Here is a 56,011-nt window from a genome sequence, read left to right as displayed (position 1 = left end):
GCATTGTTGCAGGGACAAAAGCTCGAAGCGTTGGGTAACCTCACAGCCGGGATCTCCCATGAGTTCAATAATCTGCTGCAAAGCATGACCATGGGTTTGCAGCTGGCCGAGATGCTGACATCCCATCCGAGGGCCGCGCGTGCAATCGAGGGTTGCCAGCGTTCGGTAGATCGGGCGACTCGTCTCACACGCCAGTTGATGGCATTCAGCAGAAGCCGCACCGCCGACGTAGAACAGGTTGACCTACGAAACTCGATTCTCGGCATGCACGAGTTGCTGACCGGTGCCCTCCCCAATCGGGTGACGTTGGAGATGAACCTGCCCGACGGCTCGTGGCCGACGGTCATCGACCCCGTGCAATGCGAGCTGGCTATCCTCAATCTTGCCATCAACGCGCGCGATGCAATGCCTGAAGGGGGCCGCCTGGTCATCGGCCTGCATCAGCCCACCCTGCCGCGTGACAATCCATTAGGCCTGGCGCCCGGGCCTTACCTGTGCGTGGACGTCGAGGATTCGGGATGCGGCATGAGTCAGGAGATACAGGCGCGCGTATTCGAGCCCTTTTTCACCACCAAACCCATCGGTGAAGGCACTGGACTGGGCCTGGCGCAGGTCTACGGTTTCGCGCGCCAGTCCGGTGGGGCAGTAACGATCACGAGCGAGATCGACAAAGGCACACGCGTGTGCTTGCTATTGCCCCGCATAGAACATGGGCCCAGCACTGGGCAACAGGATCAAGGCACATCGTTTCCTCCTACCCACCCGGCGCGCATTCTTTTGGTCGATGACGACCCCGAAGTGCGCGAAGCGATGGTGGGAATGCTCGAGGAGTTGGGTTACCAAGTCGATGAAGTCTCCTCGGCTGATGCAGCGCTGGCTCGATTGGCAGGTGAGCCTCGGCCAGCGATTGACGTACTGCTGTCGGACGTCGTCATGCCCGGAAGACTTGACGGGGTTGGGCTGGCGGACGAAGTGCATCGCCTCTATCCGAAGATCCACATCCTCCTCGCCACCGGTTTTACGACGCGGCTTTCACCTGAGTCCCGATATCGAGTATTGGCAAAGCCTTTCAGTCACCAGGCCCTTGCTGAAACCCTAGCGGAGGTCTTCGCCTCGGATGGGCCCCGGCTTCCCGCAGCGACGTGAATGCGCCGGACAGCTGCCCAACGGCGAACGGCAGTCGCTCCAGACTTGGCTTCGACATTAAAGGCGTAATGCGGATGTGGCCGGAGCGCCTTTCCATACTGTATATTCGTACAGACACATGGATAGGTGCCGTATTCACTGATGGCTCGTTTGCTTGTCCCCCTTCTGCTGGTTTTCCTCGTCTCAAGTGCCCAGGCCGCCGCGCCACGGACCTTCGCCGAAGCCAAGAAGGCAGCGTGGAAGCTGTATGCCTCCCATTCCGTTGAGTTCTATTGCGGCTGTCGCTATTCGGGGAACCGGGTGGACCTGGCAAGCTGCGGGTACGTGCCGCGCAAGAACCCGCAACGTGCAGCACGTATCGAGTGGGAGCATATCGTGCCCGCATGGGTGATTGGCCATCAGCGCCAGTGCTGGCAGAACGGTGGTCGCGCCAACTGTGCGAAAAAGGACGCAACCTATCGCCGGGCCGAGGCCGACCTGCACAACCTGGTGCCCAGTATCGGCGAGATCAATGGTGACCGGAGCAACTACAGCTTTGCCTGGCTGCCGCACAAGCCGACTCAATACGGCGCTTGCCCGATGGTCGTCGACTTCAAGGCGCGCAAGGCAATGCCGCGCCAACCGATACGCGGCATGATTGCGCGCACCTATTTCTACATGGCCGATCGTTACAAGCTGCATCTGTCCAAGCAGGATCGACAGCTGTTCAACGCCTGGAGCAAGACCTATCCACCGCAGCCATGGGAGCTTGCGCGCAACCAGCGAATCGCATGCGTGATGGGCCATGGAAACGCTTATGTCGGGTCCGTGGATCTGGCCAGATGCCGCTGAGTTTTCTTCGAAAAAAAATTAGTCCGGCACGAAGACGAACGCCTTAGTCCCCGCGAACGGTAACAATCCAGGAATAAGCTGACTGGCTAGCCGAGGTAAATGTCGCAAAGCCGCGTCGACATTAGGATTTAGCTCCTTATCCACAGAAGCTGTGGATAACTCTGTGAACATATCTTGGATTCTTGCTGGAAACGCCCGCCTGGCGCGGACTGGAAACGGATCGGCGAGATTTTGCGCAACGTTCCATATCGTTTTAAAATCAATTACTTACGCTATTGCATCAGTTTCCTGCGGCATATGCTGCCCCTTGGCGGCTCCCTCCACGCACAGATGTGCATAATTGTTGGTGTCAATCGTTTTTTAAGACGTTTTTATGCTTATTCCTCGGGCCCCGTGTCTTGACTCCCGCCTCTTGATGAGTCAACCGCCCCATCAGGCAACGGCGGTTCTCTATCGGAACAGTGATGCGGTCAATGAAAATCGCGACTGGGCACATCCAATCCATCAAGTAGGTCGCTTCGGTCCTGAAGGTGGCCGGCAATCAAGTGCCTCACGCCGGCCTGGTCCTCGAGCTTGCCCTTGACCTGCAGCAGCCGCGACTGCATCAGCGCTGGCCGGTAGCGCTCGGCCAGATCCCGCCAGACCACGACGTTGACCATGCCGTACTCGTCCTCCAGCGTGACGAAAGTGACGCCCGACGCCGTCGACGGACGCTGCCGGCCGGTGACGATGCCGATCACAGTAATGAACTGTCCATGGGCAGATTCGGCCAGGTCCCTGGAGCTGCGAGCGCGCATCAACTTCAGAGTGGCGCGCAGCAGCGACAGCGGGTGTGGGCCAAGTGTCGTGCCAGTGCGCGCATAGTCGGCGTGCATGTCCTCGACCAGCGTGGGTGCAGGCAGCGCGATCGGCCGATCCGTTTCGGCACAGTCGAACAGCGGTAGCGGCGCCTGGACACCGGCGATGTCCCAGCGTGCCTGATGCCGATGCCCTGCCAGCGCACTGAGGGCATTGGCTTCGGCCAGCAGCTCACGCGCCTTGGTATCGAGCCCGGCGCGAAGGCACAGGTCACCCACGTGGCGAAACGGGGCGCTGCTGCGCTCGGCCTCGATGCGGCGCCCCACCTGCTCCGAGAGGCCGCGCACCATCCGCAGCCCCAGGCGAATTGCCGGAGTCTCTTGCTGAGGTTCTTCCAGCGTGCAGTCCCAGTCGCTGCGGGTAACGTCCACGGGCCGCACCTCGATGCCATGCCGGCGCGCATCCTGTAGCACCTGGTCGGGCGAATAGAAGCCCATGGGCCAGCTATTGATCAATGCACAGGCGTAGGCCGACGGCTCGTGGCATTTGAGCCAGCAGCTGGCGTAGGTCAGAAGTGCAAAACTCGCCGCATGGGACTCGGGAAAACCGTAGCTGCCAAAACCCTTGATCTGTTCGAAGATGCGTTCTGCAAAGGCCTCGTCGTAGCCGCGCTCGAGCATGCCCTGCTTCAGGCGCTGCTGGTGGGGCTCAAGCCCACCGTGGCGCTTCCAGGCGGCCATCGAGCGCCGAAGCTGGTCGGCCTCGCCGGCCGTATAGCCGGCCGCAACGATGGCCAGGCGCATGACCTGCTCCTGGAACAACGGCACTCCCAGCGTGCGCTCGAAGACCTCGCGCAGCTCATCGCTCGGGTAGCTCACCTCCTCCTCGCCGTTGCGCCGGCGCAGGTAGGGATGGACCATCTGCCCAACGATCGGCCCGGGCCGCACGATGGCGACCTCGATCACCAGATCATAGAAGGTCTTGGGCTTGAGCCTGGGCAACATGGCCATCTGCGCCCTGGACTCGATTTGGAATACGCCAAGCGTGTCGGCACGGCTGATCATGGCGTAGGTCTGCGGATCCTCGGCCGGGATGGTGGCCAACGTCAGGTCGCGCCTGTCGTTGGTGCGCAGCAGGTCCAGGCAGCGCCTGATCGCGCTCAGCATGCCCAATGCCAGGACATCGACCTTCATCAGCCCGAGCGCGTCGATATCGTCCTTGTCCCACTGGATGATCGTCCTGTCCTTCATGGCCGCGTTTTCCACCGGCACGAGCGTGGACAGCGGGTGCTCCGATATCACGAAACCACCCGGATGCTGGGACAGGTGTCGCGGAAAGCCGACCAGTTGCGAGGTCAGGACCAGCACCCGGTGCAGCGTCGGGTTTTGCGAATCGAATCCGGCTTCGGCAAGCCGTTGTGGCGACGGCATGTGGTCACTCCAGCTGCCACAGCACCTGGCCAGCGCGTCGACATGCTCGGGTGGCAGGCCCAGGGCCTTGCCCACGTCTCGGATAGCGCCGGCGAAATGGTAGGTGCTGGCCACTGCCGTCAGGGCTGCCCGCTCGCGCCCGTAGCGATCGAAGATGTACTGGATCACTTCCTCACGCCGCTCGTGCTCGAAGTCCACGTCGATATCCGGCGGCTCGTTGCGCTCCTTGGAAATGAATCGCTCGAACAGCATGCTCATTCGGGTCGGGTCCAGCTCGGTGATGCCCAGTGCAAAGCACACGGCCGAGTTGGCAGCCGATCCCCTGCCCTGACACAGGATGGCCCTGCTTCGGGCGAAGCGGACAATGTCGTGGACGGTCAGGAAGTAGCTCTCGTACTGCAAGTCCTTGATCAGTCCGAGTTCCGCCTCGAGTTGCGCCAGTGCCTTGCCCGGGATCCCGTCCGGCCAGCGCCAGTTGGCCCCTTCGAATGTTAGCTGCCTCAGCCATTCGGAGGCCGATCGTCCCGGGGGTACGACCTCGTGCGGGTACTCGTAGCGCAGCTCGCCCAGGTCGAAGGTGCAACGCGCTGCGATCCGGACCGACTCGTGCAGCAGCCCTGACGTATAGAGATCGGCCAGCGCCTGCAGCGTACGCAGGTGCCGCTCGCCGTTCTGGAATAGGTAGGCACCGGCGTCGGCGACGGCGCAGTGATGCCGGATTGCGGTCACGGTGTCCTGCAGCGCCCGACGTCCTCGCACATGCATGTGCACGTCGCCCGAGGCCACGAGGGGCATCCCAAGTTGCTCGCCCAACGCCATGAGTGCCGACCGCTTGCGCTCATCGTCGCACTCACGATGCAGCTCCACCGCGATCCAGCAGCGGCAATCGAAGACCGACTTCAGCCAGTTGCCGTGCTCCTGCGCTTCGTCCGGGTTCGGGACCCAGAGCGCAAGCATCCCCTCGGTCCCGCTGTCGAAGTCGGAGCGGTGAAGCACGTAGCTCCCCTTCCTGGCACGCCGTCGTGCCTGGGTGATAAGCGCGCAGATCCGCTGGTAGCCGACCAGATCCTGGGCCAGCAGCACCAGCCGAGCGCCTTCGACTAGCCTTACCTCGGTGCCGACGATCAGGCGAACGCCGGTTGCCTTCGACGCCTGCCACGCCCGCACGATGCCGGCGAGGCTGCACTCATCGGTGATGGCGAGCGCCTCGTAATTTAGCTGGCGAGCCCTTTCGAACAGCTCGGCCGCGCTGGATGCACCGCGATGGAACGAGAAGTTGCTCAGGCAGTGCAGTTCCGCATAGCGGACGGGAGTGGGATCGACGCTGTCCATGGAGAAACCAAAAACTGTATATACATACAGTATATTTTGAGCGAGCCGAATCGCGTCAATCGAGAAGCGACAGGAGGAAGAACCAATGTGCGGACGACTGGCCCAGCATCGTGCGGCCGAGAAGTACCTGGCATCGCTCGGGGTCCAGGCAACCCTGTTCGGGCGAGCGCCCGCCGAGCTGATCGGCCGCTACAACGTCGCGCCGCACTCGCGTGTGGACCTGCTCAGGCGTGTTGACGCGGGTCTGGTATGGAACCCTGAACGGTGGGGCTGGTCGCCCAGCTGGGCGAAGGCCCCCGCTCGCAGCGACATCAATGCGACCCGGGAGAAGGTCGCTCATAGCGCGTACTTCCGGCAGGTCTGGCCGAACCGTGCGTTGCTTTGTGCCGACGGCTGGTACGAGTGGTGTCCAGTCGAGGGCCAGACAACCAAGCAGGCCTATTACATTCGCCGATCCGACAGCGAACCGCTGTTCATCCCTGCGATAGGTCAGTTCTCTGATGCAGGAAGCGAGCCCCGCGCAGACGACGGCTTCCGGATCATCACAGCCGATTCGCAGGGAGGAATGCTCGACATTCACGACCGACGCCCCGTCGTGCTCGATGCGCTGCAGGCGCGTTCCTGGCTGTCGGATATCGGCGCCGGCGAGGCCAATGAGCTGCTTCAGGCTCATGCGATTGCTGTCGATGCCTTCGTCTGGCATCCGGTGGGGCGAGACGTGGGCAACCCGCGAAACGAGGGTCCCCATCTGATCGAGCCGATTGTCTAGCCGACGTTCTAAGCCGGTCAGCCAGGCAGGGCGATCCATCAGGCTTTGTGGCTGCGGTCAGCGTTCTGCAGGCCCGCAGCGCGGCGCGCTACTGGTACCGATCGAGAACCGCGCGAAGTGCCGTACGGTCCTGACTGGGCACCTTGGTCATGAGCATATGAAGGAACTCGAACGCATCCAGTCCATCGATGCTGGCCTTGGAACTGACGATCCTCCTGTAGGGATCAGCGCCGGCCCGCAGGAAGCGCTCGACCAGAGCGGGCTCGTTGTAGAGGATCGCAGCGTTCAAGGGCGAAAGGCCCAGTTCATCGGGCTCGTCGATGTCGCAACCGGCGTTGATGGCCGCGTCGATAACCTCAAGCACGACGACCTTATCCTTGGACAGCTTGTCGTAGGCGCCTGCCATCAGGACGATGGTCGGCGCCTCGAAGCCTCTGCCATCGGTCAATCGGCAGGGATTCTTATCCTTTGTGCGCAGGCCGAACGAGGCCAACGAATCCGACCATGCGTTATTGGTCAGCAGTCCGCAAACCATGATCGCCAGCCCAGCAGCAATGGTTTTGGCAGGCATCTAGGAACGCTCGAATCCAGCCGTGAGTTTCACGAACGACTCGTGGCCTGGAATCAGCTCGTCGCGCAGGACCAGCAGTTGCTCGGGCGCCTCGATGGCCAGGCGGGCCCGGCCTCCATCAGTCTGGACGACCGTAATCCAGATGCCGACCTGCTCCAGCTCATCCAGAAAGTCGTCGATCGAGGCCCCGGGCTTCAACGTCAGCCTTATCTGTTCACCGGCTCGCCTGCTCAATACCAACCTGCCCATATGCGCTCCTTGCTTGGGTCGTCCGTCGAGTTCGACAGTAGCGCATCGCGCGACGGAATCTGAATCGAGTTCCCAGGTTTAGGCAGCCGTTCACAGTCCGCCTTACCCGTGGTCGAGGACGAAAAGCAGGGTGTCGTGCAATTTCTTGAAGGCTGCTGACGCGTAGCCCGCGGGACACAAAGTGCGCCGCCCTGTCCATTTTTGTAGCCCGTGGGCCACAAAAAGCAGGTGTTGTCTCTAGGGTCCCAGCGGCTCCGAGCGCCTCCTGCGGTCGGTCTACGCCGTCGCGCAACGTTCATGCAGGAGTTATGAGTTGCTCTTTTGAATTGTTCCGTATACGTTACATCTCTCTTTTATGTTACGCAAACAAGACATGGACCATGCCTTCATTACAGCTCGCCTTGGCCAGCAGGTCAGGCAGCGTCGACTGAACCTCGGCCTGACCCAGGCGAAGCTTGCCTCCTTGGCGGGCATCACCCGCCAGAAGGTTATCGCCGTCGAGAGAGGCGACTTGTCGGTAGGCATCGCGGCTTATGCGCGAGTACTGGGCGCGTTGGATTGCGAGTTCGCGGTAACGCCGGCCGCGATGCCCACACTCGATGAGATCCAGGGAGTGTTTGATTGATGACAGCCGTGCTTCAAGTGTCGACGCCAGAAGGCGGCAGCGGGAGGATCCTTAGCAGTGGTGGCGACTATCTATTTCGCTATCACGAAAGCGCCCGGGCGCAGGCGGCGATCAGTTTGCTCATGCCCGTGCGGCAGTAGCCCATCGGCGACCGAGCAAGGCGGTTGACGCTCAAAGGGTGACTGCAACTGTGAAGGCGTACGCGAGAGCGTTGAGGGCACAGTTCAAACGCGAAAGGCAGGGGTTCTTGCCCCCTCAAAATCAAGAAAAATAGACGGTTTCCACCCGGCCGCTGCGCTGGGCGGAGCCTCCGCGATTTTTCCTGATTTTTTCACGACGGCCTTAGTCGCCCTAGTCGGCAGGGGTTCATGCGCGGCGAAACGCGCAGAACCTTCCAGACAAGGAGCGCAAGCATGAGCAAGCCCATCCGGATCTACCTAGCCGATCTCGCTGCCTACAATGCCGGGCATCTACACGGCGTGTGGGTTGAGGCGACCCAACCCCTGCATGAGATTCAGAAGCAGATCGAGTCGATGCTCCGAGCATCCCCCGTCCCTGGCGCCGAGGAATACGCGATTCACGACCATGAGGGTTTCGACGGCTACCGCCCGGGCGAATACGCGTCGCTCCAAGCCATACACGAGATTGCCTGCCTGATCGCGGAGCATCCTGGGCTAGGCGGGGCTCTGCTGGCCTACTTTGGCGAGGTGGAACCAGCACGCGTTGCCATCGAAGAAAACTACTGCGGCTGCTATACCTCCCTCGCTGACTACGCCCAGGACGTGACCGAGCAAACAACCGATATCCCTGAGCACCTCGCGCCGTATATCGACTACCAGGCCATAGCGCGCGACATGGAATACGGCGGCGACGTGTTCACCATCGAAACGGGCTTCGAGCAGGTGCACGTTTTCCACGCCAACTAGCGGGTCACCTGTGGACGCTTACGAGGTCCGCAACCTGTCCCCTGAGCGCCGCCGCCTCGCACACCGGTGGCGGTGTCATCCAATTGCAATGCGCCACGGCCTTCAATACATCGCCATCGCCAATCACCGAGGCCAGCGACATGCCCGAGAAAGCCCTGTGCGGTCTGGTAGCCCGCTCCCCGTTCAAGCAGTTGCGCTGCCAATTTGAGCAAGTGCATGGTGCGGTCCAGTTGCTGCTTCCCCTGCTGCGCAGCGCCCTCGACGAGGACTGGCAGCGCGTACAGCTGATCGAGCAGCAGGTCCGGGAACTCAGCCAGGAAAGCGAGCGGGTGTCGCGGGATGTCTGCCTGCACTTGCCGAGCACGCTTTTCATGCCAATCCCGCGCAGCGATGTGCTCGATCTGCTGCGGGCGCAGAACAGCCTGGCCCACGGCGCCAGTGAATTCGCCCGTCTCGTCGCGTTGGGCAGGATGCGCTTTCATCCGGCGATGCAGGATGAAATCAGGATCCATCTGCTGCGGGCGGTCGATACGGTCGCGCACGTCATGGCTGTCGTGGAAAAGCTCGACGAGTTGCTCGAAAGTCGTTTCCGCGGCCACGAGGCCGTCCTGGTGCAGGCGATGATCAATGAGCTAATCAACATCGAGTACTCGTCGCGACAGCGTCGGGACGAGGCAACCATCAAGTTGCTTGGAATGAAGGACCAATTGCCGGCCGCTGAACTGATAACACTCGATAAGCTGATCGAGTATATCGCCGACATGGCAGCGCAGGCCAAGCAAGTTGGTCTGCGCCTGGAGCAACTGTTGGCAAACTAGCGGAAACTTTCGTTCAGGCGACCCAGGACTTCACCGCCTCGGCGCCGTACTGTTTTTTCCAGGCGCTGAGGACCCTGTGGTTTCCACCCTTGGTTTCGACCACCTCACCGGTGTGCGGGTTGGTATACCTCTTAATTTCACGGGCGCGACGGCGGCCGGCGGGCGCTACATCCCCGGCCGACGCCGGGTCGAGGATATCGAGGACGGTGCGGGCATTGAAACCGTACTCGTTGATCAGGGCCTTGAGCTTGTCTTCAAACTCCATTTCCCGTTTCAGTTGGCCATCGGTCTTGAGCTTGTCCAGCGCCGCGAGTTGCTCGGCAAGTTGGGCTTCAAGGCGTTTGTACTCGGCGATCTTGCTCATCATTTTCCTCTTCAAAGCCATAAAACATAATTGGCCTGGCGATATACCGCGGGCAAACTAACACGGCCACTAGTGGATAACCAGAAGACGCCACGGTAAATCAACTTCCGCCCCGTATTAAGACGAAAACGTAAAGGCGTATTTACTATTAGCAGCACAGTACGCGAACGCACATTTGCGGCTTTGTGTGTATACGCATTTCAGTAATTGCAGTTCTACTGAAATGCGCAATTTCGCTTCTGTTAAAAGTGCATGCGTCGCACCCGCTTGCAGGACATGCGGGCAACGTCGATCACCATGTCTGCCCGGTTGGCGTTGTGACGCAGCAATCGGACCAGGCACGCTGCAATTGGTTTTGTGCCGCGTTGCCGTCTGGTCCGAGACCCAGTCCGGCATGATCGGCACGGGCTGATCGGCACAGGGTAGGCCTCCATTTACAGGAGACCTGCCCATGTCCCTCCAACCTCACCACGCTGCGCCCTCTTCTACCGACCATGACCGGCAAACCCTGCCTGGCCAACCGGTAGCGCCCAGATCGCACGGCGCTTCGGCGCACGAACACCCGACCTACCTCAACAATGCCGAGGCCGCGGTCTTCCTTCGGCTTTCACCGCGCACCCTGGAAAAGCAGCGCGTAATAGGGGGCGGGCCGCGCTTTCGCAAGTTTGGCCGGCGCGTCATGTATGCCCTGACCGATCTGCAGGCATGGGCCGACGCGCGCAGCTTCGACACCACCTTCGACCCCGAGTACCTGCAGCATCACTGCGGAGGTGCGCGCCATGAACGTTGAGACGCTCGATACCGATGAGCGCACGTTCCGAGCCGCCTGCCCTGGAACGGACGCTAGCCCCGTTTCGTGCCCTGCCCGGCGACATGGCCCCGCGCGATGCCCAGGACCTGATGGCGCACCCCTTCTTCTCGCTCGGCAAATCGCGTCGCACGCTGCCGATCGACTTCCGCTCCGGGAGCGTGACGGTACGTGTCGAGGGCACGCACGAGCATGGCATCGCGACGATATGGGATGCGGACATCCTGATATGGGCCGCCAGCCAGATTGTCGAGGCGCGCGATGCGGGGATTGCGACGTCCCGCCTGATCAGGGCGACGCCCTACGAGATCCTGCGCTTCATCGGGCGTGGCACCTCCCGGCGCGACTATCTGCGGCTGAAGGCTGCCCTGGATCGGCTACAGACCACGAGCGTTGCGACGTCGATACGCGAGACCTCCGGACGCCGGCTGCATCGCTTTTCATGGATCAACGAGTGGAAGGAGCTGGCCAATGCCGATGGCAAGCCCCTGGGTATCGAGTTGATCCTACCGGACTGGTTCTATGCCGGCGTGCTGGATCGCGCCCTCGTCTTGACCATCGACCGGGCGTATTTCCGGCTGACCGGCGGGATCGAGCGCTGGCTCTATCGCCTCGTGCGCAAGCACGGCGGGCACCAGCCGGAGGGTTGGCAATTCGACTTCAGGCACCTGCACCGAAAGTCTGGCAGTGCTGCCCGCTACTCGGACTTTGCCCTCGATCTTCGTGCACTGGTCGCCCGCCAGTCCCTGCCCGGCTACCAGCTGGACATCGTGCGGATGGACCCTTCCACCGAGCTGCTGGCGTTCAGGCCCGTGCCGTAGGCGGCACGGGGATAAGCCGGGGACAAGCTGTGAAACCCGTCGTGCTATCAGGCGCAAATACACTCGTGCCATCAGGCGCAGGCCTATCGTGCTATCAGGCGCACCGAATTGGATGCAAACCAGCAAACGCGCGGCCTGCGGCGTGCCTTAACTTAACTAACACAGAATCTCTAACTTGTTGTTGTGGGATCGAGGCTACCCGGATCATCCGCGCCGGTTGGCACGCACACCTGGAGGCCGGGTCATGATCCTCGCCCTGCTCAACCAGAAGGGCGGGGTCGGCAAGACCACCCTGGCCACCCATATCGCCGGCGAGCTGGCACGACGCGGCAAGACCGTGATCCTGCTGGATGCCGACCCGCAAGGCTCTGCGCTGGACTGGGTGCAACGGCGTGCCCAGCAGGGCCTGGCGAGGCTGTTCGGAGCGGTGGGCCTGCCACGCGAGACACTCCATCAGGAGGCGCCTGAGCTGGCCAGACGTGCCGACCACCTGATCATCGACGGCCCACCGCGCATCGCTGCCCTGGCCCGATCGACGTTGATGGCAGCCGACCGGGTACTGGTACCGGTCCAGCCCAGCCCCTTCGACTTCTGGGCCAGCGCCGAGATGGTCGACCTGATCCGCGAGGCACAGGTCTTTCGTCCCGCGCTGCGCGCGGCGTTCGCAATCAACAGGCGTGTCAGCACCACGGTGATCGGGCGCGAGGCCAGGGAGGCACTGGCCGACCAGCCGCTACCGGCGCTTCGCGCCGAAGTGCGCCAGCGCATTGTGTTCGCCGACAGTGCGGCAGCCGGCCGCCTGGTGCACGAACTCATCCCCGACGGCGCAGCGGCCCGTGAGATCAGCTCGCTGGTCGACGAACTGCTCGGGTGGGCGCCATGAGCGCGAAGCGCGTCGACATAGGCGCGCGGCCCATGGCCGATGCCCAGGCCCGAGCATGGATCCGTCAAGCGTCGGTACAGCTCCCTGCAAAGGGCAGCATTTACACGGCGCGCCTTACGCTCGACATCACCCCCGACCTGCGAGCTCGAATCAAGGTGGCCGCGTTTCAGGAAGGCATTACGGTGGCCCAGATGCTGCGCGAGTTGCTCGAGGCGCGTTTTCCGGAGCGCGAGGCATGAGGCACCGCAAGGCAGTCCTCCTGCTGGCGATCGTGGGCACTGCATGGGTGGCGTCGTCGGGCCTGTTCGAGCTACCGGTGAGGGTCGTCTACAACGCTTCGGACAGCGTGCCACCCGGCTGGTACCGCATCGACCCGGACGCGCTGCCAAGGGTCGGGGACCTGGTCCTGGTACGCCTGCCAAGCGACGCGGCCCAGCTTGCATCTCGCCGTGGATACCTTCCGATTGAGATACCGATGCTCAAGCCGGTTTTCGCAGCGCCGCCACAGCGCGCCTGTGCGATCGGCTCGCGTCTACTGGTGGACGGCGCTACGGCAGTAGAGGCGCGTGCATACGACCGCCGCGGCCGCCCCATGCCGCAGTGGCGAGGATGCCGCCCTCTGGTGGATGACGAACTCCTGCTGCTTTCCCCGCGCCATGACGACTCGTTCGACAGCCGCTATTTCGGTCCCGTCAGCACGCATACCGTGCTGGGCACGGCACATCGTTTGTTTGCCGATTAGTGGCGAATGGCGGAGCTGAGAGGCATGAAAAGCGGAGGGCAAGATAAAAGGGAACCCTACGCCCTCGCAGGCGAGTCCAGTCTGCACGTGGGTTGGAGACGGCACGGACATTACGGTTCGGGGTGCCTGTCAGCGCAGGGGGCGCACCGGCTGTGCGGCTAACCGGGGCACCCCTGCGCCCCACCACGACCACATTGGAGGCAATGATGGACGATCGGGATAGCACCCATGACGACCGATTCCGGCCTCGAACCGGCCCGCCGAAGCAGCGCGGCCAGGCCTTCGTCGGCCAGGTTCTTCGCCAGGCCAGCAAGACGGGTGCCCATGCGGTCGCGGGTTCAACAAGGCCAGGCGCCCGCCTCGGCCGTGGTCATGTCATGGCTCAGTTCGGCCGCACAGGTCGCTCGGTCCATTTGCGGCGTGTCGCCGTCAAGACGCGCCTGGTGAATCTCCAACGCGCCGGCAGGCGATCCACGTCGACGCACCTGCGCTACATCGAGCGAGAGGGCGTCGGGCGTGATGGCGAGCCGGGCAAGGCCTACGGCGCGCTGACCGACGAGGTCGATATCCAGGCGTTCGAAGCGCGCGGCCGCGATGATCGCCATCAGTTTCGCTTTATCGTCTCTCCCGAGGACGCGAACTCGCTCGATGACCTGCGCACCTTCACCCGGCACCTGATGGAGCGTGTCTCGTCAGACCTCGGAACGCGGCTCGATTGGGTAGCCGTCGACCACTGGAACACCGACAACCCGCACACCCATATCGTGTTGAGGGGTAAGGACGAATCCGGCCGGGATCTGGTCATCGCCAGGGACTACATCGCCCATGGGATGCGCGAACGGGCATCGGCGCTGGCGACCGATTGGCTCGGGCTGCGCACGGAACGGGAGATCATGCAAAGCGCTCAGCGCGAAGTGACGCAGGATCGCTGGACGAGCCTGGATCGCATGCTCGCCCGCCAGATGCCGCCGGAAGGACTGCAATTGAACGATCTTGGACGCCACCCGCGGCGCCAACAGCTGATCGGGCGCCTACAGCACCTGGAACGATTAGGGCTCGCCAGGCTGGGACCGGGGGGACACTGGCGGATGTTCGATCACGCAGAGCGCACGCTGCGCGAGTTGGGTGAGCGCGGCGATATCCTGCGTACGATGCAGCGCGCCATGGCCGGTACTCAGCGGGACCTGCATATCGTTCAGCCTGGACACGACGCCAGCATCATCGGGCGGGTAGCAGCCAAGGGCTTAACCGGCGAATCCCACGACTTGCCCTATCTGGTCGTCGATGGCACGGACGGCCGGGCTCACCACGTCACGTTGGCGCGCGACACGCAGTTGTCGAGCTACCCGGTCGATGCAATCGTCGAGGTCAGGGGTACCTTCCCGCCACGTGCAATGGATAACCGGATTGCCGCCCTGGCGGTCGATGGGCTGTACGCCCGGGATACGCATCACGCCACGCTAACGAAGCGAGACCCGGAGATCGACGGGGAATCACTGCTCGATGCACACGAGCGCCGACTCGAAGCCTTGCGCCGCGCCGGTATCGTCGAGCGGGTAGGCAACGGCTTATGGCGCGTTCCGCAGGACCTTGCCGAGCAGGGGCGACGCCACGACGCGCAGCGCTCGAGCGGTGTGGCGGTAACGGTCCATTCGCGACTGCCAATCGATCGCCAGGTGAGGGCCATGGGTGCCACCTGGCTCGACGCGCAGCTCGTGGGAGGGTCAGCGGAGCCGGCGACACATGGCTTCGGCGCAGAGGTTCGCACGTGCCTGCGCCAACGAGCAGACTATCTGGTCGAACTTGGGCTGGCGCAGCGCCAGGGCGAGCGGATGTCATTCACCCCGAACCTGCTGGGAACGCTTCGCCAGCGCGAATTGGCCGCCACGGTGGAAGGAATCGAGGAACGAACCGGCATGCGGCATCACGCACCGGTCGACGGCGTACCGGTCACCGGGATCTACCAAAGGTATGTGGACCTTGCCAGTGGGCGCTACGCGCAGCTCGAACATGATGGTGGCTTCAGCCTGGTGCCCTGGAAGCCGGTCATCGAGCCGCGGCGAGGACATTTGGTGACTGCACGGGTCCAGCGCAACCAGGTGACATGGAACATCGGGCGCTCGCGCGGCCCGGTCATTGAATGAGCGACGCGTCTTCTGGGCTGGGGAATGGGGCCTGATTGATCAGCCACTGCTCGAAACGGCGTCCCTGCGCCTGCCCTTCCCTCGCCGCGTAATAGACCAGCCGCAGGTCGCGGTCGACGTCGATCGTCAAGGACGTATGGTCGAACACGACCGGGCCAACCTCGGGGACGCTCAGATACCGATCCCCCTGGCACGGGCCATGGATATCCTGCTGGCGCCACCAGGTCCTGAAGTCGGTATCGACCTTTTCCAGGTCCTTGACCAGGTTGCCGATGTCCGGATCGAGCGGGGCCCTGACGAAGTCGCGGCGAAAGCTCGACAGGATCTGCAGCGCCTGATCCTGCCAGGGATCGAACAGGGCGCGCATCGAAGGGGCGGTAAACAACAGCCATAGCAGGTTGCGGCGCTCGGCCGGAAAGCTCGAGAAGCCAAACAGCCGATCGGCCGCAGCATTCCAGGCCAGCACGTCCCACCGCAGGTTCAACACATACGCCGGGCGCAACGGCAGATCCGCCATCAGCCGATGCACGAGGGGCGGAACCACGCACCACGTCTTGCCCGGCTCTGGCGGCAAGCGCTGATGGGCCAGCAGGAACAGATGGCGACGTTCTGTCGCATCGAGCTTGAGCGTGCGCGCCAGGTTCTCGAGAAATGTCGCCGATACGCCGATATCCCTCCCCTGCTCCAGCCAGGTGTACCAGGACAACCCCACCCCAGCGAGCGCGGCCACCTCCTCTCGCCGAAGCCCCGGCGTACGGCGCCTGACGCCGGACGGCAGGCCAACCTCCTCCGGCGTAATGCGTTCACGGCGGCTACGCAGGAAGTCGGCAAGCTCGGTGCGGTTTCGTTCGAAGCTTCGCGGTGCGCTCATCCAATTACCTCCAGTAACAGCATAACCAGTCAAATTGTAACCCCCTGGCAACGGTACTAAGAATAGCGCCTCGTCACGCAAAACCCCATTGCAGAGCAGTCGGTAGGGGCTAGGCGGCCAGATCGCTAGGAGAGATACGGATGTACCAATCATTGCTTCGCGAACAGCTGGAGTCATTGAAGTCCTCCAACCAGTACCGCACGTTCACAACGCTCAGCCGCATCTGTGGCCAGTACCCGCTGGCAAAGCTGCAGGGCAGCGACCGGGAGCCGGTCGTTGTCTGGTGCAGCAACGACTACCTGGGAATGTCCCAGCACCCGGCGGTGCGCCAGCAGATGCACGTCGCACTCGAGACCTACGGCGCCGGCTCCGGCGGCTCGCGCAATATCGGCGGATCCCATGAGCTGTATGCCCGCCTGGAAGCCAGCCTTGCCGAGTGGCATGGCAAGGAGGCCGCGCTGGTCTTTCCAACCGGCTTCGGCTCGAACGATGCGACCCTGCAATGCCTGCTGCGCCAGATTCCAGACTGTGTGGTGGCGAGCGACGCCATGAACCACGCCTCGATCGTCAATGGCATTCGGGCAACACCCAACGATCGCAAGGTATTCAGGCACAACGATGCCCGTCATCTCGATGAGATCCTGTCTGGCTACCCACTCGGGCAGCCAAAGCTCGTCGTGTTCGAATCGATTTACTCAATGGACGGCGACATCGCGCCAATCGAACGTATCGTCGAGGTCGCCAAGCGCCACAATGCGCTGACGTACCTGGACGAGGTTCATGCGGTGGGCATGTACGGTCCCCGCGGTGCCGGCATTGCCGCACAGCTCGGCTTGGCCGGCGAGATCGACATCATCCAGGGAACGATGGCCAAGGCCATCGGGGTCATCGGCGGGTACATCGCCTCGAGCCAGGTCATCGTCGATGCCGTGCGTTCCCTCGCAACCGGCTTCATCTTCACCACTTCGCTGCCACCGGCGGTTACGGCCGGCTGCCTTGCAAGCGTCGAGTACCTCAAGGCAAACGACGACGAACGCACCCGGCTGCACGCCAAGACCGCGCTTCTTCGTGAACGGCTCAAGCAGTACGACATTCCGGTCATGCCCTGCTCGCAGACGCACGTACTGCCCGTCCTCGTTGGCGAGGCCGAGCGGTGCAAGGCTGCCGCCCAGCGCCTGCTCCATACCCACCGCGTGTATCTGCAACCGATCAACTATCCGTCGGTACCCGTTGGCACGGAGCGCTTTCGCATCAACGCCACGCCCAACCACAGCGAAGCGCAAATCGCGCAGCTCGCCGCAGCGCTGGACGAGACATTCGCGCACTTCGACATCCCCAGGGCTTCGCGTGCCTTCAAGACGGAGGTGGCGTGATGGGCGATTCGTTATTCAACGTGCGCAGCGCGACCGCGCTCGACATCCCGATGCTGATCGAGCTGCGCGGCGTACTGCTCGACGGCACAAACGCCAGCTACTCAAGCCGCACGCCAGAAGCGTGCGCTCGCTGGCGAGCGGCGTACCGGACCTGGCTGGGCAGCACCCTCGGCGCCAACGACAATGTCCGCGTGCTCGCCGTCGAACATCGAGATTCGGGCCAAGTCATTGGCTGCGCGACCGGCATCATCGACTCGAGGGCCCCCACTGCGGCAAACCCGAACGGGTTGTCAGGGTGGGTGCAGTCGGTCGTGGTAGCACCGCAGTTCCGTGCCAGAGGCATAGCCCGCGAGCTTATGACCACCTTGCTGCGTTGGTTCGACAACCGCGAGGTGCGCACCGTCGTGCTGCAAACCACAGAAGACGGGGCGCAGCTTTACTCGTCGCTAGGCTTCCAGCCCAGCGGCGAGCGCTTGCTGGTCCGCCAGGAGACGCCGACATGAAGGTGCTCATTATCGGCCTGGGTTATGCCGGACTGCGCTGGCAGCACGCACTCGAATACGTCGGTCGCACATGCGGTGTCGAGATGTCGATCGCCTATCTGGATCGCCGAGAAAGGCCGAGCACGCTGGAGCGAATCGGGACCATCGAGCAGGCGCTCGACGCGTTTGGGCCGGATCTGACCGTGGTCAGCGTCAATGACGTGAGCCATGCCTCGGTGCTTGGCCAACTGCGCGGCTATCACGGATTCGTCATTTGCGAAAAACCGCTGGCCACACCGGCTGACGACCTTAGATCCATCGACACCGCCCTCGCTTCGCTCAATGGCTTCGCGCTCAACCTGGTCGAGCGCTACTCGGCTGCGAGCCAGACGCTTCGCGAGTGGGTCGCTCGACATCGGTGGCGCCTGGTGCGGGCCCACTTCAACTGGGGCAAGGACCGTATCAACGATTATCGCCCGACCTGCGGCGTTACAAGTGAAGTGATCCATGCACTGGACCTCGTGAACTGGATTTGCCCCATCGAAGGTCCGTGGTCAGTCGACGAGGTGATCGGCGTTCGATCGGACTTTTCGATATCCGGCCCCGCCGTGCTCGACACGGTGATGGTCGGCGCAACGCTCGGCGAGGCCCCCGTCACCGGCTACAGCAGTTTCGTCCATGTCGTACGCCAGCGCACCGTTGACTGGTCGTTCGTGGATGACCAGGCGCATGTCATCCACGCACGGCTGACCTTCGATACGCCCTGCTGGGACCACGATCACCTGAGGATCTGGATGCGCGATAGCGACGGAACGCCGTTGACGCTGCACGAAACAAGTGAGGCGCCCAGCAAGCCGGGTCTGGAAACGCTCCACAAGCTCTCGCGCCTGTGCCGGGACGCCGTGCTCTGGATAGCAAGCCGGCGCGAGCCCGACCTGCCCTTCGCCGACCTGAACACCGCCATCGAACTGCAGCGCCTGCTCAACACGCTTGAGACACGCGCCAAGGCGATCGCAGTTCCCGCGCACTACAACCGCGCCCAGGACCGGGTCCTGCTCGCCGAAGACAGCGACCTCGAAAGCCTTGGCTAATCAGGAGACGACTATGTGTGGAATTACAGGATGGCTGTCCTACAGCCAGCAAATGCAGGCACAAGAAGACACCCTGCAACGCATGACCGACTCGATGGCCCGTCGGGGCCCGGATGCGCAGGGAATCTGGATCGACGGCCCAATCGGCCTCGGCCATCGCCGCCTTTCGATTATCGATCTGGAGGGTGGCAAGCAGCCGATGTTGGCTCGCCAGGCGGATGGCAAACAGGCAGCGGCCATTACCTATAGCGGCGAGATCTACAACTTCCGCGAACTGCGTGCAGAACTGCAGTTGCGCGGACATCGTTTCGAGAACCGCAGCGATACCGAAGTGGTCCTTCGCGCGTATCTCGAATGGGGAGAAAACTTCGTCGACCGTCTCAACGGCATGTATGCCTTTGCCATCTGGGACCGACGTCAGGAAAGCCTGCTTCTCGTCCGCGACCGCATGGGCGTCAAGCCCTTGTACTACTACCCCACCGCGGACGGTGTCATTTTCGGTTCCGAGCCGAAGGCCCTCTTGGCAAACCCGAGCGTGCCACGCCGCGTCCGTGCGGACGGTCTTCGAGAAATACTGGAGATGGTCAAAACCCCCGGCCATGCCGTCTTCCATGGCATGTACGAGGTTCTGCCCGGCGAAGTCGTTCGAGTCGATCGCCGAGGGGTGACGCGGCGGCGCTACTGGCGCCTCGAGGCGCGCGAGCATGCCGATTCGCTGGAGCAGACCGTCCGGCATACGCGTGATCTGCTGGAAGATATCGTCGAGCGTCAGATCGTGGCGGACGTTCCCCTGTGCAGCCTCCTATCCGGCGGTCTGGACTCGTCCGTGATCACTGCGCTGGCTTCAAAGAAACTACTCGAGGCGGGCAAACCGAACATTCGCTCCTTCTCGGTGGACTTTCGAGATCACGGCCAGGGCTTCGCCGGCGACGCGGTCCGGGCAACGCCGGATGCGCCCTTCGTTCGCGAACTGGTTGCGCGAATCCACAGCACGCATAGCGAGATCATCCTGGACAGTGCCGAGCTTGCCGACCCGGCCCTGCGCCGACAGGTCGTGCACGCACTGGACCTTCCACCGGCGTATTGGGGCGACATGTGGCCGTCGCTGTATCGCCTGTTCGAAGAGGTGCGCAAGCATTCGACCGTGGCACTCTCCGGCGAGAGCGCGGACGAGGTGTTCGGCGGCTATCGGTGGTTCCATGATCCCGAGGCAATCGAGGCGGATACCTTTCCGTGGCTGACCTCCGTCACCGGCAAGTACTTCGACGGCAAGACGCTATTCGACCGTGGGCTGTTGCGCCAGCTCGACATGCCTACATTCCTTGCCGACAGCTACCGCCAGGCGATTGCCGAAACACCCATGCTTGTCGGCGAGAGTCCGGTCGAGCGGCGCATGCGAGAGCTGAGCTACCTAAACCTCACACGCTTCGTGCAAACGCTGCTCGATCGCAAGGACCGCATGAGCATGGCGGTCGGACTCGAGGTCCGCGTTCCATTCTGCGACCACCGACTGGTCGAATACGCCTTCAACATCCCATGGTCACTCAAGGCCTTCGATGGGCGCGAGAAGAGCATCCTGCGCGCAGCGACACGCGACCTGTTGCCGCCATCGATCACCGACCGTGTCAAGAGCCCCTACCCCTCTACGCAGGACCCTGCGTACGAACACGCGCTGCGCCAGTCGATGGCCGCGATCATGCAAAGCCAGGACGCGCCCGTCCGGCCGCTGCTGGACACCTTTCACGTCCAGGAAGCCCTCGACCGGCCACTGGGTGACGTCTCGCCCATGTATGACCGCATGGGCATGGAGCTCGCCGTCGGACTCAACTCCTGGCTGACGGATTTGGACGTAACACTGGATCTATAACCCTTCGGGCGTGATCCGACGGGTCACGCTGCCCTGACACGACGTGGAGCCTCACCTGTCATGAGCACCCCCTCAACCAATCCGCTTCCCATCTACCTAATCGCACTGGGCGCCTTCGCACTCGGCATGGCGTCCTACGTGACGGCCGGGCTGATCCCGTTGATCGAAGACGCCTTCACGGTATCGGTTGCCGTTGCGGCGCAGCTGGTTACGGCCTTCACCCTGGCCTACGGCCTCGGCTCGCCCATCTTCGTGGCCCTAACGCCACCAGACCGCCAACGTAGTGGCCTACTTGCAGCCCTCGCCCTTTTTGTCGTCGCGAACGCGGCCAGCGCGCTTTCCACCGACTTCAATGCGCTGCTGGCCTGGCGCGCCATCGCTGGAATTGGCGCGGGCGTTTATCTCGCAATGGGCATCGGCGCATCGGCCGCCCTTTCGACTGCCGAGCGACGCGGCAAGTCCATCGCGATCATCATGGGCGGAATGGCCAGCGGCGTGGTCCTAGGCGTACCGCTTAGCCTCATGATCGCCGACCACATGGGGTGGCAGGCCGCGCTCTGGCTCGTCACGCTGCTCGGGCTACTGGCCTTCATCGGGCTTCTGCTGCTGTTGCCGGCACTGCCCGCGGCACCAGCCAGCTCGCTCCGCGAGAAGCTAGCCATCCTTACCGATGGCCATGTCGTCACCATCCTGCTCGTTTCGCTACTTGCCGCCATCGCCAGCCTGGGCATGTATACCTTCATCGCCCCGCTGCTACGCGACCCCGAGTACGGCGGCGTTCGTTCGGTTACCCCTTTCCTCTGGGCCTGGGGCATCGGTGGGGTGCTCGGCAGCTTCCTGATCGGACCGGTGGTCGATCGCGTGAGGGGGCCAGTACTGGTCCTCGCCATCATGCTGATCCTGGGCGTATCGCTGTTTCTGCTACCCATGGTTGCCACGTTCAGTGCGTGGCTCGCCATGCTACCCATCGTGCTGTGGGGAGCCGTGGGCTGGGCACTGCAGGTACCGCAGAACAACGAACTGATCCTGGCGCGCCAGGCCCAGGGCGACGGCAATCTAGCCATCGCACTCAACGAGTCGGCGCTCTACCTGGGCAGCGCCATTGGTGCCGCTGCAGGCGGGTTCCTTCTTCTGCTACAGCTGCCCATCTGGTCGCTTGCTGCCGGCGCCGGCGCGGTCGCACTGGCCGGCACGCTGCTGCAGACGCTAAACCTGCGCCGCCAGCCGGCCTGGCTCGCTGCAGGACGTGTCCAATAATTCATTGATAGCCCGTCAGGAGGTAATAGCCGTGGAGCTTCGCCACCTTCGCTGCTTCGTCGTCGTTGCCGAAGAACTGCACTTCGCTCGGGCGGCCGCACGGTTGCATATCGAGCAGTCGCCCCTGTCACGCATCATCAAGGACCTGGAATACAGGCTTGGTGTACAGCTATTCGAGCGCACTACCCGACGGACCCGCCTGACCTGGGCGGGCAGCGTACTGCTCGAAGAAGCCCGCCGGATCTTTGCCGTGGTCGAACAGGCCAAGGCCAGCGTCAAGGGCGCTGCCGCCGGATTTCGCGGCAAGCTTCGGGTTGCGCTGTCCGATGGCGTACCGCAGCACCGGCTCGCCGCGCTGTTGGCCCAATGCCGAGAGGAAGATCCGGACGTCGAGATCTTTCTTCGCGAGGTGCCGTCATCGGTGCAGGCCAACGGGCTGCGCGAGGACCTCTATGACGTCGGATTCGCACAAACCGTCGCCAACGAAGGTGATGGGCTCGTGGCCGAGCCTGTGTGGCAGGACCCGCTTGTCGTCGTCCTGCCTGCCCGGCACCAGTTGCTTGCGCACCGGCAGATTCCGCTCGACGAAATAGCCCGGCATCCGTTGGTGCTATGCGAGCCGGAGGTCTGCGAAGGCTTCTGGCAGCAACTTCAACCCGTACTCAAGCCGATCGAAACGCAGATGACGATTGCCGAGCGTGTACCCACGCTTGACCTCCTGATTGCGCTCGTCGCAGCGGGTTACGGCCTTGGCTTCTCGAGCCTTGCTCGCATCGCCGAACTCAACAACCCAGATGTGACAACCCGGCCGTTGGCAGGCGACACGACCATGATCACCACGTATCTGGTTCGGCGTGACGTCGAACACAGCGAGCAACTGAGCCGCTTCATCAATCGAGTCACGCGTGCGGATCGAGTCCCTATTAACCTCGCGAGCACCGACGCGTCAGCACTTCGGGCAGGGCTTTAGCCTGGCGCGCATTGACCACCGATCCGCGCCAAATGTGGAACTGAAGCTGAGACGATCCAAGGCTCCGGATTCGCTTTACTGGCGTTCCGGCAATCGCAGTGCACTCTCAGCGCGCGAACACCTCTTTGCTCATGAGTATGTCTAATCGATAGACATGAGCCGGATAGGCGAGTATCGAATTCATCCGCGTTATGTCCCTGAATATGTTTCCACCGCCCCCTTCCACGTGGGCCTGCCTTCCTGCCAGATTCGGGAACGCTTCGAATACGCCGAAAGTCGTCTGCGAGTACCGCACGCCATACCAAGGTCCGGTTGCCGGCTCCTGCTCAACACAGGCGAGAATGTCCCTTAGCATCTGCACAACCTGATCCTCGTTGCCAGGGATGGCCTCAATGTGAATGTAGAACGCTTTGCGACCGTCATCGCCCTGTTCGCCACTAACCTCGACGCCGTGGTGGGGCGATACTGGTGCGGACGGAGCCGGGAATGGAACAGGACCTGGTAGGGTTGTGTTGTCAGTCATGATCACCTCCTGTCGAGAGGCTCAAATATAGAATCGGCATGGCTGGGCGGTGCGCTGGATTCATTCGTTTTCTAGCCTGATCATCCAGAGTCAACTCATGTCGCTCTGTCCGTATGGCAGGATCAGGATATGGCCGAGACGCTTCTTGAAATTGTTCGTCGCCATACCGAAGGCGCGTGTGCACGTGACGGTGTCGCATCTACCGCTTGCGGGATTATTGCTATTCGCAAAACCGCGACTACTTCATTGGAGCATACGCTGCCGCGGCCGCTGTTGTGCCTGGTGCTGCAAGGGAGCAAACGCGTTTCTATCGGTAACCAGCAGCTGGACTACGCTGCGGGCGACTCCATGCTGATCACTGCCAATCAGCCAATGGTTAGCCAGATCAAGCAGGCAAGTGCGAGCAAGCCTTATCTGTCGCTCGCACTTGATCTGGACCCTTGCATAATCGCCGATCTGGTGCTGGAAATGCAGGCGCAGTCGTTAAGCGTCAAGCCCCATGAACGTGCTTCAACATACGAGCAAGTCGCCGACACCGCGTTGCGCTTGATGCAGCTTCTTGACCGTCCGGCCGCATTGGCCATCCTACGTCAGCAATTGCTGCGCGAAATCCACTACTGGCTACTCACGGGTATGCACGGTGCCGCGATACGCCAACTCGGAACGCCTGACAGTCATGTTTATCGCATAGCCCGCTCCGTTGCGGTACTGCGAGCCGAGTATGCCAACGCGCTGCCGGCCGAACGGCTGGCTGCCGTGGCGGGTATGAGCCGCTCCTCGTTTCACCAACATTTCAGAGCAGTTACCTCACTCACACCGCTGCAATTCCAGAAGCAATTACGATTGATCGAGGCGCGGCGCTTGATCGTGTCTGAAGGCAGGTCATCCAGTAGCGCAGCGTTCGAGGTTGGTTATGAAGGTGCTTCACACTTCGCCAGGGACTACTTACGCATGTTTGGCATACTGCCTGGCAAGGATCGGCTAGAAACCGGCAGACCGCGTCGCCAGGAGTAACGCCGATTGCGGCTAGACGCGGGAAGGATGCCTCCTCCATCTAACGTTTCTGCCGATAGCCCTAATAGTCAGCTATCGGCCAAAAGCAGCCATTGGGACTTTATGAAAAAACGTCTGAGTAGTACCACGTTCTTAAAGTTGCTTGTGAGCAATTGGCGGAATAGACCTCGACAAAGTCAACGGCAGGGTTCGTCTAAAGCTGGTTTCTTGGCAGCCCGAGAGCCAACACTGGCAATGGCATATGATCGGTGTGCATTAAAGATTCGATGGATCAAAAGCGACCGACGCTTGCTCCAAATCTCCCCACACTACTTCAACCGCCAAGCTCGCCTTGCTCCTGGCAGGCTTGAAATAGAGAACCTCACGGAATTCCGCCACGAACTTGGTTAGATAACGCTGTTCGAACTCGCTGGGTCTATCCGCCGAATAAATCTCCACGCGGAACTGTCCGTCGAACTTCTTATCCAGAATGTTGCCGTCCCATCCCAGCGGATGATCGCAGCTTTCATGAATAAGCCGGCTCAGTTCGCTGGCGGCCGAGCGAATGGCTCTATTGACAGACTTATCCCTCACACGAATGCAGTAACCATGCTTGCCCTTAACGGCCGAAGCGGTCTGCTCGATTTCAATATTGTCGGAAATATCCAGATGAAACGAATCTTGGCTAAGCATCTCTTCCGGTGTCCAGATCAACTGCGCGCGGTCGAAGGTATGGTAGCGCCGGGCCAGTGGCAAGATGTTAAACCCTTCCTTAAAACCATAAGTTCCGCCATCGATTCGCCATTCAGTGGGGAACGGGAGCCATTGCGATGGCTCGCCGTTCAGCGGCAACAATAAGAGGCTTTGCGCTTCATAGATATCAAACGCCAGATAGACATTGCGATCATCTACCCAAGTCAACACGCGGGTTTCCTCGCCCACCGCCGACTCGAAGGTAAGCACGGGCGACACCTCAATGCCACCATCGACGAGTTGAAAACGCTGTATACCGGCAAAGTCCACCACCAACACACTGCCGTCGGGGAGATCCTGTACCGCCAGAATGACTCCGTTGAAGCGCCGCACGCCAGTTGCTCGCTCCGCCTCTACATCGTATACCTCGTATTCTTCTCCAGGACTCAGTGGGAAAAAGAACAACGGTTTGCTGAAACGTGCCACACCACGATTGTTACTACTTGCCGGTCGTATAATTGAAAATACCACCTGGCCAGTCATATTGAATATACGCCACTCAGTATCGCTACTCAGTGCAAGATGATGGGTGCCCAGATGCTTCGGATGTTGATAAGGCGCTCGATAAAGCTCTTCACCCGTAGGCTTCATCACCACGGCCTCCATATTATACTTCTCATCTACCTCTATACGAAGAAGGAAACTTTTACCTACCGCCGGATCACCAAACGACTCAAAAATAAACTCACTTTCATTATAGCGAGATAGATAACGTTTTCCAGGCAAAGCCACGACCTGGAACTCTCCGCTAGCGTCGCCTATATAATGATAAGAGCCATCTTTGGGAGGAATCAACCCAATTTCTCCCTGCGTAACCTGTAACCAACCCATCTCATTGACGAAGCTCAATACTCCCGCCCCTTGATCAGAGAAGGCATGCGGAAAATTAAAAATCAACACAGCTATGGCACCCCTCTCAAGATAGCATCAATAGCAGTCATTACATCTGACTGCGCTTGGCCGAAGTCTCTTACCTGCATCTTCTCATACAGATATTTCTGATATTTACCCTCTCTTAGAATTTCCGCCTTAACCGCATCAATTAACTCCTGACGCACTATATTTTCATCGGAAAACTCCCAACGGATATTCTTATTTCCGCCAGGGCCCAAATAAGTCGCCAATCCTTCATCAATTGTCCCGGCGCGCCATCCGTACCATCCGTTTTTTTGCTAAAGTTTAGGGAGTCCTTAATTCTGGTCAGCGAGATATGTTTGTTCCAAGACTTCACCTCGACAAAGTATTTAACTGCATTGCGTACAACAACGATATCGTAGGCCCTTATGCCAAAGATCTTTTGCATGGCTTCTGGCAAGGTCATTTCAAAACCGATGAGTTCGTCGCCCTCCCGCGTGAACATCTTCGATGCAACCCTAACCGTACCCGCACCACCTCGGGCAACGAAAATCAGCGATCGATCATAGCTGTCCTTAACGAAAGCGCCTATTTGCCCCAGTACCTGCGAATAATTTTCGGGGTCGGCGCCTTTCGAGAATTTCAATTCTAGATTGTAAAACTCCTGCACAAACTCACCGAAGCTTTTCCCGCCGAAACAATCGGATGGGGTGCATGGCGTTCGGCGCAGCGCGGCCAGACCGTCCGGCCCCGTGCGCGCGTATACCGAAATCATCCGCTCTTGGCAGACTCCGGCCTACCGACATCGGTCGCAACCGGCCAAGAGTTGCCGGTCAGAGCCAGCGGGGGAAGTCGAACGCTGTAGGTCAGACCTACAAATAATTCAGCAATAATTGTTCGGTAATCAGCTAAGTCTCACGAATTTTTCAGGATGCCCTTTGATAGAGTTGATACCAACATGGCGGGACGCCTCTAGGCTCCGTCGTGTCGAATTCCTCATCATGGACGACCCTATGTCATCACTTTATTTAAATCTTTACGTACATTCAGACGCAGCCATCACTCAGGCGGCCATTCGCCAGTTCGTCACTCACGTAAATGCTGATGACTATGCGGCTGTTGAGGCTATGGATGTTGAAGATTCTCTTTATGAGATAGATGACATACTGTCTTCTGCTATCGAGTTGCATCAAGATAAAGGTCTCTTCCATTTGGTTTTCGAATCGACCAGCTCCCTTGAGGTCGAAGTGCTGGTGAATTTCTTTCACAACCTCGGCGCTGACAGTATAGAAATCAGCGCCTTCAGTTCCAGCACAGGGGAGACCTTCTATGTGAATAATGAAGGTGAGTACCTAGAAGACTATGCCGACAGCTCGTGGCAATGGCTTCCCTCACCAGCTTCAGGTTTCATCGGTCAGTTCGTGGTGGTGACTGGAACCTTTTCCGACTACACCCGACCAGAGGTGGAAGAGCTGATCGGCCAGAAAGGCGGCAAGATTCAGAAGTCAGTCAACAGTAAAACCACGCTTTTGGTGATTGGTGCAAGACCCGGCGCTGACAAAACTGGCAAAGCTGAAACGCTCGGCATCCGGACGATGGACGAAGAAGAGTTGCTCGATGTACTCGCTGGTGGCGATACGCTCTCGGTCAATGGTGAATCCTTAGAGACTGAATCGATTGACCAGCCGATCATTGCTTACCAGTACTGCTTCCCACCAAAGGACGCATCGGTCACCACGCTACCCATCGCCGTTCGCGAGGATCTCATTGCGTTGTTACGCGCGAATAATTACCTCAACGAGCAGTACTATAAAACTAAACTTTCTCATGCGCGAAATTGGCATCCTCATATAGCTGGCAAATTCAATGAATATCGCCATGCTCGTGAAATTCCCATGGAGGCTCGCGGCCCTCTCGAACCGCGATCTGCCTGGGATATTGCGAACATTTTTAGCGACCACAATACGCTGATCACCGGTTATGCCCCTTACATTTTCCAGGCTGACCAAAAGGGGTATGGTCATGCGCTTGCCCAAATAGCTAAATTCTCAGGCATGCCGCTGGAGGAAATTCAGTACACGCCCAAGGCGGGGACAAAAGACAGCTTCACCTTGTCCTGTAAGTTTGAAGGGAAGACCTACAGGGCTTCGTTCAAGTTCTCAAAGGACACGTTCCCAAAGGCATTCTTGCGTCTGCTGCACGACATCGCTGCACAAAGTACCTCATGGGACTTCGTCTTTCACACTCGGCGAGGTGACAATGGGTACGTGCTTGTACCTAGCGCGTTGGCACAAGGCCTCGCTCATCATGGTTTCCTAAAGCCGCTGTACATGTGCGCTCTATGAACCAACTTAGCTCTAGGAAGGATTGAGCATAGCGATACCCTTCACACCACAATATCGATGCTGCTGACAGACCGCTTGTGGCCGGTTAGCGACCATTGCTCTGGCTAGCCATCCTTGTCCTCCCACACGTGGAGGACTTGCCATGAACATCATCGCTACCTGGAGCCGTCAGCCCTGGAACAAAGGGAAATTGGTCGGGCAGAAAATCCCGCTCCGACTGAGAGATATCTGGGCGATCCGAGTAAGGCTTCAGATTGCAGAAAGAACTCGTGATCTGGCCCTTTTCGATCTGGCTATCGACAGCAAGCTTCGAGCCTGCGACTTAACCAAGCTGCGTGTGCGCGACGTTGCCCATGGCGAACAGGTGTCATCGCGAGCCATGGTCATGCAGCAGAAAACGCAGCGGCCAGTGCAGTTCGAGATCACTGAGCAAACACGGTCTGCTCTCGCGGCCTGGATACATCAAGCACAGCTCCGTAGCGAGGACTGCCTTTTTCCGAGTCGGCTGAATACCTCTGACCATCTATCCACTCGTCAATACGCTCGTATAGTGAAAGGCTGGGTGAAAGCCATAGGCCTTGATCCTGCCATCTATGGCACACGATGAGACGTACGAAGGCATCACTGATCTATCGCAGAACGAAGAACCTGCGGGCGGTTCAACTCCTGCTCGGCCATACGAAGCTGGAGAGCACCGTTCGATATCTTGGGATTGAGGTCGATGACGTTTTGGAGATGGCGGAGCAGACTGAAGTTTAACCCTGCATTGCATAGCGACGCACAAAGCCAGGCCGTCGCTACCGGCCACTAGGCTTTAAACAAAAAGCCCGCCATAAGGCGGGCTTTCATGTGTCTCTGAGAGGAGGCTGGAAGCCAACAAGTCTCGGAGCACGCAGCCATAGGATACACCCACTCCACAACTGCGAGTACTGGCGGAGATTGTTAGCTTTCGGCCAGAAGCGGTTACTAACGTCTTGGCTGAACCGCTGCTTCGGATCAGTCGTCGCACTCCAACCAGATGTTAGGCCCCTTGGTCTTGGGCCCTTCAAACTGAGGGGGCCGTGTTTAGCATGTCTTTCCATGGGCTCAGCCCACTCAGGTCGCACCATCAGTCAGCCAGTTACCGACGAAGCGGGATCCAAGCGAGCCATGGACTACTAGGCCAAAAATTGACCCCGCTTCTTGCGATGATGTTAGGCCTGCGCTGGTGAGTAGCAGAGCATTACCGATGGCGATGACTAGCAGAAGAATTCCACAGGCCGCCCAGCCGAACTTCGTGTGCCACCAAAGTCGCGTCGATACGATCACAAGCAACCCCAACAAATTCATACCCCAGACAAATTTCTTCGCAATGCCCACCAGCCCTTGTAGCGCTATCGCTCGCTCCGCGGACTCGGGTTTAGCGGCCGTACTGACTATCGAAGATTGTGCCGCCTGCTGAGGGGTGGCGACCTCGCTCGACATCACTCGGAAGCCGGCTACAACCAGCACCGTAAGGCCGACGGCCGCGATTAATCCAGATCCCAACACGGCTAGGGCAGCCATCTTCGCTTTGATATAAGAGGGTTCCCCTCGCTTTACGCGAGTCCACTCGTGCTTGAGTAATGGCTTGCCGGCCTCGCGAACAGCGTCACATGTAGAGTGGGCTTCCTCGTATTGACCTTGGCTGTAGTGCTCCCTTGTTTTCTTAAGCGCAACTAGGAAATTATCGTTAAGTTTTTTTCCCGTGACGTTATCTTCAGCCGGGTTAATGCGAAATATGATGTCGTTGTACGATCGGTCTACCCGCGCATAGGTATCTTGCAACTCTTTATCGGTCTCAAACCGATTATTGTGTTCTCCCCGCTGCCCAGTGAAGTGCTTGTAGAAAGTCGAGAGATAGGCAAGAGCGGACAAGTACTCCGCCAGCGATGATCTCAGTGTATCGATCCACTGCTGTCGAAACTCTGAGACTTTTTGTTCCTTTGAAGTGATCAGGTTGAGGAAGGAAAAACTACCGGCAATTACCGCGACTGTGATGGCAGCTGCTGCAGCTAGTACCGGGCCATTTATACTTGCATCCATTACGTCTTCCTTAATCTAACTATACATAGGCACTAATTGACGGATAAGAGCCGACCAATTTGTGGATAAAATTTTCTCGCGGATAGTGTCTGATAGTTCTAAAACGAGCTTTCTGCGCCGACACTGGAGTTTGTGAGTCTGCTCAGGAAGTCTTTTTACCAGCATTCTGGCCGGATCGCACATTTGCTTTCAGGCTGGGGGCTAGACAAGAGGACGGCTTCCGTACCGGGGTCACTGGGGTGGATTGCCACTCAATGAGGGGGGCGGGGATTGTTCCAACTTTTTAAAATCCCCTCGAGGACTGCTTCTGGCCGACTACTGCCTGATGCGACTGGCTCAGATTGGCCTAACGCAGCCAGTGAGCACTCGCGAACTCAGGGCGATTAATTGGCTTATAAGTACCTAATAGGCCTAAAAAAACCCAAGCGGCCAGAGACTGGCGGCTTGGGTTTCGTCCCACCCCATACCCTTTAGGCTGATGGCGTTTCGGCTAATCAGTTTCCCTTTCGCCTAGCCTGCGAAGGCCGCAATCAACCTTCCAAAAACGACCTGAATCGCGCCGTGGAAGCGAATGGCTTTTCACGGGGCTAACCCCTAAGGGTGTACAGGTCAACGCGGATATGCCGCAGTAAGGGCTTAAGGTGCCCTCGTTCCGTTTGGGGTTTGATCAAACTACCAGACGGCTGGGTACTCAACAACACCGTCCACTGAGAATCCATGATTCATCAATGCCTGCCGTAGCAAAAACGGCAACGAAAGACCTGTGTGAGGGCTTTCGCTATTTAATTCTGTGGAGAGTTTATCTAACCAGCTAATTAGTTCAGCACTACTTTTCTGATCTGCTATTTCGGCAGACCAAAGTGCATCCTGATCGCTGTCCAAAGCATACTTTAAAGGGGGTTTAAGCTCTAATTTGCTCTGAATTACAGCCCTGAATTTATCCGCCCCTTGGTGGTGGATAATCAGTTTCATGGTTGGTGATTTTTTTTCCGGCCTGCCGGCAACATCAGTCAACTTAAACATAACCTCGGAAAGAATAATCTTCCCTTCTACCCGAAAGAATGTCTTGGCCTGCGTGGTCGAGTCGAACGACCAATACACACGAAATGTATTTCTTCGTAACTTATGACCGTATATCTCAAGTAGCGGCATTAACTGCGCTTCAGTCGCGTACTTGCCGCCCTTGCTCCAAGCACTGACGATAGACTGTTGAACTCGACATTTTTCTGCGATTTCTCTCTGCGTCCAGCCATCATTTAGCGCTAGACGAATCAGCTGTCGCGTCAGTTTGAAAGGCTTCTTCTTAGTATTTTTCCCTTTGCTTGTATCAGCCTGATATTCCATGTCTCTCCTGCTCAGATAATAAGGGGAGCAAAGCTCCCCTAACACGTTAAGGCTTTTTCACCTGATTCAGTGGGTTCTCAGGGTTCTTTTGCCAGCCAGTATGGCCGTGGTTTTTATCCCAGGTCTTGTTGGTACCATTGGTGCCAGAGTTACGATTGTGGGCGTTTGCCTTGTCATTGTGCTGCTTGGTCATGTTGATGCTCCTTACCTCTGTGAGTAGAGAGCTCAGCCTACCAGTTGGAAAAAACACCACCACTGATCGTTTAGTGATGAACCGTGATAATTCGTGATATTTCAACATCGTGGGGTTTTGCGCAAGCCGAAACCCGCTCTTGATACAGGCCAGAGGTTAGGCTTCTCCGACTACAAGTGTGTGTTTTATAAGTGACCGCTTTTGGCCGTTAGCTGCCGATCAAACCCGTCCGCTGCATTTTTGAGTAGCTGGCATGCTCGGATGTGCGTCATTACGGCATCAATGCAGTCCTTTCTCCGCGTGGCCCGAAAATCACTTCCCCCGGTCCGTCCGCAGTTTCGTCCATCTATGCCTACCCGGTCCGGCCGTCTGCACGGCCCACATAATCGTTGCCCAATCGGTCTTTGAAGTCAGTGACTTGATTTACGAACCTTATCCATACGGCACGCCAAGGTGCCGCATGGATAAGGAGCGCAACGGCGGTGAACCAGGCATCGAACGTGCTGTACGGACAGGTGATGGCGACGGTCTCGGTCGTACTCGCCAGCGTCTGGATCGCGACGCAGTCGGCCGCCTCGTCGCTGGACTATGACCCGCAGCTTGGCCGCCCCTGGTTCGAACTGCGTGGTTATCCCGTGTACCAGCCCTGGCGCTTGTTCGCCTGGTGGTTTCGGTTTGGCGATGCGTCCCCATCCACCTTCGACAGAGCGGGGTTGATCGCAAGCGGCGGCAGCGCAACTGCCGTGTTGCTCGCATTCGGCATGTCCATCTGGCGGGCGCGCCAGTCCAGTACAGCCACTACCCACGGATCCGCGCGCTGGGCCATGCTCAGGGAGGTACGTGCGGCTGGGCTGACAAAGGACGCGGGTGTCTGCCTGGGCCTTTACCGGGGCCGCTATCTGCGCCACGCAGGCCCCGAGCATGTCCTTGCGTTCGCCCCCACCCGCTCTGGAAAGGGCGTCGGGCTTGTCGTGCCTACCCTGCTGTCGTGGACAGGTTCGGCCGTCATCCACGATATCAAGGGCGAGAACTGGAACCTGACGGCAGGCTGGCGCTCGCGCTTCTCCCACTGTCTACTGTTCAACCCGACCGATCCGGCGTCCGCGGCATACAACCCCCTGCTCGAGGTTCGCCGGGGCGATCATGAGGTACGGGACGTCCAGAACATCGCGGATATCCTCGTCGATCCCGAAGGCGCGATGGAGCGGCGCAATCACTGGGAGAAGACCAGCCATTCTCTGCTGGTAGGCGCCATCCTTCACGTCCTGTACGCCGTCGCGGACAAGACACTGCGAGGCGTTGCCAATTTTCTTTCAGATCCGGCCTGCACCTTCGAGCTGACGCTCCATCGCATGATGGTTACCTCCCATCTGCCGGAGGGCCCCCATCCGGTCGTTGCATCCGCGGCACGCGAGGTGTTGAACAAGAGCGAGAACGAACGTTCGGGCGTGCTCTCGACGGCCATGTCCTTCCTCGGCCTTTACCGTGACCCGACTGTGGCCCAGGTGACCTCCCGATGCGATTGGCGCATTGCGGACCTGGTTGCCGCTGTGCATCCGGTGTCGCTCTACCTCGTCGTTCCGCCGTCGGACATCAGCCGCACCAAACCGCTCATTCGACTGATCCTGAACCAGATCGGGCGGCGCCTGACCGAATCGCTCGACGGCGCCGACGGTCTCAGGCGCAGGCACCAACTGTTGCTGATGCTCGACGAGTTCCCCGCGCTGGGACGGCTGGATTTCTTCGAATCGGCCCTGGCATTTATGGCCGGTTACGGCCTGCGGGCGTTCCTGATCTCGCAGTCGCTCAACCAGATCGACAAGGCATACGGACAGAACCACTCGATCCTGGACAACTGCCATGTCCGCATCACTTTTGCCACCAACGACGAGCGTACGGCCAAACGCATCTCCGAGACCTTGGGAACCGCGACGCAACTGCGCGCGCAACGCAACTATGCGGGCCACCGGCTCGCACCCTGGCTGGGGCACCTCATGGTCTCTCGCCAGGAAACGGCACGACCTCTGTTGACGCCCGGCGAGGTGATGCAGCTGCCGGTCGACGAGGCCATCGTGATGCTCTCGGGCGTGCCGCCCATTCGCGCCAGGAAGCTGCGCTATTACACGGATCGCAACTTCGTCCCAAGACTCTACAGCGCTCCGGTGCTCAGCCCGGGTCCCTACCCGGATGCGCCAGCCGTAGCACCTCACGACTGGTGCGGCGTCGTTGTGACCGGCGAGCCCTGTCAGCCGGTCAGCGCACTTGGGGACGATGCCGGTGGCCTTGAGCACAGCTCCCTGCGCGAGTCGTGGGACGAGGCACGGCCAATGCCGAACCTGTCGCCCCTGACCAACGACCTCGCGCTGCTGGACGACGATGCGGGTCTCGATTCAGTCGGAACGCCGCTGCGGCTATCGGCGGCGATTGGTCCTGACGATGGAGTATCCCTATGAGACGCGCGCGACTAAACCTCTTCATCGAGCCCGAGCACGCCAAGCGTCTCGATGAGCTGGCAACCAAGAAAGGTGTATCGAAGTCCTCCCTCGTCGCCGCGGCACTGGCGAGTTGGTTGTCGCCCGCTTCGGGTGAACAGCGTGAAGTTGCCATGGGCAAGCGTCTGGATCGCCTGTCGAGGCAGTTCGAGCGGTTGGAACGTGACCAGAACATCCTCATCGAGACGGTTGCTCTGTACGTGCGTTACTACCTGACCGTCAGCACGCCGGTGCCCGAAGCGCACCAGGAAGCCGCGAGAGCCCAAGGTCGCCTGCGCTTTACCCAGTTTGTCGAGCAGTTGGGCAGACGATGGCAGAAGGGCCGACGTCTGATAGACGAAATCGAGCGTGAAGGTCAGGCATTCGAAACACCTGATCACACCATGACGGCGTCGGGAGATCGGCCATGAACGCCCTCCCCACCACGGCTCTCATGCGCAGCGCCGCGATGTTGCGCACCGCCTTGGGCGCGCGGATCGCGGCCGCCCTCGATGACGCAGATGTCGCCGAGGTCATGCTGAACCCCGATGGACGCCTTTGGATCGACAGGCTAAGCGGGGGCCGGCACGAGATCGGAACCCTGTCGGCTTCCGAGGGCGAGCGCGTTGTTCGGCTGGTAGCGGCGCACGTGGGGCGGGCCATCAACGCGGCCAGCCCCCTGCTGAGTGCCGAGCTGCCGCAGACCGGGGAGCGCTTCGAGGGTGTGCTGCCCCCCGCCTCGCCCGCTCCCGCCTTCTCAATCCGCAAGCGCGCAATCCAGCACCTGACCCTAGACGACTATGTCGATGACCGTGTCATCACGCCCGAGCAGCGTGACGTGCTGCGTAAGGCGGTGCACGAGCGCAGGAACATCCTCATCGCCGGCAGCACCAGCAGTGGCAAGACCACGCTGGCCAACGCCCTGCTCGCGGAGGTGGCCGGCACCGGCGATCGAGTCCTGGTGCTCGAGGATACGGTAGAACTGCAGTGCACGGCCCGCGACCAGGTGTGTCTGCGGGCAATCTCCGGAGTCGTCACGATGAAGGACCTCGTGCGCAGCACCCTCCGGCTTCGGCCGGACAGGATTGTCGTCGGTGAGGTGCGGGGCGCGGAGGCGCTTGACCTCGTCAAGGCATGGGGCACCGGCCACCCTGGTGGGATCGCCACGATCCATGCCGGTTCCTGCCACGGCGCGCTGCTTCGTCTGGAGCAACTGATTCTCGAGGTCGCCCTCGCCGCACCCCGGCCGCTGATCGCCGAAGCCGTCAATCTCGTCGTGTTTCTCACCGGTCGTGGCTGCGAACGCCGCGTACAGGAGATGGTGTGGGTCACAGGGTACGACCATCAGGGCTACAGACTGACAGCAATCGGCGTTCCACTCGCCGACACACCAACCAACCGTCAGGAAGCCCCCGCATGAACCGACTCTTACGCATTCGTCCGAGCCTGGCCGCCCGTTTCTCGGGTATTGCATCGGGCCTGCTGGTACTGGGCCTTGCGACGCCAGTCCTTGCCGCCGGCTCGGGGATGCCCTGGGAGGCGCCGCTTGAGTTGATCCTCAAATCGGTTCAGGGCCCGGTCGCCAAGATCGTTGCGGTCATCATCATCGTGGCAACGGGGCTGACGCTCGCCCTGGGTGATACGAGCGGAGGCTTTCGCAAGCTCATCCAGATCGTCTTCGGGCTGTCCATTGCCTTCGCGGCCTCCTCGTTCTTTCTCAGCTTCTTCAGCTTCGCCGGCGGCGCGGTGATCGCATGAGCGAAGCGAGCCCACACCTTTCCGGCTTCGAACTGCCGCTGCACAGGTCATTGTGCGAGCCAATCCTGCTCGGGGGCGTGCCCCGCAGCGTCGCCATTCTCAACGGCACCATGGCGGCCGTCGTTGGGTTGGGCCTGCAGCTTTGGCCGGCCGGCCTCGCACTGTGGCTGACAGGCCACATGCTGGCGGTATGGGGGACGCGACTGGATCCGCAGTTCCTGCCGGTGTTTACCCGCCACCTCAGATTTCCACCCTTGCTGGACGTGTAGGCCGACCATGCTGAATCTGCGCGAATTCCGGGCACTGCCCGCCAGGCTTGCCGACTGGCTGCCCTGGGCAGGTCTCGTGGCGCCCGGGGTAGTACTGAACAAGGACGGCTCCTTTCAGCGAACCCTGCGCTACCGAGGCCCGGATCTGGACAGCTCGACCGAAGCGGAGCTGCTCGCCGTAACGGCTCGCCTGAACAATGGGCTGCGTCGTCTCGGATCGGGCTGGATGCTCCATATCGACGCTGACCGCCACGCTGCCGAGGCATACCCCACCAGCCAGTTTCCCGATGCGCTGTCCTGGCTCGTCGACGAGGAACGCAGGGCAACGTTCGAAGCGGCTGGCCGCCATTTCGAGAGTCAGTACTACCTGACCCTTACCTACCTGCCAGGCGAGCAGATCCGGGCCCGCGCGCCTGGCCTGCTCTACGCCGGCCGAGCCGCTCCCGGCGCGGACTGGAAGCGCGAGCTTGGCGACTTCGTCCGCGACAGCGACCGCTTCCACGATCTGATCCAGGGCGCGATGCCCGAGACCGCCTGGCTGGATGACGCGCAGACGCTGACCTATCTGCACCAAACCGTATCGACGCAGCGGCAGCAGGTGACGGTCCCGACCGTTCCCTTCTATTTGGACGCCCTCCTCGCCGATCGCGCACTCGTGACAGGAATTGCGCCCATGCTGGGCGAGCAGCACCTTAGGGTCGTATCGGTCAGAGGCTTTCCGGGATCGACCTGGCCCGGCGTTCTCGACAGCCTGAACCACATCGCCATCGCGTATCGCTGGTCCACCCGCTTCATCTGCCTCGACAAGCAGGAAGCCCTCGCCGAACTCACGCGGCTTCGCCGACAGTGGTTTTCCAAGCGCAAAAGTGTTGCGACGCTCCTGCGCGAAACCGTCTTCCAACAGGAAAGCGCACTGGTCGACAACGACGCGTCCAACCAGGCCGCCGACGCTGACGCTGCACTGCAGGAACTCGGCGCCGACATGACCGCCTTTGGGTATGTCACGACAACCGTGACGGTTCTCGGCGATACCCGTGAGCAAGCCGAGGAGAAACGTCGGCTGGTGGAGCGAACCATCCAGAGCCACGGGCTCGTCACCATTGCCGAGCAGCTCAATGCAGTCGAGGCCTGGCTCTCCTCCATTCCAGGCAATGCCTACGCCAATGTACGCCAGCCACTGATCTCAACCCTCAACCTCGCGCACCTGATCCCGGTCTCGGCAGTGTGGGCGGGGCCCGCGCGAAACCAGCACCTCGACGGCCCGCCCCTGATGATCACCCGTACCGAGGCCTCGACGCCTTTTCGGCTGGTTACCCATGTCGGCGATGTCGGCCATACGCTTATCGCAGGCCCAACCGGCATGGGCAAGTCCGTGCTGCTTGCGACCCTTGCGCTGCAATTTCGGCGCTATCCGGGCGCACGCCTTCTGATCTTCGACATGGGCCGTTCGCTTAGGGCGACAACGCTGGGCCTCGGCGGCGTCCACCATGATCTCGGGGACGACGCTTCGATCGCATTCCAGCCGCTGGCCAACATTGATGATGATCGCCAGCGCACGTGGGCGAGCGAGTGGGTCCAGGCCCGCCTGCTGCAAGAGGGTGTCCAGGTGGGGCCCGAACAACGGTCGGCGATCTGGACGGCGCTGCTCAGCCTGGCCGGCGTACCCAAGGCCCAGCGAACCCTCACGGGTTTCACCCTGCTGCTGCAGGACCCCGCTCTTCGCGAGGCACTCGAGCCCTATCTGCTCGGCGGCCCACGTGGCGATCTACTCGATGCGGACCAGGACTGCCTGGCCGATGCGCCTGTGCAGTGCTTCGAGATGGAGGCGCTCATGTCGAGCAAGGCGAGCGTCGCGGCGGTGCTCGGCTATCTGTTTCATCGGTTCGACGCACAATTCGATGGCGCGCCGACGCTGCTCATTCTCGACGAAGCCTGGCTATTTCTGGACGAGCCTCTCTTCGCAGCCCGCATCAGGCAATGGCTGAAGACGCTGCGCAAGAAGAACGTCTCGGTGATCTTTGCCACCCAATCGCTCGCGGACATCGACGCCTCGAGCATTGCCTCGGCCGTCATCGAAAGCTGCGCGAGCAGGATCCTGCTGCCCAATCCGCAGGCGCAGGAGCCGCAGGTCCGCGAACTCTACAGGGCGTTTGGCCTGAACGATCGCCAAATATCAATGATCACGGGCGCCCTACCCAAGCGCGAGTACTACTACCAGTCCCGTCAGGGCAACCGCCTGTTCGAGCTGGCACTCGGCCCGGTAGCCCTCGCCTTTACGGCAGCAGCCACGCCCGAAGACCAGCGCAGGATCGACCAGATGCTCTCGAGCGGAACGCCCTTCGCACAGGCCTGGCTGCAGACCCGTGGGCTTGACTGGGCGGCCGGGCTGCTTGCGTCCCATCAATCGGCACAGGACCACCAGCCATGACGCTGCAGCGCCTGGTCCTACACACGGTAGTTCTGCTCTGCGTCTCAGCCATTGGGCATGCACGCGCGATAACCGTCATCGATCCGACCAACCTGGCCCAGAACACACTCACCGCCGTGCGCACGCTGGAGATGACGAACAACCAGATCAGCCAGCTACACAATGAGACCCAGATGCTGCTGAACCAGGCGCGCAACCTTGCCGCCCTGGACTTCAATGCCGTTAACCGGCTGCGACAATCGATCAGGCAAAGCGAGCAACTGCTGGCCGAGGCAACCGGTCTCGCGTACGAGGTTTCAAGGCTCGACCAGGCCTTCGCCCGACTGTACCCCGAGCGGTATGCCGCCTCGATCACCGGATCCGACATGGCCGCACACTCGATCGAGCGTTGGAGCCAGGCACGCGAAGGCGTGCATACAGCCCTCCGGATGCAGGCGCAGCTCTCGCAGGATCTCGCCTTGGATGAGGCTGCGCTCACCGACCTGGTCAGTCAAAGCCAATCTGCAGTGGGGGCGCTTCAGGCTTCGCAGGCGACCAACCAGTTGCTGGCCCTGCAGGCCAAACAGGTCATCCAGGCCCAGCAGTTGGCGATCGCACAGCACCGTGCCGTGTCCATCGGGCAGGCCCGCCAGGTTGCCGTCGAGCACGAGGCCCGAGAGCGGCGCAAACGCTTCATGGCTAGTGGAACGTTCTATTCGCCTCGCCCCGTCCGGGTCTTCGCACCATGATGCCGTGCGTGTTCGTCCCGGCTCTTTTGGGTGCTGCGCTAGTACTGGCGTGCAGCTGCCAGCAGGCGGATTCGAGCAGCGATACCGCGCGCCATGCGGAACCTGATGCAACGCAGCGTTTCTTCTCCGGGCGGGCACGGCCCGATGAGTTTCAACGGCTGCAGCAGCTGCCGGACATCCCGCCGACCTTCGAGGAGGCGGAACCATGAACGATGTGGGGGTCATAGACCGCTTTCTCGAAACCTTCTCGCTGTACATCGACTCCGGTTTCGGGCTGCTCAATGGGGAGATCGCCTTTCTGTCGGCGACCCTGCTCGTCATCGACGTCACCCTTGCGGGCCTGCTGTGGGCCAACGGCGGCGACGATGCCATTGCGAAGCTGCTCAGGAAGACCCTCTACGTAGGCGCGTTCGCCTTTATCATCGGCAACTTCAACTGGCTGGCCAAGATCGTCTTTACGTCCTTCGCAGGCCTTGGCCTGCTGGCATCAGGCTCTTCCATGACGCAAGAGCAGTTTCTGCAACCGGGACGGATCGCAGCGCTAGGCATCGAGGCGGGACGCCCCCTGCTCGAACGCATCGGTGGCCTGACGGGGCTCACTGAGACGATGGCCAATTTAGACATGATCGTCGTGCTGTTCCTGGCATGGCTCGTGGTGCTCGTCAGCTTCTTCATTCTCTCCATCCAGCTATTCGTCACGCTGATCGAGTTCAAGCTGACCACGCTCGCAGGCTTCGTACTGGTGCCATTCGCCCTTTGGAACAAGACCGCATTCCTCGCCGAGAAGGTCCTCGGCAACGTTGTCTCGTCCGGTATAAAAATCCTGGTGCTCGCGGTGATCATCGGGATCGGCAGCGGGCTTTTCGACGAGTTTCTATCAACTCCCGAGGAGCCCACCCTTGATCATGCGCTGGCCACGATGCTCGCCTCGCTCGCCATGCTGGGGCTCGGCATCTTCGGCCCCGGCATCGCGACCGGACTTGTCTCGGGCGCACCACAGCTGGGCGCGGGTGCGGCCGCCGGAGCCGCCTTAGGGGTTGCCGGCATGACTGCCGGCGGTGTGGCCCTGGCATCCGGCGCAACATCTGCACTCAAGGGGTCTCGCCTCTCCGCCGGTGTGACGGGCGCAACAGGGGCAGCGAGCGCGGCGCGCATGGCAAGCGGCTCCCTGGCTGAAGCCACCATGGGGCAAGGTTCGGATGGGCAGTCTGAAACCGCGACCGCACAACCGGCTTGGGCCAAGCGCCTGCAACGTCGACAGCAGCTCAGCCAGGCGACCGCCACAGTGGCCCACACGCTGCGCGGCGGGGACGCTGGCGGCTCGGCACAGGGACCTCGACTGAAGGACCCTGCGGATGGGTAAGGGAGACCGCCTCGATGCGCTTTAGACGCGCTCGCACGCGCTACTCGCAGGCGCCTGCACCAGCGACGCCCTACCAGTCTGCTGCGCAGGTCTGGGACGAGCGCCTCGGGTCCAGCCGCGTCCAGGCCAGGAACTGGCGCCTGATGGCGTTCGGCTGCCTGGGTTTGGCGCTGCTGATGGCGGCGGGCCTGGTCTGGCGTTCGACACAGTCGCTGGTCATTCCCTACGTGGTGGAAGTCGACAGTTCCGGTCAGGTTCGCGCAGTGGGTGAAGCTGCGACCGACTACCAGCCAGGTGATGCGCTGATCGCCCAGCACTTGGCCCGCTTCATCACCCAAGTCCGCGCGCTGCCCATCGACCCGGTCGTGGTCCGAAGCAACTGGCTTGGTGCCTACCAACTGACCACGAACCGCGGTGCCACGACGCTCAACGAGTTCGCTCGCGAGAGTGATCCGTTCTCACGCATCGGCAGGGAGTCGATCACGGTTGAAATCACGAGCGTTGTCCGCGCCAGCGAGAACTCCTTCCAGGTGCGCTGGACGGAGCGCCGCTTCGTCGATGGCGCTTCGGCAGGTTCCGAGCGCTGGACCGCCGTGCTAACGGTCGTCCTCAAGCCGCCACGTAGCGAAGAAAAGCTTCGCCAGAACCCCCTGGGCATCTATGTCGACAGCCTGTCCTGGAGCCGCGAACTGAACACCAGTCAATGAGGCGAACCCACGATGATGCGGTACCTGCGCTACGTTTGCTCTTTTCTAGTCATCGCAACAACCGGTTGCGCCAGCCGAAATGAAGTACCGCCGGCGATTCCACTGGAGGAGCCGGTCGCAGCCCAGCAGATGGCGGAGCCTCCAAAGCCGGTGGAGGTAGTGGCGATACCCCAGCCGCTGGCGCTCCCGTCACAGCTCAAGCCACTGCCGAAGCCGGTCAGTCAGTCGGAACCTGCCTCCCCTGAAGCAAGCGTCTCGCGCGCCAACGATGAAGCCAGAATTGCACCGAGCCGGGAGGGCTATCTAAACGCAATTCAGGTATGGCCTTTCTCCGACGGCGCCCTGTACCAGGTGTTTGCCAGTCCCGGCCGAGTGACCGCGATCAACCTCGAACCCGGTGAAGAACTCGTCGCCGTCGCCGCCGGTGACACCGCACGCTGGATCGTCGGCGACACATCGAGCGGGATGGGCGAGAAGCTGCGGATCAGCATCCTCGTCAAACCGACCCGCGTCGATATCACGACGAACATGGTGATCACCACCAACCGGCGCACCTATCTGGTTGAACTAACCTCCACCGAGCAGGCCTGGATGGCATCGGTATCCTGGGACTACCCACAGGATCGACTTCTGGCCCTTAGAAGGCAGGCTGCCGAGGCCCTCGAAGCGGCACCGGTGGATGCCGGCCTCGCCCTCGAGCAGCTGCAGTTTCGCTATGTGATTCGCGGCGACAACCCGTCCTGGAAGCCACTTCGTGCATTCGACGATGGGCGCAAGGTCTACATCCAGTTTCCGCCGGGGATTGCCCAGGGCGAGCTCCCGCCACTCTTCGTCATTGGCGCCACGGGCGATGGCGAGCTGGTCAACTACCGCGTCCGGTCCCCGTACTACGTCGTCGATCGGCTCTTTGCCGCGGCCGAGCTCCGCCTGGGCGGAGAAGAGAATGCGGTCGTTCGGATCGAACGCAGCGACGTCCCCTCCGGTGGTCATCGATGACGAGCGAAACCGACGCCTCCGGGGAAGACGCCCCAGTGCCGCCACAGACGAAGGTGGCGGCAGAGACGCTGGCTTTGCGCGCCCGACCGGATCGCATCACGCGGTTAAACGCACGGACAGTGCTAGCCATTGCCGGCACTCTGGCAACAGCGACGCTCATCGCCCTGCTCCTGGGACTGAATCCACCAGACCACGCGCGCAGAAATGCGGCGGGCGAACTCTTCAACGTCGATCACAATGTTCGATCGGAGCGCCTCGACTCACTTGCAAAGGACTATTCGCAATTGGCGTCGCCCCGGCCAGCGTCGGGTAGCCACACCGAGAGAGCCGATACCGCGACAACCGAGCCTTTGACTTATGCCTCACCGCACCCAGGCGAGATCGAGCCGAAAACGCCCGAACTGGCGGACGCGGAAGAGGACGAGCAAGCGCGCCTCTCGCCTCTCTTCTTCCAGGCCAGCCACACCCGGCCAGCCAGCGATCCCGTCATTGATCCAGATCGCCCTGACCGCTCTGTTCAAAACCTCGCTGGCAATCAGGCGCTTCTCAGTAAAACCTCAGACGCACAAATGAGCGAATCCGCTTTGGTGCAGAAGCCGGGCTCGCCCTATCAGGTCATGGCGGGCAGCGTGATCGCGGCCGCGCTGGTGACCGGCATCAAGTCCGACCTGCCAGGCGATGTGATCGCCACGGTAACCGAGCCGGTCTACGACACCGCGACCGGAGCGCATGTGCTGATTCCCCAGGGTGCTCGTCTGCTTGGCCGCTACGACAGCCAAATCCGCCATGGGCAGAGCCGAGTCGCCGTGGTCTGGCACAGGCTTATTTTTCCAGACACCTCGTCGCTGAAACTCGACAACCCAATCGCAAGTGACCCTCAAGGCTATGCCGGTCTCGAGGACGGCGTTGATTGGCATTGGGATCGAATCGTTGCCGGCGCGGCTCTGACCAGCCTGTTGGGCATCGGCGCCGAGCTGGCGGCCCCGTCGAGCCGCGATGAGGGGGATCGAATCGTGATAGCGGGTCGTGACAGCCTGCAAGACTCGATCAACCAGGTAGGCCAGGAGATCACACGTCGAAACGTGGACATACGGCCCACGCTCACCCAGCGGCCCGGCCTTCCCCTGCGGATCATCGTCAACCGCGATATTCCGCTGCGCCCGTATCGGCCGCCTTCCGCACCGATACGTCGCCGGCCATGAAAATCGAGCGAGACGACGAAGACTCAATCCCCCCACAGACCTGCCCGGCGCTAATCAGCCTATCTTCGCTCGCCACCCTTATCGGGCGGAGCGGCCGTCGTCCCTTCTCGCCGTTCGACGTGTTTGCGGCGCGGGTTGGCTCCTCGGACCCGGCGAGCCACATCGGACGACGGCTCACGCAGAGAAACGGACGAGGCGGGTATGCCTGCAACGAGCCCAACGCGAAGCCCGAATTTCCTCAGGATCGCCTCGATGGTGCCGAGGGTTGGATTACCTTTATCGGTCTCTAGCTGGTACAGGGCTTTGGTGGACAGGTTGCACATCGCGGCGAAGGTCGCCTGGTCGAAACCGGTCACCTCGAGGCGCAACCGGCGTATCGAGGTCCCCAGCGTTTCCCTTCCCGACGCATGGCCTTGCATGATGTCGTCGATGATTTGCTTTCGTTGCTCGCTATTGGGCGTGCTCATCTCACCCCCATTCCGCCCAAATCACCGGCAGGTCAGCGGCCTCGACATGGGTCTGGATCGCGAGTTCTCCAACCATAGCCTACTCAACTTGTAACCGGTACTGTAGTTCCGAATTTAACGCAACTACGCCTATCAATCAGTATTATAAGACCTAAAAAGGCCAAGCTGGGAATTTTTAGGCATTATAGTACCGATCACTGTTCAACGGCAGCCCGTGCCAATTTAGACGTAGACGTCGTGACGATGGGTCTGCTAATCCGCTCGTCGTTCACCTCTACCTCCAGCCAATCAGCACCGCGCCTCCTGTCGCGGCATGCCCGGGGATGTCCGAGCCGGTTGGGCGCATGTAGCTTGGAACTCAGCAACAAGCCGTTGATGCCAACGGAGCGATGTCGTTTCGAGCAATCGACGCCCAACGCGTTATGAGATATCGATCGTGCCTTGAGCTCGACGGTCGCAGCTAGGAGCCGGGGTACCCTTAATAGGTGATAAGTCGATCCTTCCCCCGGCTTGCTCGTGATTATCATCCGCCGCAACGAACCGGCGAGCGGTTCTGAAACGTCGCGATAGAAAGGGAAGTAGTCCGGGTTCAGTCTTTACACACTCGGTAGAGATTGGCGGGGCGAGAGCGGCCGTCCGCAGATGCGGGGTGGGACTTTTGGGGGGATCCGTTAAATATCGTCGAACAGCGTAAGGCGCTGATTGCAGTAGGCGCCGTTGAAAAAGTATTTAGAAACAACAAGATAGGTGTTCGATAGCCCGCATGGGGTGCAAGGGGTCGAGTGTTCGAATCACTCCGTCCCGACCAAAACACATAAAAAAATCCAATCATCTAGCGATGATTGGATTTTTTTTTGCGCGCCCCGAACTCAACAGCGTGAGGACTCTTTTTAATCCCCTCCGAGCACCCTCAGCACAGACCTCTAGAGTCCATTCAGATCGACTATTTCCTCAGCACCTGAAGAACCTCTTCCAGCTCCGAAATCATCTGCCGGATCAGCTGCTTATACTGCGTAGTATCGTCGCGCGCCTCCTCGCCGGACATACGCTGCCTCGCACCACCAATGGTGAAACCCTGATCGTAGAGAAGCGCTCGAATCTGACGAATCATCAGGACATCCTGACGCTGGTAGTACCGCCTGTTGCCGCGTCGTTTTACCGGGTTGAGCTGAGGAAACTCCTGCTCCCAGTAACGCAGAACATGTGGCTTGACAGCACAAAGCTCGCTGACTTCACCAATAGTGAAATAGCGCTTGCCGGGGATCGACGGAAGCTCGTCGTTATGACTTGGTTCCAGCATAGGCCTCGACTCTCGCTTTGAGTTTCTGCCCGGGACGGAACGTCACCACCCGACGCGCCGTGATAGGAATTTCTTCGCCTGTTTTCGGATTTCGCCCGGGCCGCTGACGCTTGTCGCGCAGGTCAAAGTTGCCGAATCCGGACAACTTGACCTGTTCGTTATGCTCGAGCGCCTGGCGGATCTCCTCGAAAAACAGCTCCACCAACTCCTTGGCCTCGCGCTTATTCAAGCCCAGCTCTTCATACAGACGTTCTGCCATTTCAGCTTTCGTCAGAGCCCCCATACGCTATTTCCTTAACGTGGCATTGAACCTTTCTTCCAGGGAGGTGAGGATTTTCTGCATTGAACCGTTCACCTCATCGTCGTTTAGAGTGCGCGATGGGTGTTGCCAGGTCAAGCCGACTGCCACACTTTTGCTAAGAGGATCAATACCTTTGCCCTGATAGACATCAAATAGCTTGAGGTCCGTCAGATAGTCGCCCGCAGCGTCACGAATGCAGGTGAGGATTTCCTCAGCAGGTACTTCCCGCGCGACCAACACAGCTAGATCGCGGCGCACCTCGGGGAAACGCGACAGCTCTGCAAAGGACGGCATCCGCCCCTCGGCGATCTCACTGAGCTTGAGTTCGAACATGAACACAGGCTGATCGATCCCTAATTTGCCCGCCAACTCAGGATGCAGACTACCTACGAACCCAACCAGCGTTCCTTCGCGCTCGACACGTGCGGTCTGCCCAGGGTGCAAAGCCGGATGCTCTCCAGCGACGAATCGATAAGCGCCGGCGTTGCCGGCATTAGCCAGTAGAGCTTCAACATCTGCCTTGACGTCAAAGAAATCCACCGCTTCGCGAGCATTCGTCCAGCCCTCGGGCTCACGGCTGCCCGTTACCACACCGGCCAGCATGGCCTCCTGCTCAAGCTCCGGCAGCTGACCGACAAAACGCAGCCCTGCTTCGAACAGGCGCACACGCGACTGCTGTCGATTGAGGTTGTATTGCAATGCCTTGACCAGACCTGGCCAGAGCGAGGCGCGCATCGCGGCCATATCTGCAGAAATCGGATTGGCCAGCTCCAATGGCTTCACGCCCGGACTGAACAGCTCGAACAGCTTGGGATCGATGAAACTGTAGGTGATCGCCTCCTGATAACCACGAGCCACTAGCAGACGACGAAGCAGTGGCAACTCGGCGCGGGCTTCCGGCTTGGCTTCCGGCGCAAGGCGGGCTTGCGGATAGCGCACCGGCAGGCGATCGTAGCCATACAGGCGCCCCAACTCTTCGATCAGGTCGACTTCAAGGCCGATGTCAAAACGATGACTTGGAACACTGACCTGCCAACGACCTTCAGCCTCTTCGGTCACCGCCAACCCCAACGATGTGAGTAGGCGTACCACCTCGGTGCCGTCCATTTCCAGGCCCAACATCTGAGTGATGCGCTCAGTACGCAGCGTGACCGGCGTTACCTTAGGCAAATTACTTTCGCTGACTACTTCGACAATGGGTCCAGCCTCACCACCGACGATCGCCAGCAACAACCCTGTTGCGCGCTCCATAGCCTGACGCGCCAGCTGCGAATCGACCCCACGCTCGTAGCGGTGGGACGCATCGGTGTGCAATCCGTAGGAACGCGCTTTGCCAGCCAGCGCAATGGTGTCGAAGAACGCGCTCTCCAGGAAAATGCTCTGCGTAGATGCAGTTACGCCACTATGCTCCCCACCCATGACACCCGCGATCGCAAGCGCCCGTTGATGATCTGCGATAACCAGAGTGTCCGCCCGCAGGGTGATTTCCTGGCCGTCGAGCAGGACGAGCTTTTCGCCCGCTTCAGCCATTCGAACCCGAATACCACCGTTGATCTCGACAAGATCAAAGGCATGCAGGGGCTGGCCCAGTTCGAGCATTACGTAGTTGGTTACATCGACGACCGCATCAATGCTGCGGATGTCTGAACGGCGCAGGCGCTCGACCATCCACATAGGCGTCGGACGTGACAGATCGACGTCTCGAATGATACGCCCGAGGTAACGCGGACATGCAGCAGGCGCAAAAACCTCGACTGGACGCGAGTCGTCATGACCAACTGGCACCGCTGCAACATCCACCGGACTGACTGCTACGCCATAGATCGCGCCAACCTCCCGTGCCAAGCCAGCAATGGATAGACAGTCTCCGCGGTTAGGCGTCAGGCCGATTTCGATGCTTACATCATCGAGACCAAGAAACTCGCGGAAATCAGTACCAACTGGTGCGTCGCAAGCTAGCTCCATCAGACCGCTATCGTCACTACCTACCTGCAACTCGGTTTCCGAGCAAAGCATGCCGTTGGATTCGATACCGCGGAGCTTAGCTTTCTTGATTTTGAAATCGCCCGGCAATTGGGCGCCAATCATGGCAAACGGGATCTTCAGGCCTGGCCGCACGTTAGGCGCGCCGCACACGACCTGAAAGGTTTCACTCCCATTGCTGACCTGACAGACCCGAAGCTTATCGGCATCGGGGTGCTGCGCCGTTTCCAGCACCTCACCGACAACCACTCCGCTGAAGCTGCCAGCAACGGGTGTCACCGCATCAACCTCGAGCCCGACCATAGACAGACGAGCTACCAGCTCCTCGCGAGAAACCTGCGGATTGACCCAGCTCCGCAGCCATTGTTCACTGAATTTCATCCTGCTCTCCTAATAGATCGTTGACTGGCGGCGGTACTAGCGAAATTGCGCGAGAAACCGCAGGTCGTTGTCGAAGAACAGGCGCAAGTCATTGACACCGTAACGCAGCATGGCAAGACGCTCGACACCCATACCGAAAGCAAATCCGGAGTACCGCTCCGGATCGATCCCAGACATCCTCAATACATTCGGATGCACCATGCCGCAGCCCATTACCTCAAGCCAGCCGGTCTGCTTGCACACTCGGCAACCCTTGCCGCTACACATCACGCACTGCATGTCGACTTCTGCAGAGGGCTCGGTGAACGGAAAAAAGGAAGGCCGGAAGCGAACACCTAGCGGCTTCTCAAAGAACACCCGCAGGAACTCCTCAATAGTGCCTTTCAGATCGGCAAAGCTAACGCCCTCGTCGATCAGCAGCCCTTCGACCTGATGGAACATGGGGGAGTGAGTGATATCGGAATCGCAACGATAGACGCGGCCAGGGCAGACGATACGAATGGGAGGTTGACGTGATTCCATGGTGCGCACCTGAACCGGCGAGGTATGCGTGCGCAGCAACATGTTGGCATTGAAGTAGAAGGTATCGTGCATCGCCCTCGCCGGGTGATGCCCCGGAATATTCAGCGCCTCGAAGTTGTGGTAATCATCTTCGACTTCGGGACCCTCTGCCACGCTGTAACCAATGTGGCTGAAGAACTGCTCAACGCGCTCCAAGGTACGAGTTACCGGGTGCAGTCCGCCGGACGCCTCGCCGCGTCCAGGCAGTGTCACGTCGATTCGCTCGGCTGACAATTTAGCATCCAAGGCAGCCTTTTCCAGATCAGCCTTGCGAGCATTCAGCACATCCTGAACACTGCTCTTGGCCGCGTTGATCAGCGCACCGGCTTGCGGACGCTCCTCAGCAGAAAGCTTGCCCAGCGTTTGCATCAGCTGAGTGAGTTCACCCTTCTTTCCCAAGTACTGAACGCGTACCTGCTCGAGAGCACCGATATCCTCGCTTTGTTGCACGGCCTCTAGCGCTTGGGAGACCAGTGCATCCAAATTTTCCATGTACACAACCTCCAGAGGTTCTTGCAGAACCGCGCCGGTCAGACGCCCTTATTGGTCGCCGCCATACGCATTTTTGCAAAAGCCCCTTCCAGATACGAAATAGGGGAAGAGCACAAGGCTCTTCCCCTATTGATGACGTTGCAACGAACCCGAGAGTCCGGATTGTCGGGGCTTAAGCCAGAGAAGCTTTGGCTTTCTCGACAATCGCAGCAAACGCCGCTTTTTCGTTCACTGCCAGATCGGCCAGAACCTTGCGATCGATCTCGATGGCCGCCTTTTTCAGACCGGCGATCAGACGGCTGTAAGACAGACCGTTAACACGAGCACCAGCATTGATACGAGCGATCCACAGAGCGCGGAACTGACGCTTGCGCTGACGGCGGTCGCGGTAGGCGTACTGGCCAGCCTTGATTACCGCCTGCTTGGCGACGCGGAATACACGCGAACGCGCTCCGTAGTAGCCTTTGGCGAGTTTCAGAATTTTCTTGTGACGGCGACGGGCAACGACGCCACGCTTAACACGAGCCATGAGTTATTCCTCTGAGTCTTGACCGGATCAACGAACGCGCAGCATGCGCTCCACTTTTGCAACGTCGGACGGGTGCACTTGCGAGCAACCGCGCAGCTGACGCTTACGCTTGGTGGACATCTTGGTCAGGATGTGGCTCTTGAAAGCGTGCTTGTGCTTGAAGCCGTTAGCAGTCTTCTTGAAGCGCTTCGCAGCACCACTTTTAGTCTTCATCTTTGGCATGTTCGGTACTCCACATTGTGGGTGATTACAAATAACCGCAAGGCCTGCCAGTGCCCTGGGGGTTACTTTTTCTTCTTGGGAGCGATGACCATAATCAGCTGGCGTCCTTCCATCTTCGGATGCTGTTCGACCGAGCCATATTCAGCGAGATCGTTTTCGACCCGCTTCAACAGCTCCATCCCCAGCTCCTGATGGGCCATCTCACGGCCACGGAATCGCAAAGATACCTTGGCCCTGTCCCCGTCACTAAGGAAACGCACCAGGTTGCGTAGCTTGACCTGGTAGTCCCCTTCTTCCGTCCCTGGACGAAACTTTACTTCTTTAACCTGAATCTGCTTCTGGTTTTTCTTCGCCGCAGCAACCTGCTTTTTCTTCTCAAACAGATGCTTGCCGTAATCCATGATCCGACAGACCGGAGGATTTGCATCGGCGGAAATTTCAACCAGATCCAGCTTGGCTTCTTCAGCTACTTGCAGCGCTTCATCAATCGAGACGATGCCAATCTGCTCGCCGTCAGCACCAATCAAACGGACCTCACGAGCCGAGATATTCTCGTTGATCGGGGCCTTGGGTGCAGCTCGTTTATCCTGTCTCATTTCACGCTTAATAGTCATTACTCCAATTCTTGGCGACCACGCCGGGAAACCGCCTGTGTCAACATCTGCGCGAACTGCTCGAGGGGCATGGAGCCCAGATCGACGCCTTCACGGGTGCGCACAGCAACGGATCGTGTCTCAACCTCCCGATCCCCGATAACCAAGAGATAAGGAGTCTTGAGCAAAGTATGCTCGCGGATTTTAAAGCCGATCTTTTCGTTTCTCAAGTCGCACTTGGCACGAAACCCGCTTTGGACGAGCGTTTTTTCGACTTCAGCGGCAAAAGCGGCCTGCTTGTCGGTGATATTCATGATCACCGCCTGCGTCGGCGCAAGCCAGGCCGGGAAAGCGCCCTCGTAATGCTCGATCAGAATGCCAATGAAACGCTCGAACGAACCGAGGATGGCTCGATGCAGCATGACCGGGTGCTGCCGATCATTATTCTCGCTGACATACTCTGCGCCCAGCCGCACCGGAAGATTGAAGTCCAGCTGCAGGGTACCGCACTGCCATACACGGCCCAGGCAATCGCGCAAGGAGAACTCGATCTTGGGGCCATAAAAAGCCCCCTCGCCCGGCTGCAGGTCGTACGGCAGCCCAGCACTTTCCAGCGCCGCCGCCAGCGCCGCTTCAGCCTTATCCCAGAGATCATCGGAGCCGACACGCTTCTCGGGCCGGGTCGACAGCTTCAGCTCGATATCCGAAAAACCGAAGTCGGCATACACCGCTTGCGTCAGCTTGATGAACGCCGCCGACTCAGCCTGCATCTGCTCTTCGGTGCAGAAGATGTGCGCATCGTCCTGAGTAAAGCCTCGTACTCGCATGATGCCGTGCAGCGCACCAGACGGCTCATTACGGTGGCAAGCGCCAAATTCGGCTAGCCGCAGCGGCAGTTCGCGATAGCTCTTCAAGCCCTGATTGTAAACCTGCACATGGCAGGGGCAGTTCATCGGCTTGATCGCGTAATCACGACTTTCCGACTCAGTCGTGAACATGTTTTCGGCGTAGTTCGCCCAATGCCCGGATTTCTCCCAGAGCACGCGATCAACCACCTGCGGCGTCCTGATCTCCAGGTAACCGTTTTCGCGCTGAACCTGCCGCATGTACTGCTCTAGCACCTGATACAGCGTCCAACCATTGGGATGCCAGAACACCATCCCAGGCGCCTCTTCCTGGGTATGAAACAGATCCAGACGCTTGCCGATCTTGCGGTGGTCGCGCTTTTCAGCTTCCTCGATACGCTGGATATAAGCAGCCAGCTGCTTCTTGTCGGCCCAAGCCGTACCGTAGATGCGCTGGAGCTGCTCATTCTTCGCATCCCCACGCCAGTAGGCACCAGACAGCTTGGTGAGCTTGAAAGACTTCAGAAAGCGTGTATTCGGCACGTGCGGACCACGGCACATGTCGACGTACTCTTCGTGGTAATACAAACCCATCGCCTGTTCGTCGGGCATATCTTCGACCAGACGAAGCTTGTAATCCTCGCCGCGCGAGGCAAATACATCTATCACCTCCGCTCGCGGCGTCACCTTCTTGATGACGTCGTAGTCGCGATCGATCAGCTCTTTCATACGCTGCTCGATGGCAGCAACGTCATCGGGAGTGAAAGGACGTTCGTAGGCGATATCGTAGTAGAAGCCCTCATCAATGACCGGCCCAATGACCATGCGGGCGGTCGGGTAGAGCTGCTTCACAGCATGCCCGATAAGGTGCGCACAGGAGTGGCGAATGATCTCCAGCCCTTCCTCATCCTTCGGCGTGATGATCTGTAGCGCTGCATCTTTTTCAATCAGATCACAAGCATCGACCAGCTTGCCGTCGACCTTGCCGGCAACGGTCGCCTTGGCGAGGCCAGCACCAATGGACTGAGCCACTTCGGCAACAGTAACCGGATGATCGAACGAACGCTGACTGCCATCGGGAAGAGTAATGGTGGGCATGGCGCCTCCTCTCCTAGTGGTGACCCGTACCAAAGGCCACATGGGTTGGGATGAGCCAGTAAAGCGATTCGGCGAGCACACCTGCCGCACAATGGCAGGAGCCTGAGGCTCACCCGACCGAACCGAAGTCACTGGAGGAAAACAAGACTGGCGATGCTTTCAGAAACCCCGACCTCTGACAAGCAAGCCAAAAAAAAGGGTCGCGCAAGCGACCCTTTTATTCGAAATTGGTAGGCACAATTGGATTCGAACCAACGACCCCCACCATGTCAAGGTGGTGCTCTAACCAACTGAGCTATGTGCCTTCGATGGGGGCGCATTCTAAAGCCAAGAAAAAAAGAGTCAAGCAGTTTTTTCTTCTAACTCACTGATATCTGGAAATTTTGAAAATTCCTGCTTGCAATGTTGCGACGCTGGCGAGCTACAGGGTCAAGCGCTAGGATGCGTAAAAAATTCAGAACAGAGAATCCAAGATGCCGCACAACAATTATCCCGCTTCCTACTACGCAGCGACGGCCAACGCGACAGGTGTTCGACAAGAACTTCAGGAAAACAAGCAGGCCGACGTGTGCGTGATCGGCGCCGGATACACAGGCCTGTCGACGGCCCTGTTTCTTCTTGAAAAGGGTTTCAGCGTAATCATATTGGAAGCAGCCAGGGTCGGCTTCGGCGCCTCTGGCCGCAATGGCGGGCAGATCGTCAACAGCTACAGCCGAGACCTTGACAGCATCGAGCGCAGCGCGAGCGCCTCGGCAGCGAAGCTGATTGGGGATATGGCATTCGAAGGCGGACGAATTATCCGTGAACGTGTAGCACGCTATGGCATTCAGTGCGACCTGAAAGACGGCGGCGTATTTGCCGCCTTCAATCAGAAGCAGATGCACCACCTCGAAGCACAGAAGGCCTTGTGGGAAAGATATGGCTACCCGCACCTCGAGCTACTGGATAAACAAGGCATACAGCGAGTGGTCGCTAGCGAGAGCTATGCGGGAGGTATGCTCGACAAGCACGGCGGCCATATTCACCCTCTCAATCTGGCACTCGGAGAAGCAGAAGCTGTTGAATCACTGGGAGGCAGCATCTTCGAGCAATCCCCCGCGCTTCGCATCGAATATGGCGACGCACCGCTGGTGCACACTCCAAAGGGGGCCGTGCGCGCAAGCTTCGTCGTGGTAGCAGGCAACGCCTATCTTGGCAATTTGATTCCCGAGCTCGCCGCCAAATCCATGCCTTGCGGCACACAAGTGGTCGCGACGGAGCCACTTGATGATGAACTCGCGTACAGCCTTCTGCCTCAGGACTATTGCGTAGAAGACTGCAATTATCTGCTTGATTACTACCGGCTCTCAGCGGATAAACGGCTCATCTACGGGGGCGGCGTAGTGTATGGCGCACGTGATCCCGCCGACATCGAATCGATCATACGACCCAAGATGCTGAAGACCTTTCCGCAGCTGGAAAAAGTGAAGATCGACTTTGCCTGGACAGGCAATTTCCTGCTGACGCTTTCACGGCTGCCCCAGGTGGGGCGGCTGGGCAGCAACATCTACTACTCGCAGGGCTGTAGCGGCCATGGCGTCACCTATACACATGTTGCTGGAAAGGTGATCGCCGAGGCCCTGAGCGGCCAGGCAGAGCGCTTTGATGCGCTCGCCAGCCTGCCTCACTACCCTTTCCCTGGAGGACAGCGTTTTCAGGTACCGCTCAGCGCTCTCGGGGCGATGTACTACAACCTGCGCGACAGGCTTGGCTTCTGACGGAAATCACCTGGACACGCATGGCGGGCTCGGCAAGCATTGCGCCGCTCGCTTGCCGTCCAGGGCTGGCAGCGACGCCCTGAGCCGATCATCATCCGGATCCATTCGCACGGCACAGGCCTGTGCTTGGCGAGCACCCACGTCACAACCCTTCTCAGCCATTACCTGCGATAGATTGAACCAGCCAATGGCGAAGCCCGGGTCGAGACGAACACTGAGCCGTAACGATTCCTCAGCCGCAGCCTTTTCTCCAGCCGCATACTGACTGTTCGCCAAAGCAAACTGCGTGAGCGCCGAGTTCCAGCGCTTCGCGCCGGCTTCGTACGCCACCCGAGCCGCGCGCAATTGCCCAACCTCTTCCAGATCGCTGGCACTGCGCAGCCAGACAGTTTCTTGCGCAGTTTGTGGTATCCGCTGTGGCTGCAAAGTAAGCACGGCCCAGCGCTCCGCCTTGCGCCACGAGCGCTCGAACTCGTGAAAACTCACTACCAAACGCTTGGTAGTGCCAGACCTAAGCACAATTTCCTGATCTGCAAGGTCATAGCCCACCACCACGGCAAAATGCCATTGAGGCCAACGATCAAAAGCGAGGTTCTGTAGAACCAGAACCGGGTTGCCCGCAGCGACTTCGGCAAGAAGATCACTGAGACTAGGCTGCAGCGGATATACAAGAAGCCCAGCAGAACGGGCGGCAGCAACCATCTCCACCTGCAAGCTGCCTTTGCGCTTGGGAATGTAGACCTGCTCTACAAGCGCTTCCGGCGTTACTTCGATGTCACGCTGCACGAGCATCGTTGCCAATGCAGCGGGTCCGCATTGGTAGTCTTCCTGCGGGTAGAACGGAACGTCCACCAACTCGGCTCTTGTCGGGAGCTGAGCATGATCGACAAGCGTAACCGTCGTTCGCGCACAGCCCCCGAGCAGACCGATCAGGAGCAGTATGAGTAGCCGCTGGCTCAACGATTGATGCAGTTGACGAAGTTGAAAATATTAGTGGCACATAGCATGTCCGTGATGATGAAGATCACCAGGAACAGCACGATCACGCCGACAACGCCTGCCCCTGCGGGGGCCTGATCAAGTTGCTGATTGAACTGGGCCAGTTCCGCTGCCGTCAGGCCGTTGATGCGCTTTTCAACCTGATCACGTTCGACGCCCATCGCTTCCAGCTTCTTTTGCACATCCTGATCATCCAGCATCGTCAGCAACTGTTGCCGATCGACCTGCTGCTGATGTTCAGCAACAACCTCAGGCGTGCCGATCATCGCAGCTTGCGCCAACGGAACTTGAGCTACCAGAAGCAAGTGCAGAGCAGCCAGCAC

The 56,011-nt window shown here is 60.0% G+C and carries 54 protein-coding genes, 1 tRNA gene and 2 pseudogenes (2 of these 57 only partly in view); 34 read left to right on the top strand and 23 right to left on the bottom strand.

Annotated features, from left to right (window positions below; translation table 11 throughout):
• Positions 1–1,146 carry the 3' portion of a hybrid sensor histidine kinase/response regulator gene (locus tag LLJ08_RS09070; RefSeq protein ID WP_228208745.1) on the top strand. It extends 1,086 nt beyond the left edge of the window, so 1,146 of the gene's 2,232 nt are visible here — the last part of the coding sequence; its start codon lies off the left edge, out of view; its stop codon occupies positions 1,144–1,146.
• 138 nt (positions 1,147–1,284) lie between these two features.
• On the top strand, positions 1,285–1,977 hold the full coding sequence (locus tag LLJ08_RS09065) for an endonuclease (protein ID WP_181092292.1): 693 nt from the start codon (positions 1,285–1,287) through the stop codon (positions 1,975–1,977).
• A gap of 470 nt (positions 1,978–2,447) precedes the next feature.
• Here LLJ08_RS09065 and LLJ08_RS09060 read toward each other — a convergent pair whose 3' ends face one another.
• Positions 2,448–5,537: an error-prone DNA polymerase gene (locus LLJ08_RS09060; RefSeq protein WP_228208744.1), complete on the bottom strand. Its 3,090-nt coding sequence runs from the start codon at positions 5,535–5,537 to the stop codon at positions 2,448–2,450.
• Between the two features lie 85 nt (positions 5,538–5,622).
• On the opposite strand from LLJ08_RS09060, the gene LLJ08_RS09055 reads away from it, so the two are divergent.
• Positions 5,623–6,306, top strand: a complete 684-nt coding sequence (locus tag LLJ08_RS09055; RefSeq protein WP_228208743.1) for an SOS response-associated peptidase family protein — start codon at positions 5,623–5,625, stop codon at positions 6,304–6,306.
• Positions 6,307–6,394: 88 nt separating this feature from the next.
• Here the strand turns inward: LLJ08_RS09055 and LLJ08_RS09050 are convergent, their stop codons facing one another.
• Together LLJ08_RS09050 and LLJ08_RS09045 are read right to left on the bottom strand one after the other, a co-directional pair.
• Positions 6,395–6,877 carry a hypothetical protein gene (locus tag LLJ08_RS09050; RefSeq protein ID WP_228208742.1) on the bottom strand — a complete coding sequence of 161 codons (483 nt, stop codon included), beginning with the start codon at positions 6,875–6,877 and terminating at the stop codon, positions 6,395–6,397.
• Positions 6,878–7,126 carry a carbon storage regulator gene (locus LLJ08_RS09045; protein ID WP_228208741.1) on the bottom strand — a complete coding sequence of 83 codons (249 nt, stop codon included), beginning with the start codon at positions 7,124–7,126 and terminating at the stop codon, positions 6,878–6,880.
• Positions 7,127–7,499: 373 nt separating this feature from the next.
• Between LLJ08_RS09045 and LLJ08_RS09040 the strand changes: the two genes are divergently transcribed.
• From LLJ08_RS09040 to LLJ08_RS09025, 4 genes and pseudogenes are all read left to right on the top strand, one after another.
• The gene (locus LLJ08_RS09040) at positions 7,500–7,751 is read left to right on the top strand and encodes a helix-turn-helix transcriptional regulator (protein ID WP_038665611.1); all 252 of its coding nucleotides are present in this window, start codon (positions 7,500–7,502) and stop codon (positions 7,749–7,751) included.
• Positions 7,751–7,885: pseudogene (locus LLJ08_RS09035) on the top strand (type II toxin-antitoxin system HipA family toxin); the annotation flags it as partial. The gene LLJ08_RS09040 and the pseudogene LLJ08_RS09035, both read left to right, overlap by 1 nt.
• Positions 7,886–8,164: 279 nt before the next feature.
• Positions 8,165–8,677, top strand: coding sequence for an antirestriction protein ArdA (locus LLJ08_RS09030; protein ID WP_228208740.1), 513 nt, complete (start codon positions 8,165–8,167; stop codon positions 8,675–8,677).
• A gap of 140 nt (positions 8,678–8,817) precedes the next feature.
• On the top strand, positions 8,818–9,495 hold the full coding sequence (locus LLJ08_RS09025) for a DUF47 family protein (protein ID WP_051605058.1): 678 nt from the start codon (positions 8,818–8,820) through the stop codon (positions 9,493–9,495).
• A gap of 13 nt (positions 9,496–9,508) precedes the next feature.
• On the opposite strand, the gene LLJ08_RS09020 is transcribed toward LLJ08_RS09025, so the two are convergent.
• Entirely contained in the window at positions 9,509–9,859 is a 351-nt protein-coding gene (locus LLJ08_RS09020; protein WP_181092248.1) for a histone-like nucleoid-structuring protein, MvaT/MvaU family, read from the bottom strand.
• 451 nt (positions 9,860–10,310) lie between these two features.
• Here LLJ08_RS09020 and LLJ08_RS09015 point away from each other — a divergent pair, with 451 nt between their 5' ends.
• The 6 genes from LLJ08_RS09015 (at position 10,311) to LLJ08_RS08990 (ending at position 15,257) form a co-directional block, all read left to right on the top strand.
• Complete coding sequence (locus LLJ08_RS09015; protein WP_336512837.1) at positions 10,311–10,649, top strand: helix-turn-helix transcriptional regulator; 339 nt, start codon at positions 10,311–10,313, stop codon at positions 10,647–10,649.
• Positions 10,650–10,663: 14 nt separating this feature from the next.
• Positions 10,664–11,488 (top strand): replication initiator protein A, encoded by an 825-nt coding sequence (locus LLJ08_RS09010; protein ID WP_228208739.1) that lies wholly within the window; start codon positions 10,664–10,666, stop codon positions 11,486–11,488.
• Between the two features lie 244 nt (positions 11,489–11,732).
• Positions 11,733–12,371, top strand: a complete 639-nt coding sequence (gene parA / locus LLJ08_RS09005) for a ParA family partition ATPase (RefSeq protein WP_048328954.1) — start codon at positions 11,733–11,735, stop codon at positions 12,369–12,371.
• Positions 12,368–12,610 carry a ribbon-helix-helix protein gene (locus tag LLJ08_RS09000; protein ID WP_038665601.1) on the top strand — a complete coding sequence of 81 codons (243 nt, stop codon included), beginning with the start codon at positions 12,368–12,370 and terminating at the stop codon, positions 12,608–12,610. Before parA ends, LLJ08_RS09000 begins: the two co-directional genes overlap by 4 nt.
• Positions 12,607–13,113: a S26 family signal peptidase gene (locus LLJ08_RS08995; protein ID WP_181092244.1), complete on the top strand. Its 507-nt coding sequence runs from the start codon at positions 12,607–12,609 to the stop codon at positions 13,111–13,113. The genes LLJ08_RS09000 and LLJ08_RS08995 overlap by 4 nt, the downstream gene beginning before the upstream one ends.
• Positions 13,114–13,319: 206 nt before the next feature.
• A complete protein-coding gene (locus tag LLJ08_RS08990) occupies positions 13,320–15,257 on the top strand; it encodes a DUF3363 domain-containing protein (protein WP_419585753.1) in 1,938 nt (645 codons plus the stop codon).
• Here the strand turns inward: LLJ08_RS08990 and LLJ08_RS08985 are convergent.
• Positions 15,247–16,128, bottom strand: a complete 882-nt coding sequence (locus tag LLJ08_RS08985) for a helix-turn-helix transcriptional regulator (protein WP_228208737.1) — start codon at positions 16,126–16,128, stop codon at positions 15,247–15,249. The genes LLJ08_RS08990 and LLJ08_RS08985 overlap by 11 nt on opposite strands.
• A 140-nt stretch (positions 16,129–16,268) precedes the next feature.
• Here LLJ08_RS08985 and hemA point away from each other — a divergent pair, with 140 nt between their 5' ends.
• From hemA to LLJ08_RS08955, 6 genes are read left to right on the top strand one after another with little or no spacing between them, the layout of a single operon-like run.
• On the top strand, positions 16,269–17,501 hold the full coding sequence (hemA, locus tag LLJ08_RS08980; RefSeq protein WP_228208736.1) for a 5-aminolevulinate synthase: 1,233 nt from the start codon (positions 16,269–16,271) through the stop codon (positions 17,499–17,501).
• Positions 17,501–18,004 (top strand): GNAT family N-acetyltransferase, encoded by a 504-nt coding sequence (locus tag LLJ08_RS08975; protein WP_228208735.1) that lies wholly within the window; start codon positions 17,501–17,503, stop codon positions 18,002–18,004. The genes hemA and LLJ08_RS08975 overlap by 1 nt, the downstream gene beginning before the upstream one ends.
• Positions 18,001–19,074: a Gfo/Idh/MocA family oxidoreductase gene (locus tag LLJ08_RS08970; RefSeq protein WP_228208734.1), complete on the top strand. Its 1,074-nt coding sequence runs from the start codon at positions 18,001–18,003 to the stop codon at positions 19,072–19,074. Before LLJ08_RS08975 ends, LLJ08_RS08970 begins: the two co-directional genes overlap by 4 nt.
• 13 nt (positions 19,075–19,087) lie before the next feature.
• Positions 19,088–20,941, top strand: coding sequence for an asparagine synthase (glutamine-hydrolyzing) (asnB, locus tag LLJ08_RS08965; RefSeq protein ID WP_228208733.1), 1,854 nt, complete (start codon positions 19,088–19,090; stop codon positions 20,939–20,941).
• 60 nt (positions 20,942–21,001) lie between these two features.
• On the top strand, positions 21,002–22,198 hold the full coding sequence (locus tag LLJ08_RS08960; RefSeq protein ID WP_101152486.1) for an MFS transporter: 1,197 nt from the start codon (positions 21,002–21,004) through the stop codon (positions 22,196–22,198).
• 31 nt (positions 22,199–22,229) lie between these two features.
• Complete coding sequence (locus LLJ08_RS08955) at positions 22,230–23,168, top strand: LysR family transcriptional regulator (protein ID WP_228208732.1); 939 nt, start codon at positions 22,230–22,232, stop codon at positions 23,166–23,168.
• Positions 23,169–23,274: 106 nt separating this feature from the next.
• Here the strand turns inward: LLJ08_RS08955 and LLJ08_RS08950 are convergent, their stop codons facing one another.
• Complete coding sequence (locus LLJ08_RS08950) at positions 23,275–23,691, bottom strand: putative quinol monooxygenase (protein ID WP_101152489.1); 417 nt, start codon at positions 23,689–23,691, stop codon at positions 23,275–23,277.
• Between the two features lie 129 nt (positions 23,692–23,820).
• Between LLJ08_RS08950 and LLJ08_RS08945 the strand changes: the two genes are divergently transcribed.
• Positions 23,821–24,705, top strand: a complete 885-nt coding sequence (locus LLJ08_RS08945; RefSeq protein WP_228208731.1) for an AraC family transcriptional regulator — start codon at positions 23,821–23,823, stop codon at positions 24,703–24,705.
• Between the two features lie 255 nt (positions 24,706–24,960).
• Here LLJ08_RS08945 and LLJ08_RS08940 read toward each other — a convergent pair whose 3' ends face one another.
• Both LLJ08_RS08940 and LLJ08_RS08935 read right to left on the bottom strand, forming a co-directional pair.
• Entirely contained in the window at positions 24,961–26,337 is a 1,377-nt protein-coding gene (locus LLJ08_RS08940) for a hypothetical protein (protein ID WP_228208728.1), read from the bottom strand.
• Between the two features lie 157 nt (positions 26,338–26,494).
• Complete coding sequence (locus LLJ08_RS08935) at positions 26,495–27,067, bottom strand: hypothetical protein (RefSeq protein ID WP_228208726.1); 573 nt, start codon at positions 27,065–27,067, stop codon at positions 26,495–26,497.
• A 226-nt stretch (positions 27,068–27,293) separates the two neighbouring features.
• Between LLJ08_RS08935 and LLJ08_RS08930 the strand changes: the two genes are divergently transcribed.
• Together LLJ08_RS08930 and LLJ08_RS08925 are read left to right on the top strand one after the other, a co-directional pair.
• Positions 27,294–28,637, top strand: a complete 1,344-nt coding sequence (locus tag LLJ08_RS08930; protein WP_228208724.1) for a BRCT domain-containing protein — start codon at positions 27,294–27,296, stop codon at positions 28,635–28,637.
• A 142-nt stretch (positions 28,638–28,779) separates the two neighbouring features.
• Positions 28,780–29,396 (top strand): annotated as a pseudogene (locus LLJ08_RS08925) (tyrosine-type recombinase/integrase).
• Positions 29,397–29,732: 336 nt separating this feature from the next.
• On the opposite strand, the gene LLJ08_RS08920 reads toward LLJ08_RS08925, so the two are convergent.
• The 3 genes from LLJ08_RS08920 to LLJ08_RS08910 all read right to left on the bottom strand — a co-directional run bounded on the left by LLJ08_RS08920 (position 29,733) and on the right by LLJ08_RS08910 (position 32,238).
• On the bottom strand, positions 29,733–30,701 hold the full coding sequence (locus tag LLJ08_RS08920; RefSeq protein WP_228208723.1) for a hypothetical protein: 969 nt from the start codon (positions 30,699–30,701) through the stop codon (positions 29,733–29,735).
• Between the two features lie 672 nt (positions 30,702–31,373).
• On the bottom strand, positions 31,374–32,045 hold the full coding sequence (locus LLJ08_RS08915; protein WP_228208722.1) for a helix-turn-helix domain-containing protein: 672 nt from the start codon (positions 32,043–32,045) through the stop codon (positions 31,374–31,376).
• A 46-nt stretch (positions 32,046–32,091) separates the two neighbouring features.
• Positions 32,092–32,238 carry a hypothetical protein gene (locus tag LLJ08_RS08910; protein ID WP_228208721.1) on the bottom strand — a complete coding sequence of 49 codons (147 nt, stop codon included), beginning with the start codon at positions 32,236–32,238 and terminating at the stop codon, positions 32,092–32,094.
• Between the two features lie 518 nt (positions 32,239–32,756).
• Between LLJ08_RS08910 and LLJ08_RS08905 the strand changes: the two genes are divergently transcribed.
• From LLJ08_RS08905 to LLJ08_RS08855, 11 genes are all read left to right on the top strand, one after another.
• On the top strand, positions 32,757–34,691 hold the full coding sequence (locus LLJ08_RS08905) for a conjugal transfer protein TraG (RefSeq protein WP_256445923.1): 1,935 nt from the start codon (positions 32,757–32,759) through the stop codon (positions 34,689–34,691).
• Positions 34,688–35,140, top strand: a complete 453-nt coding sequence (locus LLJ08_RS08900; RefSeq protein WP_228208719.1) for a CopG family transcriptional regulator — start codon at positions 34,688–34,690, stop codon at positions 35,138–35,140. The genes LLJ08_RS08905 and LLJ08_RS08900 overlap by 4 nt, the downstream gene beginning before the upstream one ends.
• Before the next feature lie 38 nt (positions 35,141–35,178).
• The gene (gene trbB, locus LLJ08_RS08895) at positions 35,179–36,129 is read left to right on the top strand and encodes a P-type conjugative transfer ATPase TrbB (protein ID WP_228208917.1); all 951 of its coding nucleotides are present in this window, start codon (positions 35,179–35,181) and stop codon (positions 36,127–36,129) included.
• Entirely contained in the window at positions 36,126–36,467 is a 342-nt protein-coding gene (locus tag LLJ08_RS08890; protein ID WP_228208718.1) for a TrbC/VirB2 family type IV secretion system protein, read from the top strand. Before trbB ends, LLJ08_RS08890 begins: the two co-directional genes overlap by 4 nt.
• The gene (locus LLJ08_RS08885; protein ID WP_110776659.1) at positions 36,464–36,736 is read left to right on the top strand and encodes a VirB3 family type IV secretion system protein; all 273 of its coding nucleotides are present in this window, start codon (positions 36,464–36,466) and stop codon (positions 36,734–36,736) included. Before LLJ08_RS08890 ends, LLJ08_RS08885 begins: the two co-directional genes overlap by 4 nt.
• Positions 36,737–36,743: 7 nt before the next feature.
• On the top strand, positions 36,744–39,164 hold the full coding sequence (trbE, locus tag LLJ08_RS08880) for a conjugal transfer protein TrbE (RefSeq protein ID WP_228208717.1): 2,421 nt from the start codon (positions 36,744–36,746) through the stop codon (positions 39,162–39,164).
• Positions 39,161–39,892 carry a P-type conjugative transfer protein TrbJ gene (gene trbJ / locus LLJ08_RS08875; protein WP_228208716.1) on the top strand — a complete coding sequence of 244 codons (732 nt, stop codon included), beginning with the start codon at positions 39,161–39,163 and terminating at the stop codon, positions 39,890–39,892. The genes trbE and trbJ overlap by 4 nt, the downstream gene beginning before the upstream one ends.
• Before the next feature lie 205 nt (positions 39,893–40,097).
• Positions 40,098–41,255 carry a P-type conjugative transfer protein TrbL gene (trbL, locus tag LLJ08_RS08870; RefSeq protein WP_228208715.1) on the top strand — a complete coding sequence of 386 codons (1,158 nt, stop codon included), beginning with the start codon at positions 40,098–40,100 and terminating at the stop codon, positions 41,253–41,255.
• A gap of 14 nt (positions 41,256–41,269) precedes the next feature.
• A complete protein-coding gene (gene trbF, locus LLJ08_RS08865) occupies positions 41,270–41,962 on the top strand; it encodes a conjugal transfer protein TrbF (protein WP_228208714.1) in 693 nt (230 codons plus the stop codon).
• Positions 41,963–41,974: 12 nt separating this feature from the next.
• Positions 41,975–42,958, top strand: coding sequence for a P-type conjugative transfer protein TrbG (trbG, locus tag LLJ08_RS08860; RefSeq protein ID WP_419585752.1), 984 nt, complete (start codon positions 41,975–41,977; stop codon positions 42,956–42,958).
• Positions 42,955–44,160 carry a TraB/TrbI/VirB10 family type IV secretion system protein gene (locus tag LLJ08_RS08855; RefSeq protein ID WP_228208713.1) on the top strand — a complete coding sequence of 402 codons (1,206 nt, stop codon included), beginning with the start codon at positions 42,955–42,957 and terminating at the stop codon, positions 44,158–44,160. The genes trbG and LLJ08_RS08855 overlap by 4 nt, the downstream gene beginning before the upstream one ends.
• Before the next feature lie 59 nt (positions 44,161–44,219).
• On the opposite strand, the gene LLJ08_RS08850 is transcribed toward LLJ08_RS08855, so the two are convergent.
• From LLJ08_RS08850 to LLJ08_RS08805, 10 genes are all read right to left on the bottom strand, one after another.
• Positions 44,220–44,627, bottom strand: a complete 408-nt coding sequence (locus tag LLJ08_RS08850) for a helix-turn-helix domain-containing protein (RefSeq protein ID WP_228208712.1) — start codon at positions 44,625–44,627, stop codon at positions 44,220–44,222.
• Positions 44,628–45,570: 943 nt separating this feature from the next.
• Positions 45,571–45,927 carry a MerR family transcriptional regulator gene (locus tag LLJ08_RS08845; protein WP_015276808.1) on the bottom strand — a complete coding sequence of 119 codons (357 nt, stop codon included), beginning with the start codon at positions 45,925–45,927 and terminating at the stop codon, positions 45,571–45,573.
• Positions 45,908–46,210, bottom strand: coding sequence for an integration host factor subunit alpha (gene ihfA, locus LLJ08_RS08840; RefSeq protein WP_003282572.1), 303 nt, complete (start codon positions 46,208–46,210; stop codon positions 45,908–45,910). The genes LLJ08_RS08845 and ihfA overlap by 20 nt, the downstream gene beginning before the upstream one ends.
• 3 nt (positions 46,211–46,213) lie before the next feature.
• Entirely contained in the window at positions 46,214–48,592 is a 2,379-nt protein-coding gene (gene pheT / locus LLJ08_RS08835; RefSeq protein ID WP_228208711.1) for a phenylalanine--tRNA ligase subunit beta, read from the bottom strand.
• 36 nt (positions 48,593–48,628) lie between these two features.
• Positions 48,629–49,645, bottom strand: a complete 1,017-nt coding sequence (gene pheS, locus LLJ08_RS08830) for a phenylalanine--tRNA ligase subunit alpha (RefSeq protein ID WP_041014308.1) — start codon at positions 49,643–49,645, stop codon at positions 48,629–48,631.
• 172 nt (positions 49,646–49,817) lie between these two features.
• The gene (gene rplT, locus LLJ08_RS08825) at positions 49,818–50,174 is read right to left on the bottom strand and encodes a 50S ribosomal protein L20 (RefSeq protein ID WP_003282569.1); all 357 of its coding nucleotides are present in this window, start codon (positions 50,172–50,174) and stop codon (positions 49,818–49,820) included.
• Positions 50,175–50,201: 27 nt separating this feature from the next.
• A complete protein-coding gene (gene rpmI, locus LLJ08_RS08820; RefSeq protein ID WP_003289526.1) occupies positions 50,202–50,396 on the bottom strand; it encodes a 50S ribosomal protein L35 in 195 nt (64 codons plus the stop codon).
• Between the two features lie 62 nt (positions 50,397–50,458).
• The gene (gene infC / locus LLJ08_RS08815; RefSeq protein WP_172602761.1) at positions 50,459–51,010 is read right to left on the bottom strand and encodes a translation initiation factor IF-3; all 552 of its coding nucleotides are present in this window, start codon (positions 51,008–51,010) and stop codon (positions 50,459–50,461) included.
• A complete protein-coding gene (thrS, locus tag LLJ08_RS08810; protein ID WP_228208710.1) occupies positions 51,010–52,932 on the bottom strand; it encodes a threonine--tRNA ligase in 1,923 nt (640 codons plus the stop codon). The genes infC and thrS overlap by 1 nt, the downstream gene beginning before the upstream one ends.
• A gap of 228 nt (positions 52,933–53,160) precedes the next feature.
• Positions 53,161–53,237, bottom strand: a tRNA-Val gene (locus tag LLJ08_RS08805).
• Between the two features lie 168 nt (positions 53,238–53,405).
• On the opposite strand from LLJ08_RS08805, the gene LLJ08_RS08800 reads away from it, so the two are divergent.
• On the top strand, positions 53,406–54,689 hold the full coding sequence (locus LLJ08_RS08800) for an NAD(P)/FAD-dependent oxidoreductase (protein ID WP_228208709.1): 1,284 nt from the start codon (positions 53,406–53,408) through the stop codon (positions 54,687–54,689).
• A gap of 6 nt (positions 54,690–54,695) precedes the next feature.
• On the opposite strand, the gene LLJ08_RS08795 is transcribed toward LLJ08_RS08800, so the two are convergent.
• Positions 54,696–55,649, bottom strand: coding sequence for a PA2778 family cysteine peptidase (locus LLJ08_RS08795; protein WP_041014311.1), 954 nt, complete (start codon positions 55,647–55,649; stop codon positions 54,696–54,698).
• On the bottom strand, positions 55,646–56,011 hold the 3' portion of the coding sequence (locus tag LLJ08_RS08790; RefSeq protein WP_003298355.1) for a PA2779 family protein. The gene runs 36 nt beyond the window's last position; the window shows 366 of its 402 coding nt (coding positions 37–402); its start codon lies off the right edge, out of view; it ends in the stop codon at positions 55,646–55,648. Before LLJ08_RS08790 ends, LLJ08_RS08795 begins: the two co-directional genes overlap by 4 nt.

Origin of the sequence: Stutzerimonas chloritidismutans (genome assembly GCF_020783375.1) — a bacterium.
Lineage (GTDB): Bacteria > Pseudomonadota > Gammaproteobacteria > Pseudomonadales > Pseudomonadaceae > Stutzerimonas > Stutzerimonas kunmingensis.
Note: the sequence above shows the minus strand (reverse complement) of the source record. Positions and strands in the feature narration are given on the sequence as shown.

Excerpts from the sequence above, each read along its gene's own strand:
- LLJ08_RS09025 (WP_051605058.1), top strand. The coding sequence starts at position 8,818 with ATGCCCGAGAAAGCCCTGTGCGGTCTGGTAGCCCGCTCCCCGTTCAAG.
- LLJ08_RS09040 (WP_038665611.1), top strand. The coding sequence starts at position 7,500 with ATGGACCATGCCTTCATTACAGCTCGCCTTGGCCAGCAGGTCAGGCAG.
- hemA (WP_228208736.1), top strand. The coding sequence starts at position 16,269 with ATGTACCAATCATTGCTTCGCGAACAGCTGGAGTCATTGAAGTCCTCC.
- LLJ08_RS08845 (WP_015276808.1), bottom strand. The coding sequence starts at position 45,927 with ATGCTGGAACCAAGTCATAACGACGAGCTTCCGTCGATCCCCGGCAAG.
- LLJ08_RS09060 (WP_228208744.1), bottom strand. The coding sequence starts at position 5,537 with ATGGACAGCGTCGATCCCACTCCCGTCCGCTATGCGGAACTGCACTGC.
- pheS (WP_041014308.1), bottom strand. The coding sequence starts at position 49,645 with ATGGAAAATTTGGATGCACTGGTCTCCCAAGCGCTAGAGGCCGTGCAA.
- LLJ08_RS09015 (WP_336512837.1), top strand. The coding sequence starts at position 10,311 with ATGTCCCTCCAACCTCACCACGCTGCGCCCTCTTCTACCGACCATGAC.
- LLJ08_RS08905 (WP_256445923.1), top strand. The coding sequence starts at position 32,757 with ATGGCGACGGTCTCGGTCGTACTCGCCAGCGTCTGGATCGCGACGCAG.
- LLJ08_RS08990 (WP_419585753.1), top strand. The coding sequence starts at position 13,320 with ATGGACGATCGGGATAGCACCCATGACGACCGATTCCGGCCTCGAACC.
- asnB (WP_228208733.1), top strand. The coding sequence starts at position 19,088 with ATGTGTGGAATTACAGGATGGCTGTCCTACAGCCAGCAAATGCAGGCA.
- LLJ08_RS09010 (WP_228208739.1), top strand. The coding sequence starts at position 10,664 with ATGAGCGCACGTTCCGAGCCGCCTGCCCTGGAACGGACGCTAGCCCCG.
- LLJ08_RS08970 (WP_228208734.1), top strand. The coding sequence starts at position 18,001 with ATGAAGGTGCTCATTATCGGCCTGGGTTATGCCGGACTGCGCTGGCAG.
- LLJ08_RS09000 (WP_038665601.1), top strand. The coding sequence starts at position 12,368 with ATGAGCGCGAAGCGCGTCGACATAGGCGCGCGGCCCATGGCCGATGCC.
- LLJ08_RS08800 (WP_228208709.1), top strand. The coding sequence starts at position 53,406 with ATGCCGCACAACAATTATCCCGCTTCCTACTACGCAGCGACGGCCAAC.
- LLJ08_RS08885 (WP_110776659.1), top strand. The coding sequence starts at position 36,464 with ATGAGCGAAGCGAGCCCACACCTTTCCGGCTTCGAACTGCCGCTGCAC.
- trbE (WP_228208717.1), top strand. The coding sequence starts at position 36,744 with ATGCTGAATCTGCGCGAATTCCGGGCACTGCCCGCCAGGCTTGCCGAC.
- trbB (WP_228208917.1), top strand. The coding sequence starts at position 35,179 with ATGTTGCGCACCGCCTTGGGCGCGCGGATCGCGGCCGCCCTCGATGAC.
- LLJ08_RS08935 (WP_228208726.1), bottom strand. The coding sequence starts at position 27,067 with ATGATTTCGGTATACGCGCGCACGGGGCCGGACGGTCTGGCCGCGCTG.
- trbF (WP_228208714.1), top strand. The coding sequence starts at position 41,270 with ATGCGCTTTAGACGCGCTCGCACGCGCTACTCGCAGGCGCCTGCACCA.
- rpmI (WP_003289526.1), bottom strand. The coding sequence starts at position 50,396 with ATGCCAAAGATGAAGACTAAAAGTGGTGCTGCGAAGCGCTTCAAGAAG.
- LLJ08_RS08985 (WP_228208737.1), bottom strand. The coding sequence starts at position 16,128 with ATGAGCGCACCGCGAAGCTTCGAACGAAACCGCACCGAGCTTGCCGAC.
- LLJ08_RS09050 (WP_228208742.1), bottom strand. The coding sequence starts at position 6,877 with ATGCCTGCCAAAACCATTGCTGCTGGGCTGGCGATCATGGTTTGCGGA.
- LLJ08_RS08910 (WP_228208721.1), bottom strand. The coding sequence starts at position 32,238 with ATGACCAAGCAGCACAATGACAAGGCAAACGCCCACAATCGTAACTCT.
- infC (WP_172602761.1), bottom strand. The coding sequence starts at position 51,010 with ATGACTATTAAGCGTGAAATGAGACAGGATAAACGAGCTGCACCCAAG.
- LLJ08_RS08960 (WP_101152486.1), top strand. The coding sequence starts at position 21,002 with ATGAGCACCCCCTCAACCAATCCGCTTCCCATCTACCTAATCGCACTG.
- LLJ08_RS08995 (WP_181092244.1), top strand. The coding sequence starts at position 12,607 with ATGAGGCACCGCAAGGCAGTCCTCCTGCTGGCGATCGTGGGCACTGCA.
- LLJ08_RS08945 (WP_228208731.1), top strand. The coding sequence starts at position 23,821 with ATGGCCGAGACGCTTCTTGAAATTGTTCGTCGCCATACCGAAGGCGCG.
- LLJ08_RS08855 (WP_228208713.1), top strand. The coding sequence starts at position 42,955 with ATGACGAGCGAAACCGACGCCTCCGGGGAAGACGCCCCAGTGCCGCCA.
- parA (WP_048328954.1), top strand. The coding sequence starts at position 11,733 with ATGATCCTCGCCCTGCTCAACCAGAAGGGCGGGGTCGGCAAGACCACC.
- LLJ08_RS08850 (WP_228208712.1), bottom strand. The coding sequence starts at position 44,627 with ATGAGCACGCCCAATAGCGAGCAACGAAAGCAAATCATCGACGACATC.
- pheT (WP_228208711.1), bottom strand. The coding sequence starts at position 48,592 with ATGAAATTCAGTGAACAATGGCTGCGGAGCTGGGTCAATCCGCAGGTT.
- trbG (WP_419585752.1), top strand. The coding sequence starts at position 41,975 with ATGATGCGGTACCTGCGCTACGTTTGCTCTTTTCTAGTCATCGCAACA.
- LLJ08_RS09055 (WP_228208743.1), top strand. The coding sequence starts at position 5,623 with ATGTGCGGACGACTGGCCCAGCATCGTGCGGCCGAGAAGTACCTGGCA.
- trbL (WP_228208715.1), top strand. The coding sequence starts at position 40,098 with ATGAACGATGTGGGGGTCATAGACCGCTTTCTCGAAACCTTCTCGCTG.
- rplT (WP_003282569.1), bottom strand. The coding sequence starts at position 50,174 with ATGGCTCGTGTTAAGCGTGGCGTCGTTGCCCGTCGCCGTCACAAGAAA.
- LLJ08_RS09020 (WP_181092248.1), bottom strand. The coding sequence starts at position 9,859 with ATGAGCAAGATCGCCGAGTACAAACGCCTTGAAGCCCAACTTGCCGAG.
- thrS (WP_228208710.1), bottom strand. The coding sequence starts at position 52,932 with ATGCCCACCATTACTCTTCCCGATGGCAGTCAGCGTTCGTTCGATCAT.
- LLJ08_RS08890 (WP_228208718.1), top strand. The coding sequence starts at position 36,126 with ATGAACCGACTCTTACGCATTCGTCCGAGCCTGGCCGCCCGTTTCTCG.
- LLJ08_RS09045 (WP_228208741.1), bottom strand. The coding sequence starts at position 7,126 with ATGGGCAGGTTGGTATTGAGCAGGCGAGCCGGTGAACAGATAAGGCTG.
- LLJ08_RS08930 (WP_228208724.1), top strand. The coding sequence starts at position 27,294 with ATGGACGACCCTATGTCATCACTTTATTTAAATCTTTACGTACATTCA.
- LLJ08_RS08950 (WP_101152489.1), bottom strand. The coding sequence starts at position 23,691 with ATGACTGACAACACAACCCTACCAGGTCCTGTTCCATTCCCGGCTCCG.
- LLJ08_RS08900 (WP_228208719.1), top strand. The coding sequence starts at position 34,688 with ATGAGACGCGCGCGACTAAACCTCTTCATCGAGCCCGAGCACGCCAAG.
- trbJ (WP_228208716.1), top strand. The coding sequence starts at position 39,161 with ATGACGCTGCAGCGCCTGGTCCTACACACGGTAGTTCTGCTCTGCGTC.
- LLJ08_RS08915 (WP_228208722.1), bottom strand. The coding sequence starts at position 32,045 with ATGGAATATCAGGCTGATACAAGCAAAGGGAAAAATACTAAGAAGAAG.
- ihfA (WP_003282572.1), bottom strand. The coding sequence starts at position 46,210 with ATGGGGGCTCTGACGAAAGCTGAAATGGCAGAACGTCTGTATGAAGAG.
- LLJ08_RS08920 (WP_228208723.1), bottom strand. The coding sequence starts at position 30,701 with ATGGATGCAAGTATAAATGGCCCGGTACTAGCTGCAGCAGCTGCCATC.
- LLJ08_RS08975 (WP_228208735.1), top strand. The coding sequence starts at position 17,501 with ATGGGCGATTCGTTATTCAACGTGCGCAGCGCGACCGCGCTCGACATC.
- LLJ08_RS09030 (WP_228208740.1), top strand. The coding sequence starts at position 8,165 with ATGAGCAAGCCCATCCGGATCTACCTAGCCGATCTCGCTGCCTACAAT.